Raw genomic sequence first — 57,428 nt, forward strand, 5'->3', positions numbered from 1 at the left:
AACTGTATATTGAAGTCGATGATGATACATTGTACGATTTTTTGTTTAATGTCTTACCGGTGCTTGACAAATATCTTGAAGTGTATATGACTGATGACATTCGCCGGTTTTTTGCTGATACACAAGCCTCACCGAGTACAAGTGTCCAGCTTGAATCATCGTCTAATTTGCTGGATATTGGTTTCAATATTGATGGAATCAATGATCAAGAAGTGGACCAGGTGCTCAATGCGGTGATGGAAAAAAGGCGTTATTATCGTCTTCAGGATGGGGCCTTTCTTTCTTTGGAAGGAGAAGAGTTCGCATCTGTGAAGCAGTTATTCGATGACTTGGAAATCAGTCAAGCGGATTTGCAGGATGGAAATGTGCAGATGCCTGTTTATCGTGGTACTCAGATCGATGAGCTGATTGATACGAAAAAACAATATGACCCGGCATTTCAAAAACTTTTGCATCAATTACGGTCACCCGAAGAGCAGGTCTACCCGTTGCCGGAAAACCTGAATGCGGAACTGCGGAATTACCAGCTGACCGGCTATCAATGGTTTAAATCGTTGAGCCGCTATCATCTGGGCGGTATCCTTGCCGATGACATGGGGCTTGGGAAAACACTCCAGAGCATTGCTTATATTCTCTCGGAACCCGGGGATACGCCTCATTTGATAATCGCGCCATCATCAGTGCTATACAACTGGAAAAACGAATGTGAAAAATTTGCACCTGACCTAAAGGTAGCTGTTATGACAGGAGCGCCTGCTGAGCGAGCGAAAATGATAGAAACGAATAACGATAAAGATGTCTGGGTCACATCGTATGCGACGTTAAGACAGGATATTGAATTATATCAGGAAAAAACATTCCAGACACTGATTCTCGATGAAGCACAGTATATAAAAAACTATGCAACCAAGACATCCAAAGCTATACGTCAAGTTAAAGCAGGCAGGCGTTTTGCTTTGAGCGGTACGCCTATTGAAAATTCAATTGACGAACTCTGGGCCATTTTTCAGGTCATTTTGCCGGGGTTGATGCCGCGGCAGCGAAAATTCAAGCAGCTTGAGAATGATAAAATCGCTTCAATGACCAGGCCATTTATTTTACGCCGGGTAAAAGGGGATGTCCTGAAAGAGCTGCCGGAGAAAATTGAATCGGTGCATGTATCCGAGTTGACGAAAGAACAAAAAGATCTGTACGTAGGATATTGGCGTCAGCTGCAACAGGAAGCAGCTCAATCGATGAAGGAGAGCAGCTTTCAGCAGAACCGTATGAAGATATTGGCCGGCCTCACACGTCTGCGCCAAATTTGCTGTCATCCGTCAGTGTTCCTGGAAAACTATGAAGGTGAATCCGGCAAGTTAAACCAGCTGATGGACACGGTTAGAAATGCTGTGGCAAATGGCAAGCGTATGCTGATTTTCTCTCAATTCACCAGTATGCATGAAATCATCATGAAGAAATTGCATGAGGAAGACATTGATTATTTCTATCTTCATGGTCAAACCGGATCTCAGGAGCGTGTTCAAATGAGTGAGCGGTTTAATCAGGGCGAAAAAAATGTGTTCCTTGTTTCCTTAAAAGCAGGCGGTACCGGGCTAAATTTAACCGGAGCAGATACGGTTATCCTGTATGATCTATGGTGGAATCCTGCAGTTGAAGATCAGGCGACAGGACGGGCGCACCGGTTCGGGCAGAAAAATGTTGTTCAGGTGATCCGCCTTGTAACTGAAGGGACAATTGAAGAAAAAATATACGACCTGCAGCAGAAAAAGCGGGAGCTGATTGATCAGGTGATCCAGCCAGGCGAAGCAATGTTGTCAAGCTTAAATGAAGAAGATGTGCGTGAGCTGTTGAATATATAGATTGAAAACAAATTTTACAGAATTGTGAATGAGTTTTATAATGAAGATAACGGCATATCGAAGGAGTGGTTTAAATGAAGTATTTTTTATCAGGAACCGTCAAATTTATTGTATCGAATATTGCCGTTATCTTTGCAATAATGCTACTGCCAGTGTTTCTCGTTACAGATTCAGTACCGGTTTTTGATCAAATAATGGATTACCTGTTCAACAAAAAGTCGTGACAGCAAAAAGCCCGGATGTGCGCAAGATGCTCATATCCGGGCTTTTTGCAATTTGTGTGTCAAATGAATTTGACGTTTACGGCAGCAATCTTGAATGAAATGGGTGCTGGCACTATATTATTCTGTTAACGTTCGGAATCATTTTAAAACTTGAAATGATCATTAATCCAGGGTAAAATATAAAGGTAAACCGTTTTCATGTCGTTTAATAATAATATATACAAGGGGGAATTATGTTGAAAGAGCGCACTCTTTTCTTAGTTATTTTGATGTTTGCTGTTGGTATGATTTTGAGTGCCTGTGGTGAAAGTGGCCAGGGCAGCAGTGGTGGGAGCGATAGTTCCGGTGGTTCTGCTGAACCTATGACAAACTTAACGATGGGTACAGGAAGTGTTGGTGGTGTTTACTACCCGCTTGGCGGCGAGATGGCCAATCTTTTTAAAGATAATATTGAAGTAGAAGGATTTGACGTGAGTTCGGTTGAATCCGGTGCGTCAGTTGAGAACATCGCCAAAATTCAATCAGGTGATTATCAGCTAGGCATCGCACAAAATACAACACTGATTAATGCTGTTAATCAAACAGGTGAGTTTAAGGGGAAAAAATCGGATGAAGTCGGCGTTATTGGCTCACTTTACCCGGAAGCCCTGCAGGTAGTGACACTTGAATCGACAGGCATCCAATCGATTAAGGAATTGAAAGGTAAAAAGGTTGCTATCGGTCCTCCGGGCGGTGCGACACGAGAAGCTGCGGAACTAGTGCTGAGTGCCCACGGCATTGAAAAAGGCGATTACAAGGCTTATGAAGAAGGTTTTGGTGATGCAAAAAGCAAATTGCAAAATGGCACAATTGATGCTTCCTTTGCTGTTGTTGGTGTACCTTCATCAACCACGGACGAACTGGCCAATGCGACAAATGAAGTGAAATTCCTGGATATTAAAGGTGATGCTTTGCAGGAAGTGTTGGATAAAAGCCAGTATGAAGCCTATACGGTTGAGCCGGGTACTTACGAATGGCAGAAAGAGCCGGCAGAGACAATCACGGCAATGGCGCTACTGTTAGGTTCAACAGAACAGGTGAGTGAAGACCTTGCATACAAAATTACCAAAACATTGTATGAAAAGTCAGGCGACATGACCATAGAACAGGCGTCATTAATAAAACAGGATAATGCCATGAATGGTGTTGGTGATTTGCCTCTGCATCCCGGTACTGAAAAGTATTTTAAAGAAGTCGGCATTATTGAGTAGTGAGAGCCGGACATTTGGTGTCCGGCTTTTCACAGGAAAGATAAGTGTAATATTTGGGCACTGCTGATACTTTATGAGGAATGGCTATGTCCGGCCCCAATACCTGATCCTTCAATGTCTTAAGCAAAAACGTACCGTGGCAAAGGTTGCCACTGAGCGTTTTTGCTTAAGCTGTGCCTGAGGACATCAAGGTGCATACGCTTTTGTGCGGATGACGCGTATGTAGCTTGAAATTGACAGAACGAAAGGAATGGAGGGAAACCGGTGGCTGAGCAGCAAACAAACGAAATCGACAAACATGAATTAATGGCAAAGTATGATAAAGAGAGCAATTTCCGAACCAAACTTGGGCCATGGGGATGGCTTACGTTAGCAATCGGAGCTGCATTAACCATTTTTCAGCTTTATACAGCTTACTACGGGGCTAAGGTATCCATGATTCAAGGGGCAATACACCTTGGAGCAGGTTTAAGTCTGGTGTATTTGCTTTATCCGATCAAACCTGCCATGGCTAAAAATAAAGGAGTCCCCTGGTATGATGCGCTTTTGGCGCTGACAGCGCTGTTTACAAACTTTTATATCGTTTATAAGTACGACCATCTAATCAATGAGGCTATCGTTTTTGGTTTTACAGCGTTTGATCAAATTGTTGCCACTGTGGGAATACTCCTATTGCTCGAAGCAACAAGACGTGTTGTAGGTGTCCCGATAGTCATAATAGCCATTATTGCGTTGCTTTATGGCTTGTTCGGCAATCATATTCCAATAGTCGGTCATGCTGGTTATGATTGGCCTTCGCTTGCAACGGAGATGTTTTTTAGTTCAAGCGGTGTTTTTGGTATTCCTATTCAAATTTCATCCACTTATATATATTTGTTTCTGTTTTTTGGAGTCATTCTTGTTAAAACAAATATAGGCCAGTTTTTCAACGATATCGCCTTAAGATTGACAGGAAAGTATACTGGCGGAACAGCTAAAGCTGCCGTTGCGGCAAGTGGTTTACAAGGGATGGTCAGCGGGTCATCTGTAGCGAACACAGTTGGGTCGGGTTCATTCACGATTCCGATGATGAAAAACGCAGGCTTTAAGCCCCACTTTGCTGCTGCGTCAGAGGCAGCGGCATCGACAGGGGGGCAATTAATGCCGCCGATTATGGGGGCTGCCGCTTTTATTATGGCATCCTATACAGGTGTTCCATATAGTGAGATTATTATTATTGCGCTTATTCCGGCATTACTATATTTTTCCGGTGTTTTTATGGGGACACACTTTGAAGCGAGGAAACAGGGGATTTTAGGATTGACAATTGACCAGCTTCCAAAGCTGAAAAATTTAATCAAGCGGCTTGATTTGTTTGCACCACTCGTGATTATCGTTGGCTTCCTGCTAGCAGGGTATACACCAACGTTTGCAGCCTTGTTTGCTATCTTCGTTGCTTTTATCATCAGTTTCTTCAGAAGAGAAACACGGATGTCATTAAAAGCGATTATTAAGTTGCTTGAAGAAGGTGCCCGGACGGCATTGCCCGTTATTGCCGCCTGTGCGACAGCAGGTATTATTGCAGGCACTGTTACGATAACAGGCTTAGGCCCCAAAATTGCCGGGGGAATCATTGACTTGGCACAGGGACAATTTTTTCTTGTCATGGTTTTCACGATGTTTGCGTGTATTATATTAGGTATGGGACTCCCGACCACTGCCAATTATGTCGTTACGGCAACCATGGCAGCTCCGGCATTATTGGCCTTTGATGTTCCTGTTATTGCCGTGCATATGTTTGTGTTCTACTTTGGCATTGTTGCTGACATTACACCACCTGTATGTTTGGCAGCTTATGCCGGTGCAGGGATTGCACGTGCGAACCCAATGAAGGCGGGTGTAACGGCTGTTAAGCTTGCGATTGCGGCATTTGTGATACCGTATATGTTTGTGTCGCAGCCAATACTGCTGCTTCAGGGGGATGCAAATGCGTTAAATGTGTCCGTAGCTGTTATGACGGCAATGATAGGCATGGCGGCAATAAGCTCCAGTCTGATTGGTTATTATGTCAATTCGCTGAATTGGATTGAACGGCTTATCATGATCATTGCCGGTCTGCTTATGGTTTACCCGCACATAACGATCTCGCTGGCAGGTCTTGCGATCTTCGCAGTTATTACCGTTATGCAATTTATGCAAAGTAATTCGAATCAGGCAAAACAGCAAATTTCATAATTAGAAAAACTCGGCATTCGCCTCGTCTTATAGCGAATGCCGAAGCTTTTCTTATAAGGTCATCCATCATTTATACTTTCTGACGTTATTAGAAAAACTCGGCATTCGCCTCGTCTTATAGCGAATGCCGAAGCTTTTCTTATAAGGTCATCCATCATTTATACTTTCTGACGTTACAAGAAAAAATGCAGGCGATTTGCTATCGTCTGCATTTTAAATAAAAAACCCGAGCAGGAATGCCTAGCGGTGGTGCTTGTTTGCATTTATTGATTCAATTTAAATAATTTTCGCGGGCGTCCTTTTATATACGGCTTTTCTTCACCGATTACTTTAATGACGTTTCCTGCCACCAGTTTTTTTATAGTCCGCTCAGCACTTCGCTTTGTTACGCCATAATAGGTTGCGATATCATTGGATGAAAATGGCTCATTGTTACGCACTTCAATGAAATCAATGAAATTATAGGATAGTTCATTGTTTAATTTGGCCTTATGAATTAACGACCGGTATAACGCTGACGGATTGAATTCCTTTTTTACACCGAGCGGACCGATCATGTCACGGCGTTCATTGATAATGTAACACGTTCCATCTTCTTTCTCTTCACAGGTCTTTAGTGCAAGTTTGGCGTTGTCGTCAGCCTGTTTCGGGGACAGTCCAAGACCAAAACCGATGTCGACCGGTGTGTTAAGAGCGTTTTCTATCTCGTTTAGCAACGCAAAATCACGATAGCTGCTCGTAATATGGTCAAGCATTCGGTGAGTTCCGAACAAAACAAACTGGCCATTGCTGAGTGATATGACCGATGCCGATACCTTGCTGGAATAATTCATTAATATCCGCTGCAGTTTTGAATGCAATTCTCTCATGTACAAATCATTTTTTTCTGATCGATTCGTCTTAATAGATTTAATGCGGACGTAACTGGTCACAATTTGCGAACCTTGTGAGTTGTTAATGGTCGCAATAGATTTAGCCTTTTCCATAGCACGTACAAGATTTAATTCGGGAATTATCATGCAGTTGCCGGGTATACCTTTTTTCCTTATAATCTGATCCACTTCTCTGATGGACGTCAGGACAAAGTCAATTTTTCCCTCCTGCCAAAGTTTCTCATGGTAGCTGGCAATCCGGCCGGTGTCAACATATGGGTCATTTCCGTAGCTGTAAGTATAAATGTCTTGGTCGTTGATATTTAAATCATGCAGGACTTCATCAACATGCTTGTTTTCGGGTATATCAATAGATAGTCTCTTTACTTCCCGCTTGTAATCATTTGTTAAGCGATAAAAAGAAGAGAGAATCATGTAGGCATTAAAGTCCACTTGAACAGCGGGAAGTCGCTTTTTGTCAATTAATTCCTTAGCATATAAATAAGCAAGAGCATCGGTAAATAAATATATATCACACATAATGGCTTTTTCCACCAGTGCCACTGTTTCATCTGGATTCGAATATTCAAATAGGAAAATCTCGATATCTTCCTGGGTAGTAGCATAGCTGTAAAGTTTGTGGCTAATATCCTTATGACCGAACACAGCAATTTTGATCTTCAACGTCATCCCTCCAAGCATGAATTCAAGCAAGCGTCATGTCCACTTTTTCACAACCATATATAGTTAATGGTTATTATAATACGGAATTTTCGAAAAATTGTCAAGAAGCAGGAGAAAATACTCAGTATGTATAGTGAAAAGAATGGATCAGTATTTTCTAATAACAACAGAAAGTATAAATAATGGATGACCTTACAAGAGAAACTGCGGTACTCTCTACAAGACAAATACCGAGCTATTCTAAAATATGATATGATTGACGTAATTGCAGATAAGGAGGAATACGGTCATGACGACATTAATAGGCAGGCTCGGAATAGAAGTTCCGATTATTCAAGCCGGGATGGCAGGGGGGATAACAACTCCTGAAATGGTTGCAGCTGTTGCGCAGGCTGGAGCGCTTGGGACAATCGGGGCAGGTTATATGAGTGATACAGCATTAAAATATGATATCCGGGAAACTAAAAAGCTGACCGATAAACCCTTTGCCGTGAATTTATTTACCCTCAATCTGGAGGCATTTTCAGATGATATACAGCCGATGCAGCAATTTCTTAATCGATACCGCGAAAAGTTGGACATGGACGTTGGCGACAATTCGGTAAAAGTTCATGATTATTTACAGGAGAAAGTAAATGTTATCATCGAGGAGAATATTAAGATTGTCAGCACCGCATTTGGTTCACTGTCAAGCATGTTAGTAGATCGTCTGAAAGCTAATGATGTTACGTTGATCGGCATGGCTACCAACCTGGAAGAGGCGCAGTCGCTGGAAGAATCCGGCTATGACGCTATCGTCGCACAAGGAGCGGAAGCAGGTGGGCATCGCGGGACGTTTGATGTTAGCAAGTATCCGGATGGCTGTCAGACGGGGTTACACGTATTGGTCCAAGAGCTGCTGGCGCATATTAATCTGCCCGTGATAGCAGCCGGCGGTATACATACGAAGTCACAGGTTGATGCGTTTTTGGGAATGGGGGTATCCGCTGTTCAACTTGGCACGCGATTTTTAGTGGCGGAAGAAGCGGGGACGAATGCGGCCTATCGTCGTGCCCTCATTAAAGCGAGAACAAATGATACGACAATCACGGCGGTATTTTCCGGCCGCCCGGCTCGCGCTATCCGGAATCAGTTTGTTAACGAGATGGAAGAAAGCGGCATCGCCCTGCACCCGTTCCCTGCGCAAAATCAAATGACAAAGGATATTCGGTCAGCAGGAAAGGAATATTCCGTAGCTGATATGCAGTCTTTGTGGGCCGGTCAGGGTGTTGGTGCGATTGAGAAAGAAGAAAGTGTGGCAGAGATTGTAAGGTCGCTTGTTCAAACGATAGATAAACACGGGATTAGCTAGATGATAGCATTCCTTTATTTTTCCACTTTCAAAAAAACACGGCATTCATCTCGTTTTATAGTGGGTGTCGAATTTTTCTTATAGGGTTATCCATTATTTGTATTTTCTGACGTTACAAGATAAAAGAAATCGGCCGAATGCCGATTTCTTTCTGCACAAGTCATTTAATTTTTTATCTCGTAATATTCCTTAACCTGTGTACGTAATTCGCGCTTGAGGAATTTACCGACGGATGTTTTGGGAATCTCATCGAAAAATAACACATCATCAGGGACCCACCACTTGGGAAATTGCGGCCGGATGAATGTAAGCAGCTCATCTTTCCCTATATGATGGTCCTTATGCAAAACCACACAAGCAATTGGACGTTCCTGCCATTTGGCGTCAGGCATCGCCACGACACTTGCTTCAAACACGGATTCATGTGCCATGATAGCATTTTCGATCTCCACCGATGAGATCCATTCTCCGCCGCTTTTAATCAAATCTTTCGTACGATCAACGATTTGTATACTGCCTTCTCCATCAACCGTTACAACATCGCCAGTATGGAACCAGCCGTCGCGAAACGCATTCGCAGTCCGATCATCCTCGTAATATTCACTGGCTATCCATGGTCCGCGCAACAGTAATTCGCCCATTTCTTCACCATTCCAGGTAACGTCACCTGCATCATTTATTACTCTCATCTCCAATCCCGGAACTAAAATGCCTTGTTTGCTACGTTCATTCAGCGTGTCTTCTTCACTTAAATCCTTCTGGTAACTCTTCAGTCGCGAGTATGTGACGAGCGGAGTGGTCTCGGTTGCGCCATAAGCGTGTGCAAACGGCACGCCCAGTTTTTGTTCAAAGGCTTTGATTAGTCCTTTCGGGGCAGCGGAGCCGCCGCAAAGAACAGCGCGAAGACTTGAGGTATCATAGTCTTCCTGTTCGAGTTCGCGCAGTAAACCAAGCCAGATAGTCGGAACACCTGCTGTAATGGTTACCTTGAATCGTTCAATGAACGCGGCAAGCCGCTTTGGTGTGAAACGTGGCCCGGGCATTACCTGTGTTGAACCGAACCAGGTACAGGCGAAGGGGGTTCCCCAGGCGTTGACGTGAAATTGTGGTACAACAGGCATCGACACATCTGATTCGGAAATTGCAGCTGTGTCGGCAAGTCCAAGTGCATAACTATGAAGCACGATACCACGGTGTGAATACACAACACCTTTGGGTTTTCCGGTTGTTGCGGAAGTATAGCACATGACGGCGGGATCATTTTCATCAATATCATTTTCAAAAGGTTGTTCAGGGCTGCCGGTCTGCAGCAGTTTTTCGTATGAATAAAGGGGTGTCAGGTTTGATTCAGGACGTTCATCCTTGTCAGTCATGACAACAAAGGTTTTAACTGTGTTCAATTTGTCTCGCACTTGTTCAATCAACGGGAGAATATCTTCATCAATAAACAAAATGCGATCTTCGGCGTGGTTGATAATGTAAATGATGTGTTCGGGTGCCAGTCGTATATTAATCGTATGCAATACAGCACCCATTCCCGGGGCAGCAAAGTAAATCTCGAGATGACGGTGGTGATTCCAGGCAAGCGTTCCAATGCGTTCACCTTTTTGTATTCCAAGCTGTCCAAGGACACTCATGAGCCGTCGAGTCCGTTCACCGACTTCGGCATATGTCAGTCGGTGCAAGTTATCGTGCGTCTGTGAGATGACTTCTTTTTTAGCAAAAAACTTTTCCGCATGTTCCATCATGATGCCAATGGAGAGCGGTGTTTGCATCATAGTACCATCTCCTTTGCTTCAATTTAAAACCCTAAGTATATCATACCATACCATTGCAATAATTTTAAAAATTACGTAAAATTAGATAGAAGCGAATGGAAAACGATTTAGTAAATGGTGTGAGGAAAAAGTGTTTTTTTGAGTGAAATTAAGGGAATGTATCTATGAATCTAATGAATCCATGGTATATGTGAAGTTGCGGGAATTTCGATTAACTCCAGGAAAGACAGAGGGCTATGATGAAACGACAAACAAAGCAGGCTATCAAGAAAACAATACTCATCACTACCGTTCTGGGAAGTCTGTTTATCGTCCTTTCTATTTTAGCAATTGAAGAACAGCAGCAGTCGCATAACCCGGCACACCTTAGTGAACAGGTGCTGGATTACCGTCCTGTCGTCGAAAAATATGCCGCAGAATTTAACGTTCAAGAACATGTTGATGTTCTCCTGGGAATGATGATGCAGGAATCAGGCGGACGGGGCCATGATCCAATGCAATCGTCGGAGAGCTATTGCGGATCAAGAGGATGTATCCAGGATCCTGAATTGTCTATCAAACAAGGTGTCCATTATTTTGCAAATACACTTGAGGAAGCCGATGGTGATATACAGCTGGCAGTTCAATCGTATAATTTCGGAAGGGGATTTATTGATTACGTGGACGCTAATTCGGGTGAATATACACAAGAAGCGGCGGTTCGTTTTTCACAAGAGATGTATGCGGCTGCTGATAATCAGGCAAAGTTCCGCTGTCTCCGTGAGGAAGCTGAAAAGATGGATGCGTGTTACGGCGATATTTATTATGTCCGGGATGTCATGTCCTATATGGAGGATATTTCAGAAAAGTAGTATTGTAACGTCATAGCATGATAGGATAAATGTAAATTCAGGAATGGGAGGAAAGATGATGAGAAAAGAAATTTACACGGAAGAAGCACCGGCTGCAATTGGGCCATATTCACAGGCAATCGAGGCAGGAGATTTCATTTATGTGTCCGGCCAGATCGGTATTAACCCGGAAACAGGGGAAGTTGCTGATGGTATAGACGCTCAGACAAAACAGGTTATGCACAATCTGCAGGCGATCTTGACAAAATCAGACAGCGATTTTTCCCAAGTGGTTAAATTCACCATTTATATTGATTCTATGGATAATTTTGCGACGGTTAATGATATTTATGGGAGTTATTTAACGCAACCATATCCATCAAGAGCTACGGTGGAAGTCAGCCGTCTGCCGAAAAATGTATTGATTGAAATGGATGCAGTTGTTTATAAACAATAACTTCCGGAGGCCCTTCAAATGGATAATTTCACTTTTCACAACCCGGTCAAACTTATTTTCGGAGAGGGAAAAATGGATTCTCTTACCGAAGAAATGCCCAAATACGGAAATAAGGTCCTGCTATTGTATGGGGGCGGAAGCATTAAACAAAACGGCATTTACGACCGGATCATTGAAAAATTAAACGACATTAATTCAGACATAACAGAGTTTGCAGGAATTGAGGCGAATCCAAAGCTGTCAACAGTACGCGAAGCAATTGATGTCTGCAAAAAGGAACAAATTGATATTCTGCTTGCAGTCGGTGGTGGTAGTGTAATCGATGCAGCAAAGGCGATCGCTGTTGGAGCGAAAACGGAGACCGATATCTGGGACATCATTACACAAAAGGGAAAAGCAACCGGATCATTGCCGATTGGAACAATTGTAACTATAGCCTCAGCAGGATCGGAAATGAATGCAAGCTCCGTTATCACGAATTGGGAAACGAAGGAGAAGAAAGGATGGGCTACTCCGAATGCCTATCCGACATTTTCGATTCTTGACCCGGCACTTACCTATTCTGTGCCTAATAAACAGACAGTATTTGGAATTGTTGATGTTATGGCGCACGTCTTGGAAAATTATTTTCATCATACGTCAAATACTGCAGTACAGGATGGTCTCGCTGAATCCATTTTGCGGGAAATGTTGGATATCGGGCCGCTTCTGCTTGAGAATCCCGGTAGTTATGAATTGCGGGAAAGTGTGATGCTTAGTGCAGTCCTGGCTCGAAACGGCATGGTCAATATGGGATATAAAGGCGATTGGGCGACACATGATATCGAACATGCCATATCAGCGATACATGATATTCCGCATGCCGCGGGTATTGCTGTATTATTTCCAAATTGGATGAAGCATGTATTGCATAAAGATAATGCCGGTCGTTTCATGCAATTGGCTGTTCGAGTGTTCCATGTTGATCCTGAAGACAAAAGCGAACGCGAAGCAGCGCTGGAGGGGATTCATAAGCTTCGGGAATTCTGGAAGACGCTAGGTGCCCCAGTTTCATTAAAAGAATATGGAATCAGCGAAGACGAACTTGACGAAATTGCTGATAAAACGGTTCAAGTCCGTCCGGAATTCGGCAATTTTGAAAAACTGACAAGACAGGATTCAATTGACATTATGAAGGCAAGCTTATAATAAGCATGACAGCGAGGCCGTTTCAAATACAATTTTTCGACATAATATTTCCCGGGCAATATTTGCAAAAATAAATGTCGAAACCAGTCTCTCAAAAATTAAAGTGATTGTCTTGCTACCTGTAATGGCTGAATTAAAAGAACTGGCTGTTTACCCTTATTGGTAAACAGCCAGTTCTTCTCTTATAGCTGCCCGTATTCTGTCTAAGCATTCTTCAGGTGTTTTTCCGTACACACGACGATTGTTAACCAGGGCATAAGGCCGGACCCTGCACAGACCGCATATAGCCAGACATTCATTCATGAGTACGGCAACCTCTGGAAATTCACTCTCAATGATTCCTTCTATATCCAAAGAAGTGATGGCGTTTCCGTCACAGACTTCGACAACAATTGCGCCCATAACTATCACGTTCTTTCTAAATTAAATAGTACGTTACTATTTTTAACATATTAAGCTGTATATATCAAACCCGCTGTTCCAATTTCAGTCTGCCGAAATTTCGTATGTCCTTTCCGCCGCAGCTTGTTTTAGCTGCTGTGATTAGGTGATCGGGAGGCTAGCGTTTGTGTATGATATTTCCGCCTACTATTCTTTGCATAATCGTTCCGATACCAAGTGACCAGCATAATCACACCACTTGCAATCAACAGTGCGCTTGTGACGAAAAATACAGAAGAAATACCGAAGAATCCGGACAGCATACCGCCTAATGCGGGCCCGATAACGTTACCCAAAAAACGCAAACTTGTATTGTATCCGAGCATTTCCCCCTGAATGGACAGGGGTGCTTCCTGTCTGATATAAGCAATGCGGACCGGAATAACGCCTCCGATTGAAATCCCGAGAAGGAAACGGAGCAGCACCAGCTGCCAAATGTTTGTAACAAATGCTCCCGGGAAATAAACAAGCCCCGCCATAAACAGTAAAAGAATTAATATTTTGATATAACCGACGCGATCCCCAATGCGTCCCCAGCGTCTGGCCATCAATAAATTTCCCAGTCCCGCCGCTGAGAAAGCCATTCCTGAAAAGAATGCAATGCTGGCGGGACCGTGGATTTCCGCCACATATAGCGAAAGAATAGGCTGTATGCTGAAATGCGCAATCTGGACAAGCGCAGATATAAGCATGACCGCTAGCAGCACGGGATGCCCGAGAATGTGCAGCAGCACTTGTTTGCTTGTATAGGCTGTTTCTTTGGTTGTGCCTTCTTCACTTTTGTGGAGCACCTCACGGATCCCAAACAGCACAAGCAAGCCGGAAAGAAAGATAGTGATGGATACCCATTTGAATGTTGCGGAATAACCGAATAAATCAGCAATCACGCCTCCAAGTAACGGCCCCATCAAGTTACCGGTCACACTTCCGGTTTGAAGGGTACCCAATACACGGCCGGCGACTTCTTTTGGTGTCTGGGTTGAAATCAACGCCTGTGACATAGGAATAAACCCGGTAAAGATACCCATAAACAAACGCAGGAAAAAAAGCTCCCACACCGAATCAGCAAAACCCATTAATAGGACGGATAGTCCCATCCCCGTGGCCGAGAGAATCAATATATTTTTTCGTCCGAATTTATCGCCAATCCGCCCCCATATAGGCGAAACAAAAAAAGCTGCACCAAATGTGATGCCAAAAATCCATCCTGACCAGTTTTGCACGTACGCATCAGAGAAATTGCCAAATTCTTCGATGTACAAAGAAAGAAATGGGAGTACCATTGTCAGGCTGCCGCCGACGAAAAAATTCGCAAACCACATGATGATTAAATTTCGTTTAACATTGATGCTTTCCTCAGAAATTGTTTTCCCTTCTTTCTCAATTTAGTTCGTTATCCTGAATGTATAATATATAAGAGTGCGAAATAAGTTGAAAGTTTAATGCTCACCATCCTATCTTCCCCTAAATTGCTTCTTAAACACTTGAGGAAAAAACTGTTCAAATGGTATATAAAACAGTATAATAAGGATTGATTATTTGTGAAATCTAAAATGGACAAGGCACGTAAAACTTACGGTAAAGGAGAAACATACATGAGATGTTATATGTATTCGGTTGTTGCTTTGCTGACTGTAACAGCTGTGATAGTTAGCTTTGCCACACCTGTGCACGCCACAAATGATAGCATAAATGAAAAACTGGGTGTTCCAATTGTCGTATATGGTGATACTTTATCAGACTCTCAAAAGCAGGAAGTTACAAAGCAGCTTAATGTGACCGATCCTGACAGTGTTAAGGACTATACTGTAACTGGTGAGGATATAGCGAATTATATTGATGGCGATCCGAACTCGAGGATGTTTTCGTCAGCCAAAATCAAGCGTGAGGAAGAGGGTTCAGGCCTAACAATTAATATTGTCACGCCTGATAACATTACAGAAGTAACCAATGAAATGTATGCCAACGCACTGTTGACGGCAGGTGTCGAAAATGCCACCGTTGATGTTGCCTCCCCGGTTAAAGTCAGTGGACATTCCGCGCTTACAGGCATCTATAAGGCCTATGACGCTGAGGGGCATCAACTTGATAAGGAACGAATGGAGCTCGCGAATGATGAACTTGACGCAGCAACTAACCTGGCTAATAAAGAAGGACTGAGTCAGGAAAAGGTCAGCGAGCTGCTGACAGAAATTAAACAGTCAATAGCTGATCAAGACCCTGCGACTAAAGAAGAAGTTCGGCAAATTGTAGAGGAACAGCTCAACAATCTGAATATATCATTAAGTGACGAAGACCGGCAGATGCTGATCGACCTATTTAACAGGATGCGCGATTTGGATATTAATTTTGATAATGTAAAAAAACAACTCGATGATATTGCGTCCAAAGTTAAAGATTTGGTTAATGATGAAGGATTCTGGAATAAAGTCGAAAACTTTTTCAGTAAGTTGTTCAACATGCTTAGCAATTTCTTGAGGAGTGTTTTCGGCTGAACCGGTGAGAATATGACAGTCTGTATGCTAACTGTCATATTCAATCCTATTCTTCACCAGTCAATACAGTCGACTGAATCCTTATTTATAATAAATCAAAAAAAGGATTAATAGAAGCAAAAGAAGAGCAATGGTCTGAAAGCGTACAGCTTTGTAAAAAGGCATGCTAATACGTGCTGATGGTGCAGCTTTTTCCCGCCAATCCTCCAGGGGATCTCCGTCTTTTGATATCTTGCTGCGGAACCGGCGAAGGCCAAAAGCCACACCGTCATAAAAACCGCCTTTAACCGTATATGTGGCCAGTGTTAAAACCATATAAATGAGTACAAAATAAAAGGTGATATTTAAAAATTGAAGAACCGTCAAGGCAGATGCTGCCAAGCAGACCGTAAGAAAGATGACCCCAATATTGAGAGCGAATAGCTGTAAATTCCGTTTGAGCATAGTCGTAAATCCTGCCTTCTAAAGTCATTGCGGTATAGTCATAGTATATCATAAGAAATGGATAAAAATTTAATTTTTTTAGCTCAGATAAGTTGGTGTGAAAGCGTTTTATCAACTGGCACACAACCATACAGGTACAATTCCCTAAAATAGCTCTTTACAAACTTGTGAGAAAAATAGTATAATTCATATCAGCAGCTAAATCTGCTAAATTATCAGAAAATAGGACTAATTAAGGGGGTATTTTCAACATGAAGAAAGTATGGCTTTTGTCTTTAGCTTTACTTTTTGGTCTGTTCCTGGCCGCATGTTCCGGCGGAGGTGAATCCGGTTCATCCGATTCCGGCAGCGACGGAGGATCAAACGAAGGATCAGAAGGGGATTCCGGTTCAGATGCAGAACAGGTTCTTCATTTTACAAACGGTGACACCATTCCGTCAATGGACCCTGGCATGGCTACCGACGAATATGGGATTCAATTCACTGGCGCGACAATGGAAGGTCTTTATCGCGTGAAAGATGGTGAAATCGTTCCGGGTATTGCAAAGGACCACAAAGTAAGTGAAGACGGTACAACATGGACATTCAATCTTCGTGAAGATGCAACATGGTCAAATGGAGATCCGGTAACGGCACATGACTTTGTTTATGCCTGGCAACGCGCGGTGGATCCCGAGACAGGATCGGAGTACGGTCCATACATGCTCGGCGGTGTTGTCAAAAATGCAACAGCTGTAAACGAAGGCGATGTTCCGGTCAAAGAATTGGGAGTGAAAGCACCTGATGATTATACATTGGAAGTGAACTTGGAAAACCCGGTGCCATATTTTGAATCATTGGCTACCTTTTCGACTTACTTCCCGTTGAATAAGGACTTTGTTGAAGAACAGGGAGATAAATACGCAACCAGTACTGATACGTTATTGTTCAATGGTCCATTTACCCTGGAAAACTGGAACAGTACAGCAAGCTCCTGGGAACTCCAGAAAAACGAAGATTATTGGGATGCAGAGACAGTAGAGCTTAAAAAGATGACGTTTGAAGTTGTTAAAGATCCGCAGACAGCGGTGGATTTATATGAGTCAGGTGAAGTTGATCGTGCAGGTCTATCTTCAGACCTTGTTGATAAATATCAGTCACACGACCACTATAAAGTCTTTCCGGAAGCTTCTCTGTTCTATCTGAAAATGAACCAGACGAAGAGTGAGGCGCTTGCCAACCAAAAAATGCGTAAAGCCATCACCATGGCATTCGATAAACAGGCATTGGTTGATGAGATTCTAAATAATGGATCTATCGTATCAACCGGTTTTGTGCCGGCTGACTTTGTGCAAACGCCAAGCGGTGAGGATTTCCGTGAAGCAAATGGCGACCTGATTACTTATGATCCGGAAAAAGCTAAAAAGCTTTGGGAAGAAGGTCTTGAAGAAATCGGCAAAGATTCCGTAAAACTGGAGCTGCTCGGTGGCGACAGTGAAACGGCAAAACTTTCTGATGAATATGTTGTCAACCAACTGCAGAAAAACCTTCCCGGTCTGGAAGTATCATTGAAATCAGTTCCTTTTGAGCAGCGTCTGGATGCTGATACAAACATGAATTACCAGCTGCAGACTTCCGGTTGGGGTCCGGACTACATGGACCCATACACGTTCCTGAATTTGTGGCTCACAGACGGGCAAAACAACAAAATGGGCTACTCGAACGAAAAGTATGACAAGTTGATTCAGGAGACGACAGATGAACTGGCGCAGGATCCGGAAGCGCGTTATGACAACTTCTTGGAAGCTGAGAAAATCCTCGCGGAAACGGCTGCTGTTGCACCCATTTATCAAAGTGCAAAAGCACAGTTGGTTCGCCCGAAAATCCAGGATATCTATTTCAATTCATTTGGACCGACATATGAATGGAAATGGGCCAGCGTAGGGTCTGGCGAATAACTAGGCAACGTCAACCAAATATGCTGTGATTGAGAGAGTATATGACCTGATGGCATGTACTCTCTTTTACCCTGTAAAGAAAAAAGTCTTATAATAATGAATATTTTATAAACAGCATGAACGACTATAATGAATCAGGAGGTGCGGAAATGTTTCGATATATATTACGGCGTGTTTTATATATGCTTATAACGCTGTTTATTATTGCCACCATTACATTCTTCCTTATGAAGCTGCTTCCCGGCAGCCCGCTTTCTGCAGAGAATAAACTATCGGAGTCGCAACAGGAAGTGATATTGGCGAAGTACGGACTTGATGACCCGATTCCGGTCCAATACGTCAATTATATGGCAGGTCTCGTGCAGGGGGACTTAGGAATATCCTTTCACTTTGACAATACACCGGTCACTCAAATTCTATTGGATCGGATGCCCCCTTCTTTAACACTTGGGATGCAAGCACTTGTTTTTGGAACAATTGCGGGGATCCTATTTGGTCTGATTGCCGCGATTTATCATAATGGGTGGCTGGATTATACCTCGACTATAATCGCTGTATTGGGTACATCAATTCCATCCTTTGTATTTGCAGGAATGCTCCAGTGGTATTTTGCAACGAAGTGGGAGCTGTTCCCTGTGGCATTATGGGGAACTTATGCACATACTGTTTTGCCAACCATTGCACTAGCTATTTTCCCAATGGCTACTGCCGCCCGTTTCACGCGGACAGAAATGCTGGACGTGCTTGGGTCGGATTACATAACTACTGCACGGGCAAAGGGTGTTACAGAACCGGGCGTTATTTTTAAGCACGGACTGCGAAATTCGCTCATTCCATTGGTAACCGTCATGGGACCAATGGCTGTATCGCTTATGACAGGGACACTTGTTATTGAGAAGATTTTTGCCGTCCCGGGTATCGGCGAGCAATTTGTCAGTTCCATTGAAGTGCTTGACTATCCGACTATTATGGGAACAACCCTTTTGTTTTCGGTTCTGTTTATCGTGATCATACTTGTCATTGATATTCTGTATGTATTTATCGATCCTAGAATCCGGCTGACTGGAGGGGGAAATTAAATGGCAACGAATCAGAAGAAACATGAGCCACCAAAGGAACTCTTTGTCCCCCACGAACGGAAAGAGGATACAAGTGAAAGAATAACAAAACCGAGCCGATCCTTCTTTCAGGATGCGCGGCGCACATTCTTTAAAAACAAATCAGCCGTATTAAGTATTATTCTTATGATTATCATTATCATTATGAGTATTTTCGCTCCACATTTTAATGAGTATGGCATGGATGAACAAGATTTATCACGTGCTAAAATGCCCCCTAAAATTCCAGTTATAGAAGATTTGCCTTTTTTTGGAATGAATGGGACATTAGCGTCGGAATTTAAAGGCGACGATGTTGAAGAGGCAACTAAAAATGCCGTGATGCGTTATAATAATGATGAGGATTTTATTGATATAGAGGTGCTTTCTGAAGGTGATGGAAGTGCTGATTCCGCTGAAGTTGCAGCAACCTATCATATTTATGAAGCAAAAGAAATGCAGGATGAATATTTTTGGCTTGGGACAGATCAGCTTGGCCGTGATCAGTGGACACGAATCTGGCTTGGGACACGTGTATCATTGATCATCGCGTTTGCAGCCGCTGCGATTGATCTTCTCATCGGCGTTGCTTATGGCGGCATTTCCGGTTACTACGGTGGACGAGTCGATAATGTTTTACAGCGTATTCTGGAAATTCTTATTGGAATTCCAAATCTTGTTGTCATATTCCTACTTTTAATTGTTCTGCAACCAGGCATCATTTCCATTGTTCTGGCCCTTACAATAACCGGCTGGACGGGTATGGCACGTATTGTAAGGGGCGAAGTGCTGAAACAGAAAAATGAGGAATACGTATTGGCAGCACGAACATTGGGGCAGTCAAACGGAAAAATCATACGAAAACACCTGATGCCCAACGTTGCCGGTATCATTATCATTAATACGATGTTTACGATTCCGAATGCTATTTTCTTTGAGGCATTTCTCAGCTTCATTGGTCTTGGTATTGTGCCGCCGGAGGCATCGCTCGGTGCATTGGTCGACTCCGGATTTAAAGTATTAAGATTATATCCATACATGGTATTTTATCCGGCCGTCCTGATATCGGTCATCATGATTGCATTCAATCTGATTGGTGACGGACTCAGGGATGCGTTTGATCCGAAAATGCACAAATAACAAGGGAGGTGTTTCGGGAATGAACAAAGTACTGGAAGTAAACGATTTAAGCGTATCATTTAATACCTACAGCGGCGAAGTTCAAGCTGTAAGAGGCATCGATTTTGACCTGAAAAGAGGGGAAACACTGGCCATTGTGGGTGAGTCCGGTTCAGGTAAATCGGTTACTACCAAGGCTATCACACAATTATTGCCAAAACCTCAGGGCTATATCAAAACAGGGCAAATTCTGTTTGAAGGTGAAGATATTACTAATTATTCGAATAAACAAATGCAGAAGCTGCGCGGCAAGGATATATCAACTGTATTTCAGGATCCGATGACCTCCCTGAACCCAACCATGAAAGTGGGGAAGCAGATCGCAGAAGGGCTGATCAAGCACAGGAAGATGAGCAAGTCCCAGGCAAGGGACAAAACGATCGAACTCTTGGAACTGGTGGGTATTCCACAGGCAGAAAAACGGATCAATCAATATCCACACCAGTTTTCCGGAGGGATGCGTCAGCGTGCAGTCGTTGCGATTGCGCTTGCCTGTAATCCGAAGGTCCTGATCGCAGACGAACCGACAACTGCATTGGATGTGACAATCCAGGCGCAAATCCTTGAGTTGATGAAGGAGATACAGCGTGAAATGGATAGTGCCATCATTTTCATTACACATGATCTGGGCGTCGTAGCCAATGTGGCAGATCGTGTGGCAGTTATGTATGCCGGAAAGATTGTTGAAATCGGAACAGCCGATGATATTTTCTATAATCCGAAGCATCCCTATACCTGGGGGCTCCTCGGTTCCATGCCGACCTTGGATAGTGACGAGGAAGAGCTTTATGCCATTCCGGGAAGCCCGCCGGATATGCTGAATCCGCCTGAAGGAGATGCGTTTGCGCCAAGGAACAGGTTTGCCCTTGAAATCGATACAAAGATGGAACCGCCAATGTTCCAAGTATCTGATACTCACTATGCTGCCACCTGGCTGCTGCATGAACATGCGCCACAGATTGACCCGCCGGAATCGGTCCAGCGCAGAATGCAAGGGTTTGCTTCAATGGACGAAGGCAAGGATGGTGAAGACTGATGGAACAGGAAAAGGTACTGGAAGTAAAGAATCTGCAGAAACACTTTAAACTTGGCCGCAGTAATATTGTCAAAGCGGTAAATGATATTTCATTTGATATTTACAAGGGGGAAACATTCGGACTTGTAGGCGAGTCAGGCTGCGGAAAATCAACTACTGGTCGGACGATCATCCGCCTGCACGACGCTACCGGTGGTCAGGTTGTTTTTAATAATGAAAACGTTCATGGAAAGAAATCGAAAAAAGACTTGTTGAAGCTGAACCGGAAAATGCAAATGATTTTCCAGGATCCATCTTCTTCCTTAAATCCGAAAATGACAGTCATGGATATTGTTGCAGAGGGGATTGACATTCATAATCTGGCGAAAAGTGAATCCGATCGTAAAATGCGCGTAGAAGAATTGTTAGAAACAGTCGGGCTGAACAGGGAACATGCGACACGCTTTCCGCATGAATTCAGTGGCGGACAACGTCAGCGGATTGGTATCGCTCGTGCTCTTGCAGTCGAACCTGAATTCATTATCGCTGATGAGCCCATTTCGGCACTTGACGTATCTATTCAGGCACAGGTTGTTAATTTGCTGAAAAAGCTGCAGCGTGATTACGGTTTAACATTTCTGTTTATTGCACACGACTTATCCATGGTGAAATACATCAGTGATCGGATCGGGGTTATGTATTTTGGTAATATGGTTGAACTCGCAGAAAGTGATGAACTGTACAATAACCCCCTTCATCCATATACACAATCATTGCTGTCCGCCATTCCACTTCCGGATCCCGATTATGAACGGTACCGTAAACGCATGGCTTATGATCCTGCCGAACATGATACGAGTGAGGAACCGGTGTTCAGAGAAGTTAAACAGGATCACTGGGTAAGGTGTACGACAAAAGAATTTGAACAATATAAGAAACAACTTGAAAAAAACTAACCATAAAAAATCCTTACTGTCACTGACAGTAAGGATTTTTTATGGTTAGAATCATGAGATTATATTGCCATTTCATGACTGGAGGCATCAGGAAGGCCATTCTGGACATAGAAATGTAATGTCCATCGCTTTTTGTCACAAATCTATTAAAATCGTAATATTGTTTCTGTAACTCAGTAATGTTTGTAACACACTCTTAACTCCCCTGTAACTGCATTACCTATGAACCTATGATAGTATTATCAATGCAGTAATTAAAGGAGGGACTACCTATGAAGAAATTGGTAGCTTCAATCGCTACAGGAGCCATTATTGCTGGTGCTACAGTAACCACTGTTTCAGCAGCTGAGTATGAAGTAGAAAAAGGAGATAATCTTTGGAGCATTGCACAAGAATATAATACAAGCGTGGATGAACTTGTTGACATAAATGAATTAAACACAACGACAATTTATCCTAAGCAGACACTTTCTATCGATGACACCAATAACAACAATGACAGCAATAATACCAATGGCACATATAAAGTACAGAAAGGTGATACATTATATGGCATCGGTAATGATTTCGGTGCGTCAGTAAATGAATTGAAAGCTTGGAATAATCTTCAGTCAGATCTCATTGTCGTTGGTCAACAACTAGCAACTGAAGGATCACATGTCGAACAAAATAAAACGCAGTCTGCTTCTGGAACCGAGGCAACTGAATCAAGTTCGTCAAATGAATCGACAGAACAGTCTAATAAATCAACACAAGCAACTGCTGTATCCAATGAAAACAATACGAGCGAACAACAATCACAAGATTCCTCACAGGATAACCCTGAGGGCAAAACCATGACAGTAACAGCAACTGCATATACTGCTGACTGTGAAGGATGCTCGGGTGTAACGTCTACTGGCGTTGACTTGAATGCCAATCCGAACAAAAAAGTGATCGCAGTTGACCCGAATGTTATCCCGTTAGGATCAAAAGTTCATGTCGAAGGTTATGGTTATGCCACTGCAGCTGATATTGGCGGTGCCATTAACGGCAATAAGATTGACGTCCATGTTCCATCAGAGGCAAAAGCTAACCAATGGGGCGTTCAAACAGTTGACGTAACCATTGTTGACTAACACCAAACTAATCAGCAACAATAGGGAGCATCGCATAGGTGCTCCCTATTGTTGTATGCAATTTAATTTAGAATAACCGTTTCACTATTATTGTTTTCTTCTTCAACAATATTATCTGTATCAACAGTTGTTTGAAAATAGCCGATGATACCAAAACAAACGATTAAGCCAATAAATAGTGATATTAAAATTTGCTTCATTATCGTTTTCCTCTCTTTTGTTAAGCATGTTTCATGCCTATTCTCACTATCTATTATAATAAAATAAAGAACGAAGCACCACTGTTTCAGTAAATTAATAATAGTAAATCCTGACATTGCAGAATTTGCGAAATTTTTTAGGTGAAAATATTAAATCATATGATCATGTGTTAAACTCAATAATGGAACCTATTTTTAATGATTGAGAATGATTAAATGGCTTACATCATAAAAGGGAGGATGTATAAATGACGAGCAGTGTACTGCAATCATTTTTGAACGAAAACATTTCGGCGTTGAAAGAACGCGGACTTTATAATGAAATCGACCCAGTGCAAGGAGCAAACGGCCCGGTAATCACCATTGACGGACAAAAGCTCATTAACTTGTCGTCTAACAATTACTTAGGTCTTGCTACCGATGAACGGCTCAGGGAAGCAGCCAAAGAAGCGGTTGATTCACACGGGGCAGGTGCCGGAGCTGTCCGCACGATTAACGGAACGCTGGATTTGCATCTTACACTTGAGGAGAAACTGGCGGAATTCAAAGATACTGAAGCAGTTATTTCCTATCAGTCGGGATTTAATTGTAACATGGCGGCGATTTCTGCGGTTATGGATAAGCATGATGCGATTCTTTCCGACGAATTGAATCATGCGTCGATTATTGATGGCTGTCGTTTATCAAAAGCAAAAATCATCCGCTTTGACCATTCGGATATGGAAGACTTGCGTACGAAAGCAAAAGAAGCAGTTGAATCAGGTCAATATAACAAGGTCATGGTGATCACAGATGGTGTCTTCTCTATGGACGGGGACATTGCTAAATTGCCGGAAATGGTTGATATTGCAGAAGCGTTTGACTTGATCACCTATGTCGATGATGCCCACGGATCGGGTGTGCTCGGAAAAGGTGCCGGAACAGTAAAGCATTTCGGGCTGCAGGACAAAGTCGATTTTCAGATGGGAACACTGTCCAAAGCAATGGGTGTTATCGGCGGCTATGTTGCCGGTAAAACAGAATTGATTGACTGGCTGAAAGTCCGCTCCCGCCCGTTTTTATTCTCGACAGCTGTTTCACCGGCAGACGCGGCAGCAAGTACAAAAGCGATTGAATTGTTGATACAATCAACGGACTTAAATGAAAAACTGTGGAAAAACAGCCATTATCTGAAAGATGGCTTGAAGAAACTCGGGTTTGACATCGGTGTCAGTGAAACGCCCATTACGCCCTGTATCATTGGTGATGAGAAAGATACCCAGAAATTCAGCAAGCGGTTGTATGAAGAAGGAGTATATGCGAAAGCAATCGTATTCCCGACAGTGCCAAGGGGCAAAGGCCGTGTCCGCAATATGCCGACAGCAGCACATACAAAAGAGATGCTGGATGATGCACTCAAAGCCTATGAAAAAATCGGCAAGGAACTGGGTCTGATTTAAACTGACTGTTATATCAACTTCTTAGCCAACATATCTATGGGAAGGAATAGCTGGGGGAAATAACGATGAAAAAAATCCTTGTTACCGGGGCGATGGGTCAAATCGGCTCAGAGCTTGTCAGGAAACTGCGGGAGCATTATGGTTCATCTAATGTTATTGGATCGGATATCTGGAAGAAGCAGGAGACAGAAGAACCGTTCGAAATGGTTGATGTAACCGACGCAAAGGCAATATATGATGCAGCCGAAAGACATAATGTGGATACCATCATGCATTTAGCCGCACTGTTGTCAGCTAAGGCGGAATCTAATCCGCAGCTGGCATGGGACTTGAATGTAGGTGGGCTGATGAATGCTTTGGAAGTAGCCAGGGAGCTCGATTTGCAATTTTTTACGCCAAGTTCGATTGGAGCGTTCGGTCCAACAACGCCGAAACAAAACACACCTCAGGAAACCATTATGCGTCCAACAACGATGTATGGTGTTAATAAAGTGACCGGAGAACTTTTATGTGATTATTACTATTATCGTTATGGGTTAGATACGCGTGGTGTTCGTTATCCCGGCCTAGTTTCCTATATGACGCCGCCGGGTGGAGGAACGACTGACTATGCAGTGGAAATTTATCATGAGGCGATGAAACATAAAAGGTATACCTCCTTTATCGCACAAAACACGTACATGGATATGATGTACATGCCGGATGCTCTGGATGCTATTATTAAGCTGATGGAAGCTAATCCCGAAAAGCTTGTCCATCGCAATGCTTATAATATTTCAGCGATATCCGCAGCACCGGATGACTTTGCCGTTGCTATCCGAAAGCACATTCCGGATTTTGAGCTGAATTATGACGTAGACCCTGTCCGGCAACAAATTGCTGAAAGCTGGCCTAATAGTATTGATTCGTCTGCAGCAGCAGAGGAGTGGGGCTTTAAAGCTGAATATGATATGGATAAGATGACGACGGATATGCTTGCAAAAGTCCGGAAGATCGGAGTATAAAAAACGTTCCCTTATGCACATAAGGGAACGTTTTTTATACGAAGGGTGAGTTGGCTTTTGACCTGTGCGGCAATGGTCATACCCGCACAGGGTTCAGCTTGCATACATCGCTTCAACTTTTTCCTGCAATTCTTTGTCCGCAATATAGTCGTCATAGTCCATCTCTTTATCAACGATGCCCTGGGGTGTGATTTCAATTAGCCGATTGGCAATCGTTTGAATAAATTCATGGTCATGGGATGTGAATAAAACCGATCCTTTAAACCGTTTCAGTCCATTGTTCAGCGACGTAATGGATTCCAAATCCAGATGGTTGGTTGGTTCATCCATTACCAGTACGTTAGCGCCGGAGAGCATCATTTTTGACAGCATGCAGCGGACGCGTTCGCCACCTGACAGGACGCTTGCCTTTTTTAATGCCTGGTCGCCGGAGAATAGCATCCTTCCCAAGAATCCGCGCAGGAATGTTTCTGTTTCATCTTCCGGTGAATACTGCCGTAGCCAGTCGACCAGCGTTAAGTCGCTGTTGTCAAAGTAGGCAGCGTTATCTCGTGGAAAGTAGGATTGTGATGTGGTTACACCCCACTTGTATGTGCCGGCATCCGGTTCCATATTGCCCATAATGATCTCAAATAACGTTGTTTTGGCAATATCGCTTTTTCCGACTAACGCTATTTTATCATCTTTTTTCATAGTGAAGCTGACATTGTCGAGCACTTTTTGGCCATTGATGGTTTTGGTTAAGCCGTCAACGAACAGCAAGTCATTACCAATTTCACGATCCGGTGTGAAGTTGATATACGGATACTTTCGCGATGATGGCTTGATGTCATCCAGTGTGATGCTGTCGAGTAATTTTTTCCGTGAGGTTGCCTGCCGTGATTTCGATGCGTTCGCACTGAATCGCTCGATAAATGCCTTCAGGTCTTTGATTTTTTCTTCTTTCTTTTTATTTTCTTCCTGAGCCATTTTTTTTGCGAGCTGGCTGGATTCATACCAGAAGTCATAGTTCCCGACGTAAATTTCAATTTTTCCATAATCAACATCAGCAATGTGTGTGCATACTTTATTTAGAAAGTGGCGGTCATGTGAAACAACGATCACTGTGTTTTCAAAGTTGATCAAAAACTCTTCCAGCCACTGAATGGCGTGAATGTCTAAACCGTTTGTCGGTTCGTCCAGAAGTAAAATATCAGGATTTCCAAAGAGTGCTTGTGCAAGCAATACTTTTACTTTCTGATCCTCAGACAGTTCACCCATCTTTGCTGAGTGAAGGGGTTCATCAATACCGAGTCCTTTCAATAGAACGGCTGCATCGGACTCTGCCTCCCAGCCGTTCATTTCAGCAAATTCACCCTCGAGTTCAGCAGCCCGCATGCCGTCTTCCTCAGAAAAATCAGGCTTCATATAAATGGCGTCTTTTTCCTGCTTGACCTCATATAAGCGTTCATGACCCATCAGGACAGTTTCCAGAACATTGTACTCCTCAAAAGCAAAGTGGTCCTGTTGCAGCACAGCGATCCGTTCGTCCGGGGATGTGGAAACACTGCCTGACTGCGGTTCAACGTCGCCGGAAAGAACTTTCAGAAAAGTGGATTTGCCGGCACCATTCGCACCAATGACACCATAACAGTTACCAGGGGTGAATTTAAGATTCACATCCTCAAACAACTTCTTATCAGCATATCGTAAGCTTACATTATTAACTGTTATCATCCGTTAACGTCCTCCAATACATATCATCAACGTTAGCTTAAGGGATTTTAGCCGTTTCGTCAACGTAAATGGTTGCTAATGCGGGTTTCTATATTCGAGTAAACAACATGTGAAAAGGCTTGTCATCCAACGGTTGGACTGCTGTATCCTTTTGTACTGAGGATTTAGAAACAGATATCGTCTCAGAAGATATAATGGAAACAGATGAAGTCAATGAGGGCATTGTTAGGAAGAAGATGCTATCCTAAAAAACAATTTATTGGAGGATTATAAAAATCGACTTCAATAATATGACCTTATAATACAAGCGGGCGCTAATCTTTAATGAGCATTGGTGCCGAATTGCATCATTGGGCGACACTGTGGTATAAACTGGGTATGATGTCATGAGGATAAAATATAGCGAGGGAGGGAGTAACATGAGTGCTAAAGGTGCTTCAAATTCATTAATAATAGAGCCATTAAAAAAAGATCATGCTCCAAAATTATTTGAAGTATTACTGGATTCGACAAACCAGGGAAAAATTGTTTCAATATTTTGAATCAGTAACTAAAGAAGACTACACTCACGAATTTCAAAATTTTGGTTGAGGTTCGATGCGAAACCTACATGTACACGTTGCGGAATGTTATCAATCATGGCTGGGGAATTTTGGTCTTAAAAAAGGGCTTCCTCTAGTAACATCTGATTAAGTAAAAAATGTGAAAGACTACCGCCATCCGCAATGCTGGATCCAGCATTGCCAGTGCTTATAAAAACGCCACTCTATTTTTTGGTGTCTTTAATCCGTTATAGGATCAAGATTCTGCAATAAAATGAAAACTGAGGTGTTCAAATTGATAAGAGAATTAAATAAGGATGAGGAATTGCCATTGGACCTATTATTGTTGGCAGATCCTTCAGAAAAGCTTGTCAGAAAATACATTTCAAGAGGTAAGTGTTTTATTATGTACCTTCATGGAACAATTATAGGTACGTATGTCCTCATACCAACTCGGCCAGAAACAGTAGAAATTGTAAATATAGCGGTGAATGAAGAATATCATGATCGGGGATACGGAAAGCAACTTGTCCTTCATGCAATTGAAACGGCAAAATATGAAGGTTATAAAACCATTGAAATAGGAACTGGGAATTCAGGAATCGTTCAATTGGCATTATATCAAAAATGCGGTTTTAGAATGACTTCTATTGATCGTGACTTTTTTGTTAGGCATTATGATGAACCAATTTTTGAAAATGGTATCAAAGTCATCGATATGGTTCGACTATCACAGGATTTATAAACGTTGTCTTCTTAAAATAATCCTTAATCATCGGCTCAATAACAGGGAAATAACAAACGTTAGTTCCCTGTTATTGATAAAAGCTATGTTCTATCCCAAAAGCGTTGTTGAGTGATTGCGGAGACAAATTCCTGTCCGAAATTTGGATTGTTTGCGGCTGAAACGATGCCAAGTAACTTATTTTCTTCTGATGCCTGGATAAAAGACTGTCCAGTAGAAGCAATCCCAATTGGCTTATAATGTCAACAAAAACCCCATTTTGACTTAATGTGTTAAGTACATTTGTTAAGAGTACTCGTCAAACCAGCAGCGCCCTGTTATTATTGTCGGAGATGAATTGGCATTGGATGTGGATGTCAATATTGCCCCGGTTGAAATCTAAGTTTTCCCGCGTTAAGTGAACGACTTGGCATATGCTTCAGTTCATTTTAATAATATCTTTTTTCAATTCCCAATGTTTCGTAAGGAATTTCAATATTAAAGGCGAGATTGTTAGATTTTAGGTCAAAGCTTTCGACGCTGACGTTCAAGTTACTTCTGATTTGCATATCAGTGACGGCGACGTAGATTTCCTCATTTTTCGGATCGACGGTTACCCATTCAGGCATTGGCAGATATTTTTTCAAGTACTCCATGATTTTTTTGTTAGGCAATGCCAGCTGTCCAATGGAGATTGACTCCTGTTTCAATATGACATCGCCGTTTTTCTGGACAGCCGGTTCCAGATGCACGGTTACCGGTACAGTTGATGAAAAAACAGGCAGCTCGCCAACCAGTTCCACATCCTCTTCCAGTGAAACACTGTATTGATGGTCGCTGTCGTCCAGCAATTTTTCAATATAGGCATTGACTAGTTCATTGACGTTCTGTTTCGTAGTTCGAACTGTGAATTCCGAGCTGGGCTGTGTAGTGTGGTCTGACGGTGTCGGTGTCTCTGTTTCTGATACAGGCCAGAAAATCAGTGTCAGGATACCGAGCAGTATCAGTACATTAATACCAACAAGCCAGAAGAAAAATTGCTTCCATTTATTGTGTTTCCTTTGATGTTTCGGCACGGTTCCCGCACCCCCTATTGATCTGTTAAATATTTCAATACACGCCTGGCAAAAAGCTGGTATCCCTGGTGGCTAGGATGGAAATTATCTTCGGCGAATAATTTCTTATCCCCGCTCTTGAATATATCCGCAATTGGAATAAATCTCGCGTTATCATATTGTTCCGTGAGACTTCGGCTGGTTTTATTCCAGTCCTCAACAATCATACTCAGTTCTTTTATATCCGGAAAGTAATGCATGAAGGGGTTATATATTCCAATCAGATAAATCTCAGCATGATCATTTAAAGCATTTATTTTATCGAAAATTTGCTGCAGAGTACCTTTGTATGTTTCTTTTGCCGGTGAAAAATCGTTTATCTTCAAATCAGTGAAATTCTCTTTAACGACCTGCATGATATCATTGGCGCCAATCGTAATCAGAACAATATCTGCATTCTTAACAGACTGAGCGACCTTTGGCTTCTCGAGTCTTTTTAGAAGCTGATCCGACCGGTTGCCACGTTTGCCGTAATTATCAAATGTCACCAGTTGGTTGTTTCGATTAATCGTATTATCTAAAATACCGACATAGCCGCCATCCACAACATCATCGCCGACACCTTGTGTCAATGAATCACCAATTGCTGTAATGTTTGTTTCCCTGTTATCAAAAAAATTAATCGTACGTTTGACTGCTTCGCTGAAAATGTCTTGAAGACTGGCAACCGGCTCATCAGCTGTCTCCGACGATAGCTGTTCGTCATTTGGGGATGTTTTTCCTTTTTCATTGCCGGTGTCTCCAGTATTATTATCCTGCGCTTGTTTCTGTTGTTTAGTATTATGAGCGATTTCATTTATAGATTCTTTCGGCGTATCCACGACGAGAAAGAGGGTGATACCTATAAATAGTATGCCCAAAATAATGAGTGTGTATCGTTTTTTGTTCATGATTTTCACACCTATTGAAAGTTATTCTTATGATGCTGGGTTCATCTTATATATGCAGCATCTTATTTTGCAAGTGTCAGGTTTCCTGCTGTTTTGTGCCACAAATAGCGATCAGCTGACCGCTGAATATCAGCTTTATTTTATTATACCATGATTATGCTTGGCTAATCCCCATTATAAATCATATTTAAACTAAAAAAATTCGCCTTATGTTGAAGGCGAATTTTTAAGATGGAAAGTACAGAGGGGTACCCCAGTCAATTTTTACTTATGATATCTATGAACACCGTTTTTCCGGATGCGCACTGCTTCCTCGTAAGCATTTTTGTTTGTGATGACGGCTAATCCGGTGTTCTGTGTGTTTCCAAGCGTTTGAATCGCAGCAGAATTTTCCGCCCAGACGATGCTGGTATTTTTCTCGTTCAGCTGTTTAGTGATGTCTGCCGGCAATGTCCGTTCATGTGTTAAAATTGCATCGACTGTTAACGGAACGCTGTTTAACTCATGATAGATTTGCTCGGTTACAATAGTCTCGTTTGATTGATTGATTGACACAATTTGAAATCCGATCTGCTGCAGCTGTTTTGCACTTTGATAAACTGCACTGTCCGGCGAATCCAGTCCGTATACAGCAATCGCCTTTTGCCGTATACCGCCATCTGCTCGGTCAAATGGGGAAGCGAGGAGCCAATTTATGACATCTTCCTCAGTTGGCTCGATAGTTGGTGCTTCACCGGTTGCTTTTGCAATTGCCTGGTCCAGATCAGCTAACGTGTCCTTTGTCGACTCAAGACCGATTGACAGTCGGACTAACTCCTCTGTTACACCGCTCTTTTTCAGGTCTTCGGTGCTAAGCTGCTGATGAGTGGTGGATGCAGGGTGGATAATCAGTGATTTCGCATCCCCAACGTTGGCAACGTGTGACCAAAGGGTAATGTTATTGATTAGCTTTCTGCCAGCCTCGCGTCCGCCCTTAATGCCGAATGTGATGATGGATCCGTAACCGTTTTGCAAATATTTATTTGCTAAGTTGTGAGAAGGATGGTTTTCCAATCCCGGATAGTTGACCCATTCGACGGCTGGGTGATTTTTTAGGTAGTTTGCGACCGCTTCAGCATTTTGATTGTGACGTTTAACACGCAAATGCAGCGTTTCCAGCCCTTGCAGCAGCAGGAATGCATTCTGAGGGCTCAGACTTGCTCCGATATCCCGCAATAGCTGAACGCGTAACTTCGTAGCAAATGCAGCCGGACCAACATCAATATAGCGCAATCCGTTATAGCTTTCATCCGGTTCGGTAAAGCCAGGGAAATTCCCATTGTCCCAGTTGAAACGCCCGCCATCAACAACGACACCGCCAATAGTGGTGCCATGGCCGCCGATCCACTTTGTAGCGGAATGGACGACAATGTCAGCACCCCATGAAAGTGGCTTCGTGACATATGGTGTTGCAAAGGTATTATCAATAATAAGCGGAATATCGTGATCGTGTGCGATCCCGGCAATTGCTTCCAAGTCCAATACATTCAAGCTTGGATTCGTAATGATTTCGCCAAATATGGCTTTTGTTTTATCGGTAATCGCATTTTTGATGCTTTCAGGATTGGTTCCATCAACGAGCTTCACATTAATCCCGTATTTTGGCAATGTGTTGACAAATAAATTGTATGTGCCGCCATATAGGTTACTGTCAGCTACTATGTCATCACCGCTTCCGGCAAGATTTAAAATGGATAACGTAATGGCGGCCATGCCGGACGAGGTGGCAACGGCTGCAACGCCATCTTCGAGCAGGGCGATTCGTTGTTCAAACGCATCATTGGTCGGGTTCATAATACGGGTATAGATGTTGCCCGGCTCTGTAAGCGCGAAGAGATTCTGGGCATGTTCAGTATCCCGGAATACATAGGAAGTTGTCTGATAGATTGGAACGGCACGGGAGCCGGTTGTCGGATCAGGCTCCTGGCCACCGTGAAGCAGTTGGGTTTCTTGGCTGGGTAGATGAAAATTGGTCATGAGAAATTCCTCCTTAAGAAATGGTGTATAGCTGTAAAAAGCTGAATTTAGGCTGGAAGAGGGGAAAAAACAAAAACCCCCTTCATAAGAGAAGAGGGTTTGTTTTATGTAACCGTTCCTCCTCTTATCTTCCAGATCGCATCTGATCTGTAGGATTTAGCACCTTTCAAGGTAAAATCACCTGCCTTGATGGTTGCCGGGCTTCTCAGGGCCTGTCCCTCCGCCACTCTTGATAAGAGATGCAAATGTTATTAATTTAATGAACATTATATACACTGCCCGGGTTATAAGTCAAGCTTTTTTTTACTTTTTAACGTGTAGTTGATAAAAAAATGCGACACAGTATAAGGCTTCTTCTATTTGTGAATACGAGATGTGTTTTAATTTTGTTCCTGCCGACGGATCAGTTTTGGATGGGCTGAAGCCATGTAAATAATAAGAGCTACCCAGATCAAACCAAACGAAAGGAAATGTGCAGTGGAGAAGTTTTCCTTATAAACAAACACACCGAGAATCAGCATGATAGTCGGTGCAATATACTGCAAAAAACCTACCATTGATAATGGAATTTTTCTGGCGCCGGTTGCGAACATAAGAAGCGGAACAGCAGTTGCCACGCCGGCACCAATCAATAATGGCCCCGTAGCGGAAAACATCATTGCCGGCTTTAAGGAACTGTCCGGTGTGACAAGCAGATAAATGAGGGCAATGGGTGACACGATCATCGTTTCCACTGTTAATCCGAACATGGCACTGATATTAACCGTTTTTTTCAAAAGACCATAAATGGCGAAACTGAACGCCAGGACCAGTGAGACCCAGGGAAATACACCATAACTGACGGTGAGATTGACAACGCCGACTGCGGCCAGGGCAAATGCAAACAGCTGTCGCCTTGTCAGTGATTCTTTTAATACAATCATTCCCAATAAAATGCTGACAAGCGGATTGATGTAATAGCCCAGACTTGTTTGGATGACATGATCATGATTAACGGCCCAAATAAAGGTGAGCCAGTTTAAGCTGATAACAAACGAGGCGACGGTGATGCCAATGAATTGTTTTTTGTTTTTAAGAATGGCCTTAAACGCCTGCATGAACGGTTTCCATTTCCGAACAGCGAAGACAATAATAAGCATAAAAATGAATGACCATAAAATGCGGTGGGCCAATATTTCCCCAGGGGGTGTTTCATATAGAAGTTTCCAGTAAATTGGCAAGAATCCCCATAAAATATAAGCAACAGCAGCATATAGAATACCTGCTTTGTGTTCCTGATCCATGGTTCTCCTCCTTTATGTAAATAATCCAAGTTTAGAATTTATTTTTGAAAAAAGCAATTTGAGAGCACCGTTTCTTTATGGCAAACGCTTTCAAAATGATTTCAAATGCAATAGAATAATAGTATAGGTGTATGTTCTGCTTTTACGGACAGAAATCTCTTCTTCAAGGTTTCGAGGAATCCGGGAAAGGCAAGCGATGATCAGCAGTCAGTAAAGCTCCGATTCTGCTGAACTGACATTCAGCGGGATAAACGCACCACCTAATGACGTGTTATTTTATAGAGGGAGAGGGAGGAATTATGTATGACGGAAAATCATAAACAATTCGAAACATCAGCCATTCATGACGGTTATGATCCGTCTGACTTGTTGGGGAGTCTTGCCACGCCATTATTCCAGACATCCACATTTACATTCGAAACCGCAGAGCAGGGGGAACGTCGTTTTGCCGGTGAGGAAGCGGGTTATATATATTCGAGACTTGGCAACCCGACTGTCAGTGTGCTTGAGGAAAAAATGGCTGCCCTGGAAAAAGGCGAACGCGCACTTGGCTTTGCTTCAGGTATGGCTGCAGTTTCCGCAATTTTGGTTGCATTGACAAAAGCAAATGATCATATCATATGTTCGGCTGGGCTATATGGCTGCACATTCGGTTTGGTAAGCATGATGAAAGAAAAATATAATATTGAACACGACTTTTCAATGATGGAGACAAAAGATGAACTGCGGCAATTGATCCGGCCGCAAACGACATGTATTTATGTTGAGACTCCGATTAACCCAACGATGAAGCTGATCGATCTGGAAATGGTTTCCGAAGTGGCTCGCGAGCATAATATTCCGGTAGTGGTGGATAACACGTTCGCCTCACCGTATTTGCAGCGGCCGCTCGAACTTGGTTGTGATGTCGTGATTCACAGTGCGACCAAATACATTGGCGGGCACGGCGATGTCATAGCCGGGGTAGCTGTCGGGACGAGGGAATTCCTTGATAACGTGCAGATGACTACACAAAAAGATATCGGTGGAATCATGTCGCCGCTTGATGCATGGCTTTTGATCAGGGGGCTGAAAACCCTGCCAATAAGGGTTGATCGTCATTGTGACAATGCCGAAAAAATTTACGCTGAATTAAGCAGCCATCCAAACGTAAGCCGTGTTCTTTATCCGGACGACCACGATCATCCGGATTACCATATCCGACAAAACCAAATGAAACGCGGCGGCGGTCTTATTTCATTTGAGATAAAGGGCACAAAGAAGGATGCTCAGCAAATGTTGAACAATCTTGAATTTGTCAAAATCGCCGTCAGCCTGGGTGATGCTGAAACCCTGATTCAGCATCCGGCAACAATGACACATGCGGTTGTGCCGGAAGCATCCCGACAAAAAATGGGTATAACGGATCAGCTCATTCGATTATCGGTTGGACTTGAAGAATGGAAAGACATCTGGAAAGACCTTGAACAAGCGTTGGATCGGCTGTAACCATAGCGGTTACCCAATGCTATTATCTTAAATGCATATATCCTGAATGTTTCGTTTCCGCATTTATTTTTGGGAGGATGCGCCTGTGCCCATTTTGGTACAGGTTTTTTCTTTTCCCATAAGTTTGGTCTGTTCTTTACGTCGAACAGACTAAACGCCATCATTCGTTTGCATGATAAAGCTGTATGAAGTTCAAAATATGGGCAGCGTGTATAGGGCAGAAAGAACCCGGTTGGTCATGATTATGTCAAGCCGGCGGGAAACTTCTTTTAAAAAAGCGTTCCTGACACGATAATATTCAAAGCGATTAAACAATCGATTAACGAACTAAGGAAAATTGTGCTATGATGAGTTGAAATGACTCGTTTTCTAAAAAGAGAGGTTTTAATCGTGGGATTTTGGTCAATCGTGTTGGAAATTCTCCTTGTTTTAAACATAACACTGGCCTTAACCATCATTTTTTTGGAACGAAAAGATGCTTCGGCAACGTGGGCGTGGCTGATGGTATTGCTTTTCCTTCCTGTAGTTGGTTTCATATTGTATTTGATTTTTGGAAGACGGATTAGCAGTCAGCGCATTTTTACCTGGGATACAAAAGTGAGGTTAGGCGTTAAACGGGCTGTACAGGAACAATTGCGTGCGCTGGAAGAGGATCAATTCCAATATAAAAATCCGGATTTGGCTGCATACAAAGATCTTTATTATATGCACCTCCACAATGATGATGCGATTTTAACGCAGGATAACAGTGTAAATATCTTTACAGATGGCAAAGAAAAGTTTGATGAACTCCTTAAAGATATGGAACAGGCGACAGATCATATTCATCTGTTATACTATATATTGCGCCACGATCGACTCGGCAAACGGACGGCTGATGTTCTTATCCGAAAAGTTAAACAGGGTGTAGAGGTGCGTGTGCTCTATGACGATATGGGATCACGAAAAATAAGCAAAAAGTTTATTCGTCGCATGCGGAAGGCGGGTATTGAAATTGAATCTTTTTTTCCTCCCAAAATCCCAAAAGTGAACTTTAAAATCAATTATCGTAACCACCGGAAATTAGCTATCATTGATGGGAAAGTTGGTTATATCGGCGGTTTTAATATCGGTGATGAATATTTGGGACACAGTAAAAAGTTCGGTTACTGGCGCGATACTCATTTGCGTATTTGCGGGGATGCAGTCGCCAATATGCAAACGCGGTTTTTTTTGGACTGGAACCAGGCATCACGGCACAATATCGCGTATGATGAACGGTATTATGCTTATGACACATGTGGGGATGTCGGGGTACAAATCGTATCAAGCGGGCCGGACTCCGATTGGGAGCAGATTAAGAATGGTTATATTAAGATGATTATGTCGGCAAAAGAATATGTTTACATTCAAACACCTTACTATATCCCGGATGACAGCCTGCAGGATGCATTGCGGATTGCCTCGCTGTCAGGTGTTGATGTGAAAGTCATGATCCCGAATAAGCCGGATCATCCATTTGTCTATTGGGCAACATTATCCTATATCGGTGATTTACTGGATGCTGGGGGAAATGTATACATTTATCAAAAAGGCTTTTTGCATGCTAAAACAATTATCGTGGATGGTAAGATTGCCTCGGTTGGTACCGCAAACATCGATGTACGCAGTTTCCGCCTTAATTTTGAAGTGAATGCATTCCTGTATGACCAGGGATTATCGGAAAGATTGCTCAAGGCATTTAATGATGATATTTCATATTCAACTCAAATGACTTGGAACCTGTATAAAAAGCGGTCGTTTGGAGTGCGTTTTAAGGAGTCTATTTCACGATTGATTTCCCCGATACTATAATGGGACTAATACACGTAAATTGATGAAACGGAGGAGAAGATATGGACAAGAAACCTTGCAGGGATTCGCTTGCCGTTAAGACAGCACATGTACTCCCGCCGGATACTAATAATCACGGCACATTGTTCGGAGGCAGGCTGATGGCTTATATCGATGATGTTGCAGCGATTGCGGCTGTGCGGCACGCGCGAAAACCGGTCGTAACGGCATCAACAGATTCGGTTGACTTTCTTTCGCCGGTTAAAGAAGGGGATTCCATCTGCGTTGAAGCTTACGTAACATGGACACACCATACATCTATGGAAGTATTTATAAAAGCGGTGACGGAAAATCTGCTAACGGGTGATCGGAAAGTATGCACGACAGCTTTTTCCACCTTTGTAGCGATAGATGAGAATGGAAAACCGGATTCTGTTCCACAGGTTTATCCGGTATCGGATCAGGAAAAAGAATTGCATGCATCAGCACCAGAACGTGCAGATCAACGGAAAAAGCGGCGTGGTCATTCCAAGGAAATGGCTGCAACGTATGGCACACGTTATCCGTGGAATAAAGCGGATTAATATGAAACTGTTTGATAGATGGCTTGCTCAACTCAGTGGATAATAGCAGCTGCTGTGTGCGAAGAACAGGCTGTCGTCTTGCATTTTCCTTTCAAAACACTTACCATAAAGATATAGATTCATTCACACCATTTGAGGTGATGGCTTAATGGTTGGTTTATCCGCTTGCACCCAAAACGATAGAGGCATGGTTTAATAGCCATCGCCTCTTTTTTTATGCACTTTAATAAACTAATGCAATAATACGGAGGGGAAGAATGGTTATTTTAACGGGTAAAACATTGACACTGGACGAAGTGATTCGTGTTGTGGAAGACAAGGAAAAAGTTGACCTGTCTGAGGAAACAGAACAGACGTTGATAAAAAGCAGAGAAACGGTGGAGAAAATGGTTCAAAAAAAAGAGACGATGTACGGTATTAACACAGGCTTTGGGAAGTTTAGTGATGTGATTATTGATGAAGCAGATCTTGAGACGTTGCAGCTAAACTTGATCCATTCCCATGCGTGTGGTGTCGGAACACCATTTTCTGAAATAATTAGCCGGACAATGCTTTTGCTCCGTACTAATGCACTTTTAAGAGGGTATTCCGGTGTTCGTCCGGACCTGGTCAGACAAATGATAGCACTACTTAATGCCGGTATTCACCCGGTTGTCCCACAGCAGGGTTCGCTGGGTGCGAGCGGTGACTTAGCACCACTGGCCCATCTCGCTCTGCCGCTGTTAGGGCAAGGTGATGTCTTTTATCAGAATAAACAAATGCCGGCAATGAAGGCGCTTTCTGATGTGTCGATTGAACCTATTACATTGCAGGCAAAGGAAGGGCTTGCCCTGATTAATGGTACGCAAGCTATGACAGCTGTGGGTGTGGTCACATGCTTGGAGATGGAACAACTTCTTTATCAGAGTGAAAGGGTCGCATCCATGACGTTGGAGGGATTGCGCGGGATTATCGATGCCTTTGATCATGATGTGCACAGGCTACGTGGTCATCAGGAGCAAATTGACGTGGCTGCACGCATTTGTGAAAGTCTGAAGGATAGCCAGCTTACTACACGCCAAGGGGAGGAAAGGGTTCAGGATGCCTATTCGTTAAGGTGCATCCCTCAAGTTCTGGGTGCTTCATGGCAAACATTAAATAACGTTAAGGAAAAGCTTGAAATCGAGATGAACGCTGTGACTGATAACCCGTTAATTTTCGCTGAGCACGATAAGGTAGTCTCCGGTGGAAATTTTCATGGTGAACCAATCGCATTTGCCATGGACTTTTTAAAGCTGGGGATCGCAGAGATGGCCACTATTTCCGAACGCAGGGTTGAACGACTTGTCAATCCACAACTGAATGACTTGCCGCCTTTTCTAAGTGCGAACCCCGGCCTTGAATCCGGTGCGATGATTATGCAGTATACCGCCGCATCACTCGTTTCGGAAAATAAAACCCTGGCACATCCGGCGAGTGTCGACTCGATTCCGTCGTCAGCGAATCAGGAGGACCATGTCAGCATGGGCACGATTGCAGCACGCCATGCACGGCAGATGCTCGGCAATGCACGCCGTGTGATTGCCATTGAATTAATATGTGCGATGCAAGCAGCTGAATACCGGGGAACGGAGCAAATGGCTGTACAGACGAGGTTTTTTTACGATCGTGCCCGTGCGATTGTGCCGGCGATTTCCGGGGACAGAGTGTTTGCTGAAGATATAGAAAGCCTGACATGCTGGCTGCAATCAGAAAATAGGGAACAATGGGGATGAAAAGAGCCTGTCCTAGAGGCTCTCATATCATGTGTTTGATTGTTCAGCATAATCAGATGGCATCCAGTTATCAGCCCAATTTTGGATTTCCTGGATCACAGGTTTAAGAGCCTTTCCTTTATCAGATAAAGAATACTCAATGCGAACTGGAAATTCAGAATATATATTGCGTTCAACAATATTTTCTTTTTCAAGCATTTTCAGTCGGTCAGAGAGCAATCGTCCACTTATAGGCAAATCGGTTTCCATTTCGGAAAAACGTTTGGTGCCATTCAACAGCTCAAACAGTATAAGGCCGACCCAGCGTTTACTGAGAATTCCCATTGCACCTTCAAAGCGCGGACATAAATCAGCCATGCATTTTCACCTCTCTGATGAAGGATAATACGATTACGAAAAGTAACCTGATTCAATCATAACACAATACCCTCAATTGGTAAATTAAGCAGCTGCCGACTTTACTCAATTATTTGGCGATTATTGGCATTTATGAAATAATAACATTATAAAAAATTTTGGAGGTAACTTTAATGGCAGATCAAAAAACAAAGGAAAAGTATGCTGAGCTTGCGCTGCGTACAGGTGTCAATTTACAGGAAAATCAAGCACTGATGATCAATGCGCCGGTTGAAGGAGCGGATTTCACCCGGATCGTTGCCAAAAAGGCATATGAGATGGGGGCTAAGGATGTACATATCAACTGGTCGGATGATGAGCTGACCTTGTTGAAATATGAAAATGCGCCGGACGAGGTCATCGAGAATTTTCCGGACTGGCGGGTTAATCTGTATGAATCGTATGCTGAGGATGGGGCAGCTGTGCTGTCGATTCATTCAACAAACCCGGACTTGTTGAAAGATATAGATTCATCAAGAGTTGCGAAGGCAAATAAAGCATCGTCACAGGCTATGAAAAACTTTCGTCAATATACGATGAATGATCGGATTACGTGGTCAATTATAGCCATTCCGACCGGTGATTGGGCACAAAAAGTTTTCCCGGACAAATCACGTGATGATGCACAAGCAAGTTTGTGGGATGCTATCGTTAGCATTGTACGTGTTGATCGGGATGATCCGATTGCAGCGTGGGATGCGCATAATGAAATGCTGAGAACGGCAAGGGAAATATTAAACCGTAAAACGTATCAGAAGCTAATCTATAAAGCACCTGGAACGGATCTGGAAATCGGCCTTCCGGAAGGGCATATATGGAAGGGCGGTTCTGCGGCTTCCGAACAGGGGACGACCTTCAATCCGAATATGCCGACTGAAGAGGTTTTCTCGCTGCCGCATAAGTATCGTGTAAATGGAACGGTGGCAAGTACTAAGCCGCTCAACTATGGCGGCAGTCTGATTGATAATTTCAGTCTGACATTTAAGGATGGAAAAGTGGTTGACTTCAACGCTGAGCAAGGCGAAGAAACGCTTAAGCATCTGCTGGAAACCGATGAAGGTGCAAGTCGTCTCGGCGAGGTGGCGCTTGTGCCGCATGAATCACCTGTTTCACAGTCAGGGCTGATTTTTTACAATACCTTGTTTGATGAGAATGCTTCATGCCATATCGCATTAGGCAAAGCCTATCCGACCAATTTAAAAGGCGGTGCTGATATGGACGATGACGCACTAGATAAGCATGGTGTGAATGACAGCTTGACTCACGTTGATTTCATGATCGGGTCCGCAGATCTTGATATTGATGGTGTGCTGGAAGATGGCACAACGGAAGCGGTTTTCCGTAATGGCACATGGGCACTGAATGTGAAAGGCGAATAGTCGTACTGGGCTGTATCGCGAATTAGGTGGGGCAAACTCGTGCGAGAAAGCCATGAACTCGTGCGAGAAAGCCGCGAACTCGTGCGAGAGAGCCGCAAACTCGTGCGAGAAAGCCATGAACTCGTGCGAGAAAGCCATGAACTCGTGCGAGAGCGCCGCAAACTCGTGCGAGAGAGCCGCAAACTCGTGCGAGAGAGTCATGAACTCGTGCGAGAAAGCCATGAACTCGTGCGAGAGCGCCGCAAACTTGTGCGAGAGAGTCGCAAACTTGTGCGAGAGAGCCGCGAACTTGTGCGAGAGAGTCGCGAACTCGTGCGAGAGCGTCATGAACTCGTGCGAGAGAGTCGCAAACTCGTGCGAGAGAGTCGCAAACTTGTGCGAGAGAGTCGCAAACTTGTGCGAGAGAGTCGCAAACTCGTGCGAGAGAGCCGCGAACTTGTGCGAGAGAGTCGCAAACTCGTGCGAGAGAGTCGCAAACTCGTGCGAGAGAGTCGCAAACTCGTGCGAGAAAGCCATGAACTCGTGCGAGAGAGTCGCAAACTCGTGCGAGAAAGCCATGAACTTGTGCGAGAGAGTCGCAAACTCGTGCGAGAGCGCCGCAAACTCGTGCGAGAGAGTCATGAACTCGTGCGACCAACATACGGGAACCCACTGGGTTTTGGCTAATCGGATTCCGATCTGTAAACGGATCCTTTAACAACAATAATTAAGCTTAACTGAAAAAGGTGCCATGTTTCGTCAATTTAAACATGGCACCTTTCACTTTTCGCGTTCTATTACAGGAGTGAATCTTTATAGTTTTTAAATCAGTTCATTCTTTACCAGGACCGCTTTAATCTTTGTATAATCATATTCATCTGGCAATGATTCCTTTAAAGGCTTTAATCTTGGAACCTCCAGTTCATGACGTGCAGTCAAAATGGCAGTTTCCTCCTCTTGATTGAAAAATATTTCCCATGCCAGCGGGTGTCCTTCCTTAAAAGCCTTAAAAATATGTGTTTCAATGGTTTGTGATGTCAGCTCCCGGATGAGGGCAATATCTTTGATTGGTTTGCCGGATTGGAACATCGTATAACTGATCATGTGGCTCGGCCGGTCATCAGTTTGTTCCCTCTTTTGGGCAACAGGTGCGGTGCCGGCTATTTTAACAGGTTTTGAGGCGCCGGGATTATTCTGGTGCCATTCTTTTACGGCTGACAGGAATGTTTCACCATATTGGTCGTATTTCTTTTCTCCGATACCTTTAATTGACAGCATATCTTCTTTCGTTTCCGGAAAGTAACGGCTGATTTCCTTTAACGTAGCATCGGAAAACAGCACGTATGGCGGGACACCTTGTTCGTCTGCCATTTGTTTCCGCAATTCGCGCAATGAAGCGAACAGCTCCTCCTGATAGTCTGCTGCTTCGTTTGAAGGAATGGGTGCCGTATACATCCAGACAGTAAGCTTGCCTTTCAAAACATCGACTGAATTCTGATTGAGCTGTAGCGTCGGAAACTTCCCGTCCTGTGTTACAAGTAATCGCTCAGCAACCAGAAACTGAATGCGCTCTGTGAGCTCTTTTTCCGTATAGGCAGATAGTATGCCATAAGTGGAAATCATGTGCAGGCGGAATTGATGCAATCGGCTGTCCTTGGATCCTTTCAGTACTTTTGCTGTCATGTTTACCCCGAAACGTTCTCCCATACGTTTGACACACGACAGAATCATTTGTGCTTCTTCTGTGATGTCAATCCGTTCCTGACGGTAAAGGCAATTGCTGCAGCGGCCGCAGTTGTTTCCGGTTCTGCTGTCATCATTAAAATATTCAAGAATATAGGCTGTCAGACAGCCATGTGTATGACAATAATTAATCATTGCCTGCAGTTTGCGGTATTCATTTTGTTTGGCATGTTCATCAAGCAATGATTGTTCGATTAAAAATTTTTGCAGCTGGACATCCTGCGGCGAGAACAGCAGAATGCAATCAGCATGCTCGCCGTCGCGTCCCGCTCTGCCTGCTTCCTGATAGTAAGCTTCAATCGTCATGGGCATGGCATAATGAATGATAAACCGCACGTTTGATTTATCAATACCCATGCCAAATGCATTGGTTGCAATCATAACTGTTTTCTCGTCGTGAATAAATGAAGCCTGTGCTTCTTTACGCTCATCTTCTGTAAGACCGGCATGGTATTTGGCCGCAGAAAAGCCGCGCTTAGTCAACTGTTCATACAATGTATCGGCTTGTTTGCGTGTGGCGGTATAAATAATACCCGATTCATTCCGATGTTCCTTCATAAACGAACGGATGTAGGTCGCCTTATCTTTTCCTTTGATCACATGAAACGAAAGGTTCTCACGTTCAAAACCGGTTTTTACGACATTTTGCTTTTCAATATGTAACAGTGCCTGGATGTCAGCTGTCACTTCGTCGGTGGCAGTGGCTGTCAAAGCGACCGTGACTGGAATGCTCGGAAGCTGTTTTAAGTTCGGGATAATGGAACGGTAGCTTGGCCTGAAGTCATGCCCCCATTGGGAAATACAGTGTGCTTCATCAAATGCCACCAGTGCAATTTGAATCCGGCGTAGCGCAGAAATGAACGCAGATGATTCGAAACGTTCAGGTGCGACATAGACAAACTTATAGTTGCCTGCTTCGATACCGCGGAGACGTGATTGTTGTTCGCCGGCTGTCAGTGAGCTATTTATGTAGACAGCGGGAATCCCTAAAGCCTGAAGCGCATCCACCTGGTCTTTCATGAGTGAAATAAGCGGGGAGATAATGATGGCAACACCATCCAGGGCCATGCCGGGAATTTGGTAGCACAATGATTTACCGCCGCCTGTCGGCATGACTGCCAATGTGTTACGACCGTCCGTAATGTTGTCTATTGTTTGTTTCTGTCCGGTGCGAAATGTATCATACCCAAAATATGTTTGCAGGATTTGCTCAGCATTTTCCGTCATGGTTCCAATTCTCCTTTTCCCTTCACCCCGCATGCAACAGTCAGCGGGAGCGGGGGGAATAACTTCTAAACATAGACATGTTACCCTCCTATCCTAACATATTTTAAAAATAAATAGGGTCAACACCAAAATCTATGGTTGAAATGAATGAGTGAATATAGTAGTGAAACTAGCTAGCGGAGGAAAAACACGGAGACTCCTGTGGGAATGCGCAGTGTGAAGACCCCGCAGAAAAAGCGACCTTCTTTTTCGAGGAGGCTGAGGACAAGCCCACGGAAAGCGACGAGCGAAACATCCATCGAATGAGCTACGAGTTGCGAGGAGTGCTGCTTCACCGAAAAACTTGCAACACGACGAGCACACTAGTGTTTTTTCGAAGCGACTGCTGACGTCAACATGACATCTAATTTGTCAACCATAAATTTTGGTGAACAGCCAAATAAATAAGCTGGTAAATTTGACGCGCACGTGTCAGACAGCAGATGGCTTGCGTTTGAATAAATAGCCGATCACTCCGCCGGCGATTGCCGGAACGAGCCATCCGAGTCCAAGAGAGAAAAAGGGCAAATATGACATGACTGACGTGACCGCCGGCATTTCAAGACCAAATTCGGTCAGACCATCATATAACGCTATAACAACCGTAAGAAGAATCGCCCCCCGGTATACAGCCTGTGCCTCTCCAAAGATCCTATGTAAAAATGTCAGGATGATCAGGACAATTGCTATTGGGTAAATGAATGTCAGAACTGGCACAGAAACACTTATGATCGTATTCAGCCCCTGATTGGCAATCAAGTAGCTGCCGAATGTGACCAATGCAATAATCCATTGGTATGAAACGCCGCTCATCTTATGGAAAAACTGACCGCATGCGACGACCAGACCAACAGATGTTGTGAAACAGGCCAGCGCGACAATAATTCCCAACAATAACGCGCCAAATGTACCAAACATCATATCAGCGGCGCCTGATAAAATAGCCCCGCCATTGGAAAAACTGCCTTCAGGTGCCATCCGTGAACCAATCCAGCCAATGGACGTGTAAACAGCTGTCAACCCGATGCCCGCAACCAATCCTGCTTTCAAAGTCGATTTTACAAGGCCAGTGCCAGAAGAGACGCCGCGATCTTTGAATGCCCCCACAACAATGATGCCAAATGCGAGTGCTGCTATTGCATCCATGGTCAGATAACCTTCAACAAAGCCTGTAAAAAATGGTGCTTGCGTATATTTTTCATCGGGCGTTTCCGGTATAGAATGAAGCAGCATGAATCCTCCGACGCAAAGCACAATGATGGCCAGCAACAAGACAGGTGTCAGAAACTGTCCAATCCGGTCAACCATCTTTGACGGATTCCGGCTGACAACATAGACAAGCACGAAAAAGACAGTTGTAAATAGGAACAATAATAATGCCGATCCGTTTGTAAATGGTTCCATGCTCATTTCAAATGCAACAGTCGCTGCACGGGGAATACCGAAAAATGGACCGATAGCGAGGTATACCATAGATGTAAAAACGAAGCCGAATAAAGGGTGCACCCGGTCTGCGAGTTCCCTTGCATCGTTTTTAACATAAGAAACGGCAGCAACGGCAAGTACAGGCAGGCCCACGCCGGTCAAAACAAATCCGGCAATTGCCGGCCAAAAGGATGTCCCGGATTGGATTCCCAAAGTTGGTGGATAAATTAAGTTGCCTGCACCAAAAAATAATGCAAATAACATAAAACCGATGGTGAGAAAATCTTTTTTCATGATGGCTTGCTCCTTCTAAAGTCACTTTTATTTACCACAATTAAGTAAATAGTCAGAAAATAGGGCCAACACCAAAATCTATGGTTGAATTGTGAATATAGTAGTAAAACTAGCTAGCGGAGGAAAAACACGGAGACTCCTGTGGGAATGCGCAGTGTGAAGACCCCGCAGAAAAAGCGACCTTCTTTTTCGAGGAGGCTGAGGACAAGCCCACGGAAAGCGTAGTGTTTTTCCGAAGCGACTGCTTACGTCAACATGACATCTGATTTGTCAACCATAGATTTTGGTGAACAGTCAGAAAATATAGGTTAAAAATAATTTAAATTGCCACAAAACAAAAACAGCTTAACAAAGTACATAATAGCTTGTCAATGCGTTTGGCTCCGTAAGTGTGACGTTTTTGTCAGCGTTACTTAAAACTGCACCGCCTTGCACTTATCGGTCCTTTTCATCCTTCTATTTGAATACACACTTAAACCGAGGTTATATTTTTTCGGACTAAATTGTTTACATTCACTTTCTTCCCATTTAAAATAACTTTACATTACACTAAACGGCTTTATGATTCACATGATACTTATCAAACTTGAAAACGGTAAAGCGATTATGCTTGTTTGTCAAATCTTCTCTTTGTTCTCCCTGTAAGTGATAAAATCACTCTGCTTACAGGGAATCAGTTTTCAATATCATACGGGAAAATGCATATAACGGACATTAATCCGCCATAAAACGTCGGCTCACTGTTTGTAAATGTCCGATTCGTTCAACTAACATTCAGTGGAAAACCATCCACTGAATGACGTTTCACTTTATATTCTGATTGTTTATGGAAAGTATATAGTTAAAAGGGGGGCAGTTATGGTTCCATCTCTTTTATTTGAAGTTATGTTAGTTGGTTTCCTGGGTATCGGCTCTCAATGGGTCGCCTGGCGATATCGGCTGCCGGCTATTGTGATCATGTCCATTACCGGTTTGCTTGCCGGGCCAATTTTTGGGCTTATGAATCCAGAGCAGGACTTTGGTGAGTTATATAGTCCAATCATTTCAGTAGCAGTTGCCATCATTCTTTTTGAGGGCAGTCTAAATTTAAATTTTAAAGAAATTCGTGGTCTTGGACGCCCGGTATTTCGTATTTCTACTATAGGGGCTTTTTTATCATGGATTTTGGGATCGCTGACGGCCCACTACATTGCAGGTCTAAGCTGGGCCGCTGCATTTGTCATCGGCGGATTGTTTATTGTGACGGGTCCTACGGTTATCATGCCGTTATTGCGCCAGTCAAAACTAAAAACGCGCCCCGCAAAAATCCTTAAATGGGAAGGGATTATTGTCGATCCGATCGGCGCGCTACTTGCTGTTTTTGCCTTTGAAATCATTGCGTTTCTGACTGCTGGCGGCTCGGACGGTTCGAAACTTCTCGTTTTCTTTGCGGCATCACTCTTTGCCGTCATCCTGGGCTGGGCTTGCGGCAGAGGAATTGGCTGGATGTTCGAAACAGGACACATGCCGGAATTCCTGAAATCACCTGCCGTATTTATTGTCGTCATCGGTTGTTTCACCTTCGCGGATGTCATCGTGCATGAAACAGGATTGCTGGCTGTAACAGCTATGGGGATGACGCTTGCCAACATGGGCATCAGTTCTGTTGCGGACATGCGCCATTTCAAGGAAAATGTGTCTATTTTGCTGATTTCGGCCATATTTATTATGCTGACGGCATCACTTGAAGTGGAGACACTGCTGAAAGTATTTGATCCGAATATTATGGGTTACGTGCTGCTGATGATGTTTATCGTTCGTCCTTTGTCTATTTTCTTGTCAACCATCAGAACAGACCTCGCGCTAAATGAAAAGATTTTGTTGAGCTGGATTGCACCAAGAGGTATTGTTGCGTTGACAGTTTCGGGTTATTTTGCTTCAATATTGAGCCAGTCAGGTTATGTGGACGCAACACTTATCACGACAATTACATTTGCACTCGTGTTCACAACCGTTGTTGCCCATGGGTTTTCAATCGGATGGTTAGCCAAAAAGCTGCATCTTTCCATGGAAGGCAGACCAGGTACACTGATTGTCGGCAGCAATAATTTCACAGTGAACTTGGCGCGATCACTGCAAAAAGCAAAAGCGCCGGTCATCATAGTCGATTCATCCTGGGAAAGATTACGGAAAGCTCGTGAGGCCGGGATTCCGTTCTATCATGGGGAAATGTTGTCAGAGCAAACCGAATATCACTTGGACACAATACCTTATGAATATATGATCGCTGCAACCGAATATAACTCATACAATGCCCTTGTCTGTACGACTTTCATGCCTGAGTATGGCCGGACAAATGTATTCAAAGTGAGTCCATACCGCCACGATCTTAATGGGATGGGCGATATCGTCAATAAAGTCGGCGGCAGAATTTTGTTCAGACAGGATTTGTCACTGGATGATCTGAATCAGAAAACCAGAGAGCATTATATTTTCCGTCAGACGAACATTACGAATCAATACAGCTATAAACAATACTTAAACGAAAAAGATGACAATGCTGTATTGCTTTATATTATGAAACCATCAGGAAGGATGAAATATTACTCGGAAGAATTACGGGTGACACCGGAGACGGGTGATACGGTTGTAAGTCTGACGCCGCCGGTTAAGGAAAAGAAAAAGATTCAGAAACGCCTGGAAAACCAGCGTAGCTATAATGGTAACGGAAAAAATAAATCGTGATTAAGAAAGACTGTCCACGTCGGGGCAGTCTTTTTAACGGTGGTTTCACCTCGGATGGGCTTAAGAGGAGGAATTTTTTCCGGGAGAGGTCACATATATCGACCCGAGGGAGGAAGTATCGACCCTGAACCTGGGCGCGCGGGGCGCATAAACATCGTCCTGTGCTCCGCATTATATCAAAAACCGGGCTGCCTATTATAGGAGACCCGGTTTCCCTTATTCCAACTCATCCAATTTTTTGTTGAGCTCGCCCAGGCGCTCCTCGATTTCAATCATTTTTCTCTCACCGGTTGTTGTATCAACGCCAAATGACGTGGCTTTTTCTACGTCGCCCTGGATTCGCACATAATCTGACTTCAATTCTGCCATTTCGGCTTCAATTTGCGCTTTTGTCATGATTATCACTCCCTCATAACAGTTTAGCTGAAACCCCCTTTAGAAAACAAGAGAATACGTTAAGATATTATTAAAAAACGTGGCTTTACCCCACACGGGAGTGGTCCTTTCATATGCGAATACATTTTGTAACGTTCATTTATGATTTCAAAAAACAAATTGAACCCTTATTATTAATAAAAGAAGCTTGCAATAATCTAATGCCCGGTATCATTAATCGTCTCGAACAAGAAGGAAATGCAAATAAAAACTGACCGAAAAACTGCTTCAAAATGGGTATACATTCTGTTGTTTATACACAGATAAATCAAACACCGCTTCAAACAACATTTACAAAATATTGGCTATTATGAAGTGGGGGCGTCTGTTGTTTATAAAATTCACAGTAAAAAAGAGTGTTCCCTCTAATGCATGCTCCCTTTTATCGAAGTGGGTCAAATCAGTGCATCCTCATCATTCTTTTGTGCATCTTGATAGGTTTGATAAAAGTGACTGATAATCGTTTTGACCACGGCGTATAAAGGAATCGCAAACAGCATTCCGAGAAAACCAGCGATACTTCCGGCGGCAAGCACCACTGTGATGACGGTTAATGGGTGCAAGTGCAATGCTTTACCCATCACATTTGGTGATACCAGGTTGCCTTCAATCTGCTGGGCAATAACTGTAATGACAGCCACCCACACAGGCATGAGCGGGTCCTGAAAGAATCCTACGATGATAGCCGGCGTAACTGCTATATACGGGCCGATAAACGGGATAACATTTATGACCAAACCGAAGATAGCCAGTGTCAAGGCGTAATGTAAACCAATAATCGAATACCCGACATACAGCAGCGTACCGATGCAAAGAGCGACAATAATCTGTCCTTGGATATAGGATGTCAGGGCCTCATCAATTTTGTAAAATAGCGAACGGATATTGTCCGCTTTCTTTTTCTCAAAAAACTGTGTAATGAATGGAACAAACTTTTCTCCGTCCTTCAACATGAAAAACAAGAAAAACGGAATCAGTACCATTGCAAACATAATACTGATGAACTCACCAATAAATCCAAAAATGAAGGACATGGTGGATTGAATATAGGACTGAAGATTTGATCTGATATGATTGATGGCTTCATTCACTTCGTCAGGGATGGATCTTTGATTGTCCTGCCAGTATTCAATAAGGCCTTCCAGTGTTGAGATCCATCCTGGTATGTTGCTGACCAGCTTGGAAAATTGGCTTTGAAGACTCGGGAAAATATACCTGGCTGCAACGAACATCGCCACGATTAAAAGGATAAATATAATCATAATCGCCAATAGCCGGTGCAGTTTCATTTTTTCCAATAAATGCATCAGAGGGCGCGTTATGTAAAAAAGCAAGCCGGCACCGATAACAGGTAATGCAACAGCGCCAACCAATTGAAAAATTGGACTAAAAATAAAGTTAGCTTCCTTAACCAGTATAATCAGCAAAAATACGAGAATAAGCGCAATCAGTGTCTGAAACCAGCGTTTTTGCATCACGTGTTATCACAACTTTCCTGTATAAGTTCATTTTAGAGGTTGTTCAAAAAGTCCGGTAAACATGACACTTCGAATTTCTTCGTTGGCTTGTTTCTCCGCTCCTTGGAAAAGAAAAACACTTTTCCTGCGTGCGAAGCGGCTTCAGGGTAGCATTACTTGTGCTCATGTATCTAAAGGCATACATTCCGCTGCTCGAAACTGCGCCGCCCTCGAACTTCTTGGTCCTTTTTATCCACCTTTTTGAACACGCACTTTTAATCCATTTTAACTGCTTCTGAATATAATAGAAAGTTATTTTATATATTTATGACGTCAGAAAGCTTAAATTTTGAAGCTCTTATAAGAAAACGACGTCATTCGCTGATAAGGCAGAGCGGATGCTGTATTTTATAACCAAAGTGATGACTGTGTAAACAGGGAAAATAGAACACAGGTTGAAAATATGATAGAATGCCTGTTAAAGATTGTTGTCAAGAAGGGTGAGGACGTAATGAGCCACTGGAAACATGTTTATGAAAAATGGCGTTCATTTGAACAGCTTGACCCGGCCCTGAAACAGGAGCTGGATAAAATGGCTGATAACGAAAAAGAATTGGAGGATGCTTTTTACACCGATTTGTCTTTTGGCACCGGGGGTATGCGCGGTGAACTCGGACCTGGGACTAACCGGATGAATATCTATACTGTTAGGAAAGCGGTGAATGGGCTTGCCGATTATTTGGTGGCTCATGTAGGAGATGCGCGTGACCGGGGTGTTGCTGTTGCGTATGATTCCAGATTCAAGTCACAGGAATTTGCCATTGAGACGGCAAAGGTGCTGGGAGCTTACGGCATTAAAGCATATGTATTTGATACACTGCATCCAACGCCGCTGTTATCATTTGCCGTGCGATATCTGAAAACGGCTGCGGGAATCATGATAACAGCAAGTCATAACCCGCCTGAATACAATGGTTTCAAGGTATACAATGACGATGGCGGACAGATCGTACCTGATGAAGCGCACCAGATTATCGGCTGTATCCAAGAAGTAGAGGATGAGCTAACAATACCGCATCTTCAAAAGGATGAATTGGAAGCACAAGACATACTTAACTGGATCGGCAAGGAAATTGATCGTGCCTATTTGGACAAGCTGGCGGAGATTTCGAAACTGGCGACCGGCGAACAGCAACAGGATAAAGATTTGCAAATCGTCTTTACACCACTCCATGGAACAGCCCATGATTTGGTACTGAGGGGTTTGAGCCAGCTGAACTTTCATCATGTTGATGTGGTTGAAGAACAAGCTGCAGCAGACCCGGAATTTTCAACCGTTAAATCACCAAATCCGGAAGAACACCAAGCCTTTACAATGGCTATTGAACTGGGCAGCCAGACGAACGCGGATGTTTTAATCGGAACAGACCCTGATGCCGACCGACTTGGTGTAGCTGCAAAAGATTCATCTGGTCATTACACGGTGCTGACCGGCAATCAACTCGGCGCGTTAATGCTGGATTATATCCTGACACACAGCGTTTCGAATTTACCGACAAAAGCTCGAATGATCAAAACAATTGTTACATCAGAGCTTGGACGAAAAATTGCAGCTGATTATGGCGTTGAAACGATTGATACACTCACAGGATTTAAATATATCGGTGAAAAAATCCGGGAATTTGAGTCGACCGGCGAGACATTCATGTTCGGTTATGAGGAAAGCTACGGCTATTTGATTGGTGATTTCACCCGCGATAAGGATGCTGTCCAGGCAGCAGTTCTGGCCTGTGAAATGGCATATTATTGGAAAAGACAGGGCAAGACACTTTTCGATGCGCTGCACAGCCTCTATGAAACATATGGTTATTATCTTGAGGACATGTCCTCCCTGACGTTAAAAGGAAAAGAGGGTGCAGAGAAAATAGCTGCAATTATGGAAACAATTCGGAAAGAACCGTTAACAGAAGTGGGCGGTCTGGATGTTGAATATGTCGAGGATTATCTGGCAGGAGAACGGACTGTCATTGGCACGAAGCTGAAAGAATCGATTGAACTGCCGAAAGAAAATGTCGTAAAGTATATCCTCGGTAACGACAGCTGGATTTGTCTGCGCCCGTCAGGCACCGAACCAAAAATCAAATATTACTTTGGTGTGTGCGGGTCGAGTGCACAAGAAGGTCAACAACGCCTTGCCGACCTGAAACGTGATATGGAAGATGTCATCAGCCGTGTCCATAACGTATAAATACTCGTAAACTAAGTGGTATGGGGTGAATGGTAATATTTACCTCATGTCGCCTTGTCCATCCGTCTGTGTTGACATTTTATGATATAAGCGGTTTAATAGGTTTAGAAAAAAACGGAGAATGGAATATTCTTGAAGGGGAGTAGCTGCACAATTAACGTCGTCATTTCGAGATGCGTCATCTCCGGCTTAATTGGCAACACACGTTGTTAGCGAGACCTTTACCATTGACGGTAAGGGTCTTTTTTAATGGTCCTTGCCTGCTGGCGGGACCATTTTTCATAAAGGAGAGATTTACAGTGGAAGCACAACTGTTGGCTGAATATTTGTGGGTGCTTGTTGTTCTGGTCGGGCTGGAAGGTCTTTTGGCGGCCGATAATGCGCTCGTACTTGCTATTATGGTGAAACATCTTCCCCCCAAAAAGCGTAAGAAAGCACTTTTTTACGGACTGGCCGGTGCATTTGTATTACGGTTCGGTTCGCTGTTCATCATTTCGTTCCTCGTGGATGTCTGGCAGGTGCAGGCCCTTGGAGCGCTCTATCTGTTAGGCATCTCAGGTAAAAATTTATATGAGAAATTTTCGAATAAAAAGGATAGTGGGAAAGAAAAGGAGAAAGCGAAAGCGGAAAAGATCGGCAGCGGTTTCTGGATGACAGTTGTCAAAGTGGAGTTTGCCGACTTGGCATTTGCTGTCGATTCCATTTTAGCTGCTGTTGCCCTTGCAGTGGCCTTGCCGGAGACACCGTGGCCTGAGATTGGCAGTCTTGATGGCGCTCAATTTGCTGTTGTCTTTGCCGGTGGAATGATCGGTCTGATTATTATGCGGTTTGCCGCAAACATTTTTGTGGAACTGTTAAATAAGCGGCCGGGTCTGGAGATTGCAGCCTTTGTTATTGTCGGCTGGGTTGGTGTGAAACTAGCTTTAATCGTACTTGCTCATGATGCAATAGGCTTAATTCCGCATGGATTCCCGCATTCCACTGTATGGAAGGTTATATTTTACGCAGTACTCGTGACAATCGCCGTAACCGGTTGGTTTGCATCAGATAAGATTACGGACAAAACACCCCGGCATGACAAATCATAATTGTGTACAACGACCTCTGCCGGAAAATTGACAGTTTGAAGGAGTGATAAAACAGTGCCGGTTAATTTGAAACGAATCTATGACGAAGTGGAACAAAATGATGGTGTACGTGTTCTGGTTGATCGGGTATGGCCGCGTGGATTGTCCAAGGAAAAGGCACAGCTCGGTCATTGGCTGAAGGAAATCGGTCCCTCCAATGATTTGCGCAAATGGTTTGGTCACGATCCGGATAAATACGAGGAATTCAAGCGAAAGTATAAAGAAGAACTTGAGGAAGGTAACCAGCAGAAGGAATTGCAGAAACTGAAAAATTTGACAAAGGAACATAATAAGAATCTGACATTGCTATTTTCAGCGAAGGATCAGGAACATAACCAGGCCAGAGTGCTGAAGGAAATACTAGACAGGCAGTAACGAAGAAGAATCCCCGCTGCATCGAAGCAGTCAGGGGACTTTTTGTCGTGGTGTTGCCTCCCGTGTGCAAGGGAATTTGCATGGCGGCTGATCGGTTCTACAGTGAACGTCATCATTCCGAATGTTCCTCTTTTGAAATATTGTCGGCCACACACTTGTAGACTGTACTCATCACATTTCATGAACACATTTTATAGAAGCTCATGATGTTTGCTGGTATCCTTAATACTGTGATAAGTAAAAATTTTCAACCGAGGTGATTGCATGACACAGCAGCATTTTCATTTGAAAGCAGACTGGCCGGGCGGCAGAAATAGTTCCGGTTTTGTCGATGCCGGTAACTTGAAGACGGACATATCAATCCCGCGGGAAATGGACGGGCCTGGTGAGGGTACAAATCCGGATGAAATGTTACTGGGGGCCGCAGCAACATGTTATGTGATAACACTTGCAGCCATGATTGAGCGGGCGGAATTACCGCTGAAGGAGATGTCACTTGATTCTGAAGGGATTGTTGATGTAACAAATGGTATCTTCACATATGTAAAAATAATTCACAAACCATATGTCGCACTTAAGAATAATGCCGACGAACGTGACTATAAAAAGCTGCATAAACTTGTCGAAAAAGCTGAATCAAGCTGTATGATTTCCCGTGCCATTAAAGGAAATGTGGCGTTGGAACTGCAACCCGATATCCAATAAGCCTGGGACACAGGGCCAGACCCTGTGTCCCAGGCTTTTTTTATAACGTCAGAAAGTATAAAATGGTTGACCTTATAAGAAAAGTTTCGGCATTCGCTATAAGACGAGGCGAATGCCGAGTTTTTCTAATGATTTTTTCATGTATTGAAAAAATAGCGTTATTCATGTTGACACATTTATGCTTGACCAGGTATATTATTAAAGTATACTAATTTCATCGGAATAATTAACTTTATTCCTGAAATGAGCTTTAGAGGTTTGTGGCAGTTTAAGGGCCTCTGCATAAACTAAGCAAATAAACAGGAGGGGGAAACGGGTATGGATACACTCTATATTGCTTTGAATGTTGCTGTTCTTGTGGCATTGATCGGGCTTTTAATACGCATGCAGCAGAAGCATTATTCGTTCAGCAAACGCGTGTTTACCGGGCTTGGACTGGGCATCGTGCTTGGTGCAGGGCTGCAGGCGATTTATGGCGCTGGTTCAGAAGTGACGTCCCAGACAACCGTATGGTACGACATTGTGGGAAGTGGGTATGTCCAATTATTGATAATGATTGTTATACCACTTGTCATGGTGTCCATTATTCAGTCAATTATTAACTTGGAAAAATCATCTGACCTTGGGAAAATCTCCGGATGGATTATAGGTTTTCTTGTATCAACCGCAATGGTAGCGGCACTTGTGGGCATTGGAAGTGCTGTGGTATTCAACTTGGATGCAAGTGAAATAGAGGCGGGGCAGGCGGAGCAGCAACGCGGCTCAGCAATGGAATCACAGCTCGGTGATATAGAGGGAATGACAATCCCTGAGCAGATTTTAAGCTTTATCCCGTCAAATATATTTCAGGATATGACACAGGATCGTCCGACATCGGTCATTGCGATTGTTATCTTTTCAATGATTGTCGGTATAGCTGTTTTGGGACTGCGCCGGAAAAAGCCGGATGAAGCGGCGCTATTCACAAAAGGTGTAAATGCTGTATTCGCAGTCGTGATGCGGATTGTAACATTAATTCTGCGTCTTACACCATTCGGCATATTGGCTTTGATGGCAACAACAGTAGCAACGACAGATATAGCCGGCATTATGGAACTTGGCAAATTTGTGATCGCATCTTATGCTGCTCTGATTGTCATGTTCATGATTCATCTACTGCTGGTAGGCGTGTTTGGCTTAAACCCCATGACTTATTTGAAAAAGGTCTTACCGGTGTTAAGTTTTGCCTTCACGTCCCGTTCCAGTGCCGGGACAATTCCGTTGAATATACAAGCGCAGCGGAATTCGCTTGGTGTTGACCAGGGAATCGCCAATATGTCAGCATCATTTGGTGCTACCATCGGGCAAAATGGGTGTGCGGGCATTTATCCCGCAATGCTTGCTGTTATGATCGCACCGTCAGTCGGGATTAATCCGCTCACACCGGAATTTATCATTCAGCTTGTTTTGATTATCGGCATCAGCTCATTTGGTGTAGCAGGCGTCGGCGGCGGCGCAACGTTCGCAGCATTAATTGTACTATCGTCAATGGGGCTGCCGGTTGCACTGGCTGGTCTGTTAATTTCGATAGAAGCATTAATTGACATGGGGCGCACCGCATTGAATGTTAATGATTCTATGCTTACAGGTACACTGACAGCACGCATCATGAAAAAGTTAAACCTGAAAACGTATCATGATAAAACAGCCATTGAACAGGAAACCGCTGTTTAATTGATTGCTAAACAGCCGCTCCAAATCGGGGCGGCTGCTTCTGTTGGGTGTTTTGCGCCGAGTTCCCGAGGCGCAAAGTGCTCCAACTCGTGCGAGAAGCACTCCAACTCGTGCGAGAAGCACTCCAACTCGTGCGAGAAGCACTCCAACTCGTGCGAGAAGCACTCCAACTCGTGCGAGAAGCACTCCAACTCGTGCGAGAAGCA

Annotated in this window: 48 protein-coding genes, 1 pseudogene and 1 riboswitch (1 of these 50 cut by a window edge); of the genes and pseudogenes, 31 read left to right on the forward strand and 18 right to left on the reverse strand. The window is 43.5% G+C overall.

All coding sequences use genetic code 11. The features are described 5' to 3' along the window. From IEW67_RS00625 to IEW67_RS00640, 4 genes are all read left to right on the forward strand, one after another. Positions 1 to 1,859 carry the 3' portion of a DEAD/DEAH box helicase gene (locus IEW67_RS00625; protein WP_188631113.1) on the forward strand. The gene continues 1,306 nt to the left of window position 1, outside the view, so only the last 1,859 of its 3,165 coding nucleotides appear in the window; the start codon falls outside the window, past its left edge; its stop codon occupies positions 1,857 to 1,859. A gap of 74 nt (positions 1,860 to 1,933) precedes the next feature. Further along, positions 1,934 to 2,083: a hypothetical protein gene (locus IEW67_RS00630; RefSeq protein WP_188631114.1), complete on the forward strand. Its 150-nt coding sequence runs from the start codon at positions 1,934 to 1,936 to the stop codon at positions 2,081 to 2,083. Positions 2,084 to 2,316: 233 nt separating this feature from the next. Then, positions 2,317 to 3,333, forward strand: coding sequence for a TAXI family TRAP transporter solute-binding subunit (locus IEW67_RS00635; protein WP_188631115.1), 1,017 nt, complete (start codon positions 2,317 to 2,319; stop codon positions 3,331 to 3,333). 306 nt (positions 3,334 to 3,639) lie between these two features. Then, the gene (locus IEW67_RS00640) at positions 3,640 to 5,547 is read left to right on the forward strand and encodes a TRAP transporter permease (protein ID WP_373288466.1); all 1,908 of its coding nucleotides are present in this window, start codon (positions 3,640 to 3,642) and stop codon (positions 5,545 to 5,547) included. Positions 5,548 to 5,810: 263 nt separating this feature from the next. Here IEW67_RS00640 and IEW67_RS00645 read toward each other — a convergent pair whose 3' ends face one another. Next, positions 5,811 to 7,109, reverse strand: coding sequence for a hypothetical protein (locus IEW67_RS00645; protein ID WP_229671631.1), 1,299 nt, complete (start codon positions 7,107 to 7,109; stop codon positions 5,811 to 5,813). 283 nt (positions 7,110 to 7,392) lie between these two features. On the opposite strand from IEW67_RS00645, the gene IEW67_RS00650 reads away from it, so the two are divergent. Beyond that, entirely contained in the window at positions 7,393 to 8,454 is a 1,062-nt protein-coding gene (locus tag IEW67_RS00650; protein ID WP_188631117.1) for an NAD(P)H-dependent flavin oxidoreductase, read from the forward strand. A 164-nt stretch (positions 8,455 to 8,618) separates the two neighbouring features. Here the strand turns inward: IEW67_RS00650 and IEW67_RS00655 are convergent, their stop codons facing one another. Beyond that, positions 8,619 to 10,232 (reverse strand): long-chain fatty acid--CoA ligase, encoded by a 1,614-nt coding sequence (locus IEW67_RS00655; protein ID WP_188631118.1) that lies wholly within the window; start codon positions 10,230 to 10,232, stop codon positions 8,619 to 8,621. A gap of 236 nt (positions 10,233 to 10,468) precedes the next feature. Here IEW67_RS00655 and IEW67_RS00660 point away from each other — a divergent pair, with 236 nt between their 5' ends. From IEW67_RS00660 to IEW67_RS00670, 3 genes are read left to right on the forward strand one after another with little or no spacing between them, the layout of a single operon-like run. After that, positions 10,469 to 11,083 carry a lysozyme family protein gene (locus tag IEW67_RS00660; protein WP_229671632.1) on the forward strand — a complete coding sequence of 205 codons (615 nt, stop codon included), beginning with the start codon at positions 10,469 to 10,471 and terminating at the stop codon, positions 11,081 to 11,083. A gap of 58 nt (positions 11,084 to 11,141) precedes the next feature. Beyond that, positions 11,142 to 11,519, forward strand: coding sequence for a RidA family protein (locus tag IEW67_RS00665; protein WP_188631197.1), 378 nt, complete (start codon positions 11,142 to 11,144; stop codon positions 11,517 to 11,519). Positions 11,520 to 11,537: 18 nt separating this feature from the next. Next, positions 11,538 to 12,707: an iron-containing alcohol dehydrogenase gene (locus tag IEW67_RS00670; RefSeq protein WP_188631119.1), complete on the forward strand. Its 1,170-nt coding sequence runs from the start codon at positions 11,538 to 11,540 to the stop codon at positions 12,705 to 12,707. A gap of 156 nt (positions 12,708 to 12,863) precedes the next feature. Here the strand turns inward: IEW67_RS00670 and IEW67_RS00675 are convergent, their stop codons facing one another. Both IEW67_RS00675 and IEW67_RS00680 read right to left on the reverse strand, forming a co-directional pair. Next, a complete protein-coding gene (locus IEW67_RS00675) occupies positions 12,864 to 13,109 on the reverse strand; it encodes a YuzB family protein (RefSeq protein WP_188631120.1) in 246 nt (81 codons plus the stop codon). A gap of 128 nt (positions 13,110 to 13,237) precedes the next feature. Beyond that, positions 13,238 to 14,470 carry an MFS transporter gene (locus tag IEW67_RS00680; protein ID WP_188631121.1) on the reverse strand — a complete coding sequence of 411 codons (1,233 nt, stop codon included), beginning with the start codon at positions 14,468 to 14,470 and terminating at the stop codon, positions 13,238 to 13,240. A 273-nt stretch (positions 14,471 to 14,743) separates the two neighbouring features. Between IEW67_RS00680 and IEW67_RS00685 the strand changes: the two genes are divergently transcribed. Further along, positions 14,744 to 15,643 carry a DUF1002 domain-containing protein gene (locus tag IEW67_RS00685; protein ID WP_188631122.1) on the forward strand — a complete coding sequence of 300 codons (900 nt, stop codon included), beginning with the start codon at positions 14,744 to 14,746 and terminating at the stop codon, positions 15,641 to 15,643. 81 nt (positions 15,644 to 15,724) lie between these two features. On the opposite strand, the gene IEW67_RS00690 is transcribed toward IEW67_RS00685, so the two are convergent. After that, the gene (locus IEW67_RS00690) at positions 15,725 to 16,087 is read right to left on the reverse strand and encodes a DUF3899 domain-containing protein (protein ID WP_188631123.1); all 363 of its coding nucleotides are present in this window, start codon (positions 16,085 to 16,087) and stop codon (positions 15,725 to 15,727) included. Positions 16,088 to 16,338: 251 nt separating this feature from the next. Between IEW67_RS00690 and IEW67_RS00695 the strand changes: the two genes are divergently transcribed. The 6 genes from IEW67_RS00695 to IEW67_RS00720 all read left to right on the forward strand — a co-directional run bounded on the left by IEW67_RS00695 (position 16,339) and on the right by IEW67_RS00720 (position 23,389). Then, positions 16,339 to 18,024 carry a peptide ABC transporter substrate-binding protein gene (locus IEW67_RS00695; RefSeq protein WP_188631124.1) on the forward strand — a complete coding sequence of 562 codons (1,686 nt, stop codon included), beginning with the start codon at positions 16,339 to 16,341 and terminating at the stop codon, positions 18,022 to 18,024. Between the two features lie 149 nt (positions 18,025 to 18,173). Further along, entirely contained in the window at positions 18,174 to 19,103 is a 930-nt protein-coding gene (gene opp3b / locus IEW67_RS00700) for an oligopeptide ABC transporter permease (protein ID WP_188631125.1), read from the forward strand. After that, positions 19,104 to 20,261 (forward strand): oligopeptide ABC transporter permease, encoded by a 1,158-nt coding sequence (gene opp3C, locus IEW67_RS00705; RefSeq protein WP_188631126.1) that lies wholly within the window; start codon positions 19,104 to 19,106, stop codon positions 20,259 to 20,261. 19 nt (positions 20,262 to 20,280) lie between these two features. Further along, on the forward strand, positions 20,281 to 21,336 hold the full coding sequence (locus tag IEW67_RS00710; protein WP_188631127.1) for an ABC transporter ATP-binding protein: 1,056 nt from the start codon (positions 20,281 to 20,283) through the stop codon (positions 21,334 to 21,336). Beyond that, on the forward strand, positions 21,336 to 22,271 hold the full coding sequence (locus IEW67_RS00715; protein ID WP_188631128.1) for an ABC transporter ATP-binding protein: 936 nt from the start codon (positions 21,336 to 21,338) through the stop codon (positions 22,269 to 22,271). The genes IEW67_RS00710 and IEW67_RS00715 overlap by 1 nt, the downstream gene beginning before the upstream one ends. A 272-nt stretch (positions 22,272 to 22,543) precedes the next feature. Beyond that, on the forward strand, positions 22,544 to 23,389 hold the full coding sequence (locus IEW67_RS00720; RefSeq protein ID WP_188631129.1) for a LysM peptidoglycan-binding and 3D domain-containing protein: 846 nt from the start codon (positions 22,544 to 22,546) through the stop codon (positions 23,387 to 23,389). Between the two features lie 62 nt (positions 23,390 to 23,451). Here the strand turns inward: IEW67_RS00720 and IEW67_RS00725 are convergent, their stop codons facing one another. Continuing rightward, on the reverse strand, positions 23,452 to 23,589 hold the full coding sequence (locus IEW67_RS00725) for a hypothetical protein (protein WP_188631130.1): 138 nt from the start codon (positions 23,587 to 23,589) through the stop codon (positions 23,452 to 23,454). 248 nt (positions 23,590 to 23,837) lie between these two features. On the opposite strand from IEW67_RS00725, the gene IEW67_RS00730 reads away from it, so the two are divergent. Together IEW67_RS00730 and IEW67_RS00735 are read left to right on the forward strand one after the other, a co-directional pair. Continuing rightward, complete coding sequence (locus IEW67_RS00730) at positions 23,838 to 25,028, forward strand: glycine C-acetyltransferase (RefSeq protein WP_188631131.1); 1,191 nt, start codon at positions 23,838 to 23,840, stop codon at positions 25,026 to 25,028. A gap of 65 nt (positions 25,029 to 25,093) precedes the next feature. Further along, positions 25,094 to 26,032: an L-threonine 3-dehydrogenase gene (locus IEW67_RS00735; protein WP_188631132.1), complete on the forward strand. Its 939-nt coding sequence runs from the start codon at positions 25,094 to 25,096 to the stop codon at positions 26,030 to 26,032. Between the two features lie 93 nt (positions 26,033 to 26,125). Here IEW67_RS00735 and IEW67_RS00740 read toward each other — a convergent pair whose 3' ends face one another. After that, positions 26,126 to 27,748 carry an ABC-F family ATP-binding cassette domain-containing protein gene (locus IEW67_RS00740; protein WP_188631133.1) on the reverse strand — a complete coding sequence of 541 codons (1,623 nt, stop codon included), beginning with the start codon at positions 27,746 to 27,748 and terminating at the stop codon, positions 26,126 to 26,128. Between the two features lie 419 nt (positions 27,749 to 28,167). On the opposite strand from IEW67_RS00740, the gene IEW67_RS18305 reads away from it, so the two are divergent. Then, positions 28,168 to 28,290, forward strand: a complete 123-nt coding sequence (locus IEW67_RS18305; protein WP_268238634.1) for a hypothetical protein — start codon at positions 28,168 to 28,170, stop codon at positions 28,288 to 28,290. A 274-nt stretch (positions 28,291 to 28,564) separates the two neighbouring features. After that, entirely contained in the window at positions 28,565 to 29,035 is a 471-nt protein-coding gene (locus IEW67_RS00745; protein WP_188631134.1) for a GNAT family N-acetyltransferase, read from the forward strand. Positions 29,036 to 29,118: 83 nt separating this feature from the next. Here the strand turns inward: IEW67_RS00745 and IEW67_RS00750 are convergent. The 5 genes and pseudogenes from IEW67_RS00750 to rarD all read right to left on the reverse strand — a co-directional run. Next, positions 29,119 to 29,277, reverse strand: a pseudogene (locus tag IEW67_RS00750) (hypothetical protein); the annotation flags it as partial. Between the two features lie 186 nt (positions 29,278 to 29,463). Next, positions 29,464 to 30,090 carry a YpmS family protein gene (locus tag IEW67_RS00755; RefSeq protein ID WP_188631135.1) on the reverse strand — a complete coding sequence of 209 codons (627 nt, stop codon included), beginning with the start codon at positions 30,088 to 30,090 and terminating at the stop codon, positions 29,464 to 29,466. Positions 30,091 to 30,104: 14 nt separating this feature from the next. Continuing rightward, a complete protein-coding gene (locus tag IEW67_RS00760) occupies positions 30,105 to 31,019 on the reverse strand; it encodes a GDSL-type esterase/lipase family protein (protein WP_188631136.1) in 915 nt (304 codons plus the stop codon). A gap of 264 nt (positions 31,020 to 31,283) precedes the next feature. Then, a complete protein-coding gene (locus tag IEW67_RS00765) occupies positions 31,284 to 33,035 on the reverse strand; it encodes a PLP-dependent aspartate aminotransferase family protein (protein ID WP_188631137.1) in 1,752 nt (583 codons plus the stop codon). Positions 33,036 to 33,156: 121 nt separating this feature from the next. Next, positions 33,157 to 33,274: riboswitch (SAM riboswitch) on the reverse strand. Between the two features lie 141 nt (positions 33,275 to 33,415). Next, positions 33,416 to 34,318: an EamA family transporter RarD gene (rarD, locus tag IEW67_RS00770; RefSeq protein WP_188631138.1), complete on the reverse strand. Its 903-nt coding sequence runs from the start codon at positions 34,316 to 34,318 to the stop codon at positions 33,416 to 33,418. Between the two features lie 303 nt (positions 34,319 to 34,621). Here rarD and megL point away from each other — a divergent pair, with 303 nt between their 5' ends. The 4 genes from megL (at position 34,622) to hutH (ending at position 39,956) form a co-directional block, all read left to right on the forward strand. Continuing rightward, positions 34,622 to 35,806 (forward strand): methionine gamma-lyase, encoded by a 1,185-nt coding sequence (gene megL / locus IEW67_RS00775; protein WP_188631139.1) that lies wholly within the window; start codon positions 34,622 to 34,624, stop codon positions 35,804 to 35,806. Between the two features lie 390 nt (positions 35,807 to 36,196). Beyond that, positions 36,197 to 37,639 carry a cardiolipin synthase gene (gene cls / locus IEW67_RS00780; protein WP_188631140.1) on the forward strand — a complete coding sequence of 481 codons (1,443 nt, stop codon included), beginning with the start codon at positions 36,197 to 36,199 and terminating at the stop codon, positions 37,637 to 37,639. Positions 37,640 to 37,680: 41 nt separating this feature from the next. Beyond that, positions 37,681 to 38,202, forward strand: a complete 522-nt coding sequence (locus tag IEW67_RS00785) for an acyl-CoA thioesterase (protein WP_188631141.1) — start codon at positions 37,681 to 37,683, stop codon at positions 38,200 to 38,202. 257 nt (positions 38,203 to 38,459) lie between these two features. Continuing rightward, on the forward strand, positions 38,460 to 39,956 hold the full coding sequence (hutH, locus tag IEW67_RS00790; RefSeq protein WP_188631142.1) for a histidine ammonia-lyase: 1,497 nt from the start codon (positions 38,460 to 38,462) through the stop codon (positions 39,954 to 39,956). A gap of 27 nt (positions 39,957 to 39,983) precedes the next feature. Here the strand turns inward: hutH and IEW67_RS00795 are convergent, their stop codons facing one another. Continuing rightward, on the reverse strand, positions 39,984 to 40,313 hold the full coding sequence (locus IEW67_RS00795) for a winged helix-turn-helix transcriptional regulator (RefSeq protein WP_188631143.1): 330 nt from the start codon (positions 40,311 to 40,313) through the stop codon (positions 39,984 to 39,986). A 173-nt stretch (positions 40,314 to 40,486) separates the two neighbouring features. Between IEW67_RS00795 and IEW67_RS00800 the strand changes: the two genes are divergently transcribed. Next, positions 40,487 to 41,731 carry an aminopeptidase gene (locus tag IEW67_RS00800; protein ID WP_188631144.1) on the forward strand — a complete coding sequence of 415 codons (1,245 nt, stop codon included), beginning with the start codon at positions 40,487 to 40,489 and terminating at the stop codon, positions 41,729 to 41,731. 801 nt (positions 41,732 to 42,532) lie between these two features. On the opposite strand, the gene recQ is transcribed toward IEW67_RS00800, so the two are convergent. Then, entirely contained in the window at positions 42,533 to 44,680 is a 2,148-nt protein-coding gene (recQ, locus tag IEW67_RS00805) for a DNA helicase RecQ (protein WP_188631145.1), read from the reverse strand. Positions 44,681 to 45,151: 471 nt separating this feature from the next. Next, on the reverse strand, positions 45,152 to 46,438 hold the full coding sequence (gene brnQ / locus IEW67_RS00810) for a branched-chain amino acid transport system II carrier protein (RefSeq protein WP_188631146.1): 1,287 nt from the start codon (positions 46,436 to 46,438) through the stop codon (positions 45,152 to 45,154). A gap of 858 nt (positions 46,439 to 47,296) precedes the next feature. Here brnQ and IEW67_RS00815 point away from each other — a divergent pair. Next, positions 47,297 to 49,162, forward strand: coding sequence for a cation:proton antiporter (locus tag IEW67_RS00815; protein ID WP_188631147.1), 1,866 nt, complete (start codon positions 47,297 to 47,299; stop codon positions 49,160 to 49,162). A 216-nt stretch (positions 49,163 to 49,378) separates the two neighbouring features. Here IEW67_RS00815 and IEW67_RS00820 read toward each other — a convergent pair whose 3' ends face one another. Further along, complete coding sequence (locus IEW67_RS00820; RefSeq protein WP_188631148.1) at positions 49,379 to 49,558, reverse strand: SE1832 family protein; 180 nt, start codon at positions 49,556 to 49,558, stop codon at positions 49,379 to 49,381. A 113-nt stretch (positions 49,559 to 49,671) separates the two neighbouring features. On the opposite strand from IEW67_RS00820, the gene IEW67_RS00825 reads away from it, so the two are divergent. Beyond that, complete coding sequence (locus tag IEW67_RS00825; protein WP_188631149.1) at positions 49,672 to 49,812, forward strand: hypothetical protein; 141 nt, start codon at positions 49,672 to 49,674, stop codon at positions 49,810 to 49,812. A 180-nt stretch (positions 49,813 to 49,992) separates the two neighbouring features. Here the strand turns inward: IEW67_RS00825 and IEW67_RS00830 are convergent, their stop codons facing one another. Continuing rightward, a complete protein-coding gene (locus IEW67_RS00830) occupies positions 49,993 to 51,072 on the reverse strand; it encodes an AI-2E family transporter (protein ID WP_308430696.1) in 1,080 nt (359 codons plus the stop codon). Positions 51,073 to 51,565: 493 nt separating this feature from the next. Here IEW67_RS00830 and IEW67_RS00835 point away from each other — a divergent pair, with 493 nt between their 5' ends. From IEW67_RS00835 to IEW67_RS00855, 5 genes are all read left to right on the forward strand, one after another. Then, the gene (locus IEW67_RS00835) at positions 51,566 to 53,302 is read left to right on the forward strand and encodes a phospho-sugar mutase (protein ID WP_188631151.1); all 1,737 of its coding nucleotides are present in this window, start codon (positions 51,566 to 51,568) and stop codon (positions 53,300 to 53,302) included. A gap of 299 nt (positions 53,303 to 53,601) precedes the next feature. Further along, entirely contained in the window at positions 53,602 to 54,390 is a 789-nt protein-coding gene (locus IEW67_RS00840; protein WP_188631152.1) for a TerC family protein, read from the forward strand. A 54-nt stretch (positions 54,391 to 54,444) separates the two neighbouring features. Further along, positions 54,445 to 54,804, forward strand: a complete 360-nt coding sequence (locus tag IEW67_RS00845; protein WP_188631153.1) for a DUF488 domain-containing protein — start codon at positions 54,445 to 54,447, stop codon at positions 54,802 to 54,804. Between the two features lie 264 nt (positions 54,805 to 55,068). Continuing rightward, positions 55,069 to 55,509: an OsmC family protein gene (locus IEW67_RS00850; RefSeq protein ID WP_188631154.1), complete on the forward strand. Its 441-nt coding sequence runs from the start codon at positions 55,069 to 55,071 to the stop codon at positions 55,507 to 55,509. A gap of 318 nt (positions 55,510 to 55,827) precedes the next feature. Continuing rightward, positions 55,828 to 57,222 carry an L-cystine transporter gene (locus IEW67_RS00855; RefSeq protein ID WP_188631155.1) on the forward strand — a complete coding sequence of 465 codons (1,395 nt, stop codon included), beginning with the start codon at positions 55,828 to 55,830 and terminating at the stop codon, positions 57,220 to 57,222. On the opposite strand, the gene IEW67_RS00860 is transcribed toward IEW67_RS00855, so the two are convergent. Further along, on the reverse strand, positions 57,219 to 57,428 hold a 210-nt coding region (locus IEW67_RS00860), incomplete at its 5' end, for a hypothetical protein (RefSeq protein ID WP_188631156.1). The two genes, IEW67_RS00855 and IEW67_RS00860, sit on opposite strands and share 4 nt — an antisense overlap.

Source organism: Lentibacillus kapialis, assembly GCF_014646635.1.
GTDB classification, from domain to species: domain Bacteria; phylum Bacillota; class Bacilli; order Bacillales; family Amphibacillaceae; genus Lentibacillus; species Lentibacillus kapialis.

Coding starts and splice junctions, on each gene's coding strand:
- IEW67_RS00760 (WP_188631136.1), bottom strand. CDS start 31,019: ATGAACAAAAAACGATACACACTCATTATTTTGGGCATACTATTTATA.
- IEW67_RS00640 (WP_373288466.1), top strand. CDS start 3,640: ATGGCAAAGTATGATAAAGAGAGCAATTTCCGAACCAAACTTGGGCCA.
- IEW67_RS18305 (WP_268238634.1), top strand. CDS start 28,168: ATGAGTGCTAAAGGTGCTTCAAATTCATTAATAATAGAGCCATTAAAA.
- IEW67_RS00685 (WP_188631122.1), top strand. CDS start 14,744: ATGAGATGTTATATGTATTCGGTTGTTGCTTTGCTGACTGTAACAGCT.
- IEW67_RS00800 (WP_188631144.1), top strand. CDS start 40,487: ATGGCAGATCAAAAAACAAAGGAAAAGTATGCTGAGCTTGCGCTGCGT.
- IEW67_RS00630 (WP_188631114.1), top strand. CDS start 1,934: ATGAAGTATTTTTTATCAGGAACCGTCAAATTTATTGTATCGAATATT.
- IEW67_RS00795 (WP_188631143.1), bottom strand. CDS start 40,313: ATGGCTGATTTATGTCCGCGCTTTGAAGGTGCAATGGGAATTCTCAGT.
- IEW67_RS00675 (WP_188631120.1), bottom strand. CDS start 13,109: ATGGGCGCAATTGTTGTCGAAGTCTGTGACGGAAACGCCATCACTTCT.
- IEW67_RS00820 (WP_188631148.1), bottom strand. CDS start 49,558: ATGACAAAAGCGCAAATTGAAGCCGAAATGGCAGAATTGAAGTCAGAT.
- IEW67_RS00715 (WP_188631128.1), top strand. CDS start 21,336: ATGGAACAGGAAAAGGTACTGGAAGTAAAGAATCTGCAGAAACACTTT.
- IEW67_RS00730 (WP_188631131.1), top strand. CDS start 23,838: ATGACGAGCAGTGTACTGCAATCATTTTTGAACGAAAACATTTCGGCG.
- brnQ (WP_188631146.1), bottom strand. CDS start 46,438: ATGAAAAAAGATTTTCTCACCATCGGTTTTATGTTATTTGCATTATTT.
- IEW67_RS00765 (WP_188631137.1), bottom strand. CDS start 33,035: ATGACCAATTTTCATCTACCCAGCCAAGAAACCCAACTGCTTCACGGT.
- IEW67_RS00785 (WP_188631141.1), top strand. CDS start 37,681: ATGGACAAGAAACCTTGCAGGGATTCGCTTGCCGTTAAGACAGCACAT.
- recQ (WP_188631145.1), bottom strand. CDS start 44,680: ATGACGGAAAATGCTGAGCAAATCCTGCAAACATATTTTGGGTATGAT.
- IEW67_RS00660 (WP_229671632.1), top strand. CDS start 10,469: ATGATGAAACGACAAACAAAGCAGGCTATCAAGAAAACAATACTCATC.
- IEW67_RS00665 (WP_188631197.1), top strand. CDS start 11,142: ATGAGAAAAGAAATTTACACGGAAGAAGCACCGGCTGCAATTGGGCCA.
- IEW67_RS00850 (WP_188631154.1), top strand. CDS start 55,069: ATGACACAGCAGCATTTTCATTTGAAAGCAGACTGGCCGGGCGGCAGA.
- IEW67_RS00745 (WP_188631134.1), top strand. CDS start 28,565: ATGAAAACTGAGGTGTTCAAATTGATAAGAGAATTAAATAAGGATGAG.
- IEW67_RS00740 (WP_188631133.1), bottom strand. CDS start 27,748: ATGATAACAGTTAATAATGTAAGCTTACGATATGCTGATAAGAAGTTG.
- opp3C (WP_188631126.1), top strand. CDS start 19,104: ATGGCAACGAATCAGAAGAAACATGAGCCACCAAAGGAACTCTTTGTC.
- IEW67_RS00855 (WP_188631155.1), top strand. CDS start 55,828: ATGGATACACTCTATATTGCTTTGAATGTTGCTGTTCTTGTGGCATTG.
- megL (WP_188631139.1), top strand. CDS start 34,622: ATGACGGAAAATCATAAACAATTCGAAACATCAGCCATTCATGACGGT.
- IEW67_RS00645 (WP_229671631.1), bottom strand. CDS start 7,109: ATGACGTTGAAGATCAAAATTGCTGTGTTCGGTCATAAGGATATTAGC.
- IEW67_RS00835 (WP_188631151.1), top strand. CDS start 51,566: ATGAGCCACTGGAAACATGTTTATGAAAAATGGCGTTCATTTGAACAG.
- IEW67_RS00815 (WP_188631147.1), top strand. CDS start 47,297: ATGGTTCCATCTCTTTTATTTGAAGTTATGTTAGTTGGTTTCCTGGGT.
- IEW67_RS00680 (WP_188631121.1), bottom strand. CDS start 14,470: ATGTGGTTTGCGAATTTTTTCGTCGGCGGCAGCCTGACAATGGTACTC.
- IEW67_RS00635 (WP_188631115.1), top strand. CDS start 2,317: ATGTTGAAAGAGCGCACTCTTTTCTTAGTTATTTTGATGTTTGCTGTT.
- IEW67_RS00830 (WP_308430696.1), bottom strand. CDS start 51,072: ATGCAAAAACGCTGGTTTCAGACACTGATTGCGCTTATTCTCGTATTT.
- IEW67_RS00655 (WP_188631118.1), bottom strand. CDS start 10,232: ATGATGCAAACACCGCTCTCCATTGGCATCATGATGGAACATGCGGAA.
- IEW67_RS00735 (WP_188631132.1), top strand. CDS start 25,094: ATGAAAAAAATCCTTGTTACCGGGGCGATGGGTCAAATCGGCTCAGAG.
- IEW67_RS00695 (WP_188631124.1), top strand. CDS start 16,339: ATGAAGAAAGTATGGCTTTTGTCTTTAGCTTTACTTTTTGGTCTGTTC.
- IEW67_RS00690 (WP_188631123.1), bottom strand. CDS start 16,087: ATGCTCAAACGGAATTTACAGCTATTCGCTCTCAATATTGGGGTCATC.
- IEW67_RS00650 (WP_188631117.1), top strand. CDS start 7,393: ATGACGACATTAATAGGCAGGCTCGGAATAGAAGTTCCGATTATTCAA.
- IEW67_RS00720 (WP_188631129.1), top strand. CDS start 22,544: ATGAAGAAATTGGTAGCTTCAATCGCTACAGGAGCCATTATTGCTGGT.
- IEW67_RS00725 (WP_188631130.1), bottom strand. CDS start 23,589: ATGAAGCAAATTTTAATATCACTATTTATTGGCTTAATCGTTTGTTTT.
- rarD (WP_188631138.1), bottom strand. CDS start 34,318: ATGGATCAGGAACACAAAGCAGGTATTCTATATGCTGCTGTTGCTTAT.
- opp3b (WP_188631125.1), top strand. CDS start 18,174: ATGTTTCGATATATATTACGGCGTGTTTTATATATGCTTATAACGCTG.
- hutH (WP_188631142.1), top strand. CDS start 38,460: ATGGTTATTTTAACGGGTAAAACATTGACACTGGACGAAGTGATTCGT.
- IEW67_RS00670 (WP_188631119.1), top strand. CDS start 11,538: ATGGATAATTTCACTTTTCACAACCCGGTCAAACTTATTTTCGGAGAG.
- IEW67_RS00825 (WP_188631149.1), top strand. CDS start 49,672: ATGCGAATACATTTTGTAACGTTCATTTATGATTTCAAAAAACAAATT.
- IEW67_RS00710 (WP_188631127.1), top strand. CDS start 20,281: ATGAACAAAGTACTGGAAGTAAACGATTTAAGCGTATCATTTAATACC.